The organism is Hymenobacter sp. FMD4 (assembly GCF_058932745.1).
Window position 1 is genome coordinate 115,344 of the sequence record NZ_JBZYWH010000005.1, and the last position, 56,453, is coordinate 171,796.

General features: G+C 58.2%; 53 protein-coding genes and 1 tRNA gene (2 of these 54 cut by a window edge). 30 read left to right on the plus strand and 24 right to left on the minus strand.

All coding sequences use genetic code 11. From position 1 onward, the window contains the following. The 3 genes from AC5FXY_RS07255 to AC5FXY_RS07265 all read right to left on the minus strand — a co-directional run. A protein-coding gene (locus AC5FXY_RS07255; protein WP_493555986.1) for a DUF8696 domain-containing protein crosses the window boundary here: on the minus strand, nt 1-729 show its 5' portion. 6,228 nt of this gene lie to the left of the window's left edge; only the first 729 of its 6,957 coding nucleotides appear in the window; it begins with the start codon at nt 727-729; its stop codon lies off the left edge, out of view. A 335-nt stretch (nt 730-1,064) separates the two neighbouring features. After that, on the minus strand, nt 1,065-1,427 hold the full coding sequence (locus AC5FXY_RS07260) for a hypothetical protein (RefSeq protein WP_493555987.1): 363 nt from the start codon (nt 1,425-1,427) through the stop codon (nt 1,065-1,067). Nucleotides 1,428-1,792: 365 nt separating this feature from the next. Continuing rightward, nucleotides 1,793-2,119 (minus strand): hypothetical protein, encoded by a 327-nt coding sequence (locus AC5FXY_RS07265; RefSeq protein WP_493555988.1) that lies wholly within the window; start codon nt 2,117-2,119, stop codon nt 1,793-1,795. Nucleotides 2,120-2,266: 147 nt separating this feature from the next. Between AC5FXY_RS07265 and AC5FXY_RS07270 the strand changes: the two genes are divergently transcribed. Beyond that, the gene (locus AC5FXY_RS07270; RefSeq protein ID WP_493555989.1) at nt 2,267-3,031 is read left to right on the plus strand and encodes a hypothetical protein; all 765 of its coding nucleotides are present in this window, start codon (nt 2,267-2,269) and stop codon (nt 3,029-3,031) included. Nucleotides 3,032-3,079: 48 nt separating this feature from the next. On the opposite strand, the gene AC5FXY_RS07275 is transcribed toward AC5FXY_RS07270, so the two are convergent. The 5 genes from AC5FXY_RS07275 to ispF form a co-directional block, all read right to left on the minus strand. After that, nucleotides 3,080-4,465, minus strand: a complete 1,386-nt coding sequence (locus AC5FXY_RS07275) for a LutB/LldF family L-lactate oxidation iron-sulfur protein (RefSeq protein WP_493555990.1) — start codon at nt 4,463-4,465, stop codon at nt 3,080-3,082. A gap of 117 nt (nt 4,466-4,582) precedes the next feature. Then, entirely contained in the window at nt 4,583-6,283 is a 1,701-nt protein-coding gene (locus AC5FXY_RS07280) for a M28 family peptidase (protein WP_493555991.1), read from the minus strand. 145 nt (nt 6,284-6,428) lie between these two features. Next, nucleotides 6,429-8,084 (minus strand): M28 family peptidase, encoded by a 1,656-nt coding sequence (locus tag AC5FXY_RS07285; protein ID WP_493555992.1) that lies wholly within the window; start codon nt 8,082-8,084, stop codon nt 6,429-6,431. A 99-nt stretch (nt 8,085-8,183) separates the two neighbouring features. Then, on the minus strand, nt 8,184-9,860 hold the full coding sequence (locus AC5FXY_RS07290; RefSeq protein WP_493555993.1) for a M28 family peptidase: 1,677 nt from the start codon (nt 9,858-9,860) through the stop codon (nt 8,184-8,186). Nucleotides 9,861-9,976: 116 nt separating this feature from the next. Beyond that, nucleotides 9,977-10,456: a 2-C-methyl-D-erythritol 2,4-cyclodiphosphate synthase gene (ispF, locus tag AC5FXY_RS07295; RefSeq protein ID WP_493555994.1), complete on the minus strand. Its 480-nt coding sequence runs from the start codon at nt 10,454-10,456 to the stop codon at nt 9,977-9,979. A 280-nt stretch (nt 10,457-10,736) separates the two neighbouring features. Here ispF and AC5FXY_RS07300 point away from each other — a divergent pair, with 280 nt between their 5' ends. The 5 genes from AC5FXY_RS07300 to AC5FXY_RS07320 all read left to right on the plus strand — a co-directional run bounded on the left by AC5FXY_RS07300 (nt 10,737) and on the right by AC5FXY_RS07320 (nt 18,218). Continuing rightward, a complete protein-coding gene (locus AC5FXY_RS07300) occupies nt 10,737-11,372 on the plus strand; it encodes a TetR/AcrR family transcriptional regulator (protein ID WP_493555995.1) in 636 nt (211 codons plus the stop codon). Nucleotides 11,373-11,406: 34 nt separating this feature from the next. Continuing rightward, the gene (locus AC5FXY_RS07305; protein WP_493555996.1) at nt 11,407-12,948 is read left to right on the plus strand and encodes a TolC family protein; all 1,542 of its coding nucleotides are present in this window, start codon (nt 11,407-11,409) and stop codon (nt 12,946-12,948) included. A gap of 51 nt (nt 12,949-12,999) precedes the next feature. Beyond that, a complete protein-coding gene (locus AC5FXY_RS07310; protein WP_493555997.1) occupies nt 13,000-14,193 on the plus strand; it encodes an efflux RND transporter periplasmic adaptor subunit in 1,194 nt (397 codons plus the stop codon). A 113-nt stretch (nt 14,194-14,306) separates the two neighbouring features. Next, nucleotides 14,307-17,822, plus strand: a complete 3,516-nt coding sequence (locus AC5FXY_RS07315) for an efflux RND transporter permease subunit (protein WP_493555998.1) — start codon at nt 14,307-14,309, stop codon at nt 17,820-17,822. Between the two features lie 123 nt (nt 17,823-17,945). Continuing rightward, nucleotides 17,946-18,218, plus strand: a complete 273-nt coding sequence (locus AC5FXY_RS07320; RefSeq protein ID WP_493555999.1) for an acyl carrier protein — start codon at nt 17,946-17,948, stop codon at nt 18,216-18,218. Nucleotides 18,219-18,321: 103 nt separating this feature from the next. Here AC5FXY_RS07320 and AC5FXY_RS07325 read toward each other — a convergent pair whose 3' ends face one another. Both AC5FXY_RS07325 and AC5FXY_RS07330 read right to left on the minus strand, forming a co-directional pair. Next, nucleotides 18,322-19,131, minus strand: coding sequence for a YkvA family protein (locus AC5FXY_RS07325; protein ID WP_493556000.1), 810 nt, complete (start codon nt 19,129-19,131; stop codon nt 18,322-18,324). Nucleotides 19,132-19,307: 176 nt separating this feature from the next. After that, nucleotides 19,308-19,901: a C40 family peptidase gene (locus AC5FXY_RS07330; protein WP_493556001.1), complete on the minus strand. Its 594-nt coding sequence runs from the start codon at nt 19,899-19,901 to the stop codon at nt 19,308-19,310. Between the two features lie 306 nt (nt 19,902-20,207). On the opposite strand from AC5FXY_RS07330, the gene AC5FXY_RS07335 reads away from it, so the two are divergent. Both AC5FXY_RS07335 and AC5FXY_RS07340 read left to right on the plus strand, forming a co-directional pair. Next, nucleotides 20,208-20,606, plus strand: coding sequence for a hypothetical protein (locus tag AC5FXY_RS07335; protein WP_493556002.1), 399 nt, complete (start codon nt 20,208-20,210; stop codon nt 20,604-20,606). Between the two features lie 208 nt (nt 20,607-20,814). Then, entirely contained in the window at nt 20,815-21,078 is a 264-nt protein-coding gene (locus AC5FXY_RS07340) for a hypothetical protein (RefSeq protein ID WP_493556003.1), read from the plus strand. A gap of 78 nt (nt 21,079-21,156) precedes the next feature. Here AC5FXY_RS07340 and AC5FXY_RS07345 read toward each other — a convergent pair. Beyond that, nucleotides 21,157-21,229 (minus strand) — tRNA-Thr (locus AC5FXY_RS07345). A 162-nt stretch (nt 21,230-21,391) separates the two neighbouring features. Here AC5FXY_RS07345 and AC5FXY_RS07350 point away from each other — a divergent pair. Next, nucleotides 21,392-21,853, plus strand: a complete 462-nt coding sequence (locus AC5FXY_RS07350; RefSeq protein WP_493556004.1) for a hypothetical protein — start codon at nt 21,392-21,394, stop codon at nt 21,851-21,853. Here AC5FXY_RS07350 and AC5FXY_RS07355 read toward each other — a convergent pair. After that, nucleotides 21,850-22,686, minus strand: a complete 837-nt coding sequence (locus AC5FXY_RS07355) for a hypothetical protein (RefSeq protein WP_493556005.1) — start codon at nt 22,684-22,686, stop codon at nt 21,850-21,852. The genes AC5FXY_RS07350 and AC5FXY_RS07355 overlap by 4 nt on opposite strands. A 107-nt stretch (nt 22,687-22,793) precedes the next feature. On the opposite strand from AC5FXY_RS07355, the gene AC5FXY_RS07360 reads away from it, so the two are divergent. The 5 genes from AC5FXY_RS07360 (at nt 22,794) to AC5FXY_RS07380 (ending at nt 28,294) form a co-directional block, all read left to right on the plus strand. Then, a complete protein-coding gene (locus AC5FXY_RS07360) occupies nt 22,794-23,564 on the plus strand; it encodes an FkbM family methyltransferase (protein ID WP_493556006.1) in 771 nt (256 codons plus the stop codon). Continuing rightward, nucleotides 23,564-23,854, plus strand: a complete 291-nt coding sequence (locus AC5FXY_RS07365; protein WP_493556007.1) for a DUF4834 family protein — start codon at nt 23,564-23,566, stop codon at nt 23,852-23,854. Before AC5FXY_RS07360 ends, AC5FXY_RS07365 begins: the two co-directional genes overlap by 1 nt. Before the next feature lie 198 nt (nt 23,855-24,052). After that, nucleotides 24,053-26,623: a YfhO family protein gene (locus AC5FXY_RS07370; RefSeq protein WP_493556008.1), complete on the plus strand. Its 2,571-nt coding sequence runs from the start codon at nt 24,053-24,055 to the stop codon at nt 26,621-26,623. A gap of 67 nt (nt 26,624-26,690) precedes the next feature. Continuing rightward, nucleotides 26,691-27,629: a 1-aminocyclopropane-1-carboxylate deaminase/D-cysteine desulfhydrase gene (locus AC5FXY_RS07375; protein ID WP_493556009.1), complete on the plus strand. Its 939-nt coding sequence runs from the start codon at nt 26,691-26,693 to the stop codon at nt 27,627-27,629. 32 nt (nt 27,630-27,661) lie between these two features. Continuing rightward, nucleotides 27,662-28,294 (plus strand): DUF4230 domain-containing protein, encoded by a 633-nt coding sequence (locus AC5FXY_RS07380; protein ID WP_493556010.1) that lies wholly within the window; start codon nt 27,662-27,664, stop codon nt 28,292-28,294. A gap of 27 nt (nt 28,295-28,321) precedes the next feature. On the opposite strand, the gene AC5FXY_RS07385 is transcribed toward AC5FXY_RS07380, so the two are convergent. Further along, on the minus strand, nt 28,322-28,507 hold the full coding sequence (locus AC5FXY_RS07385) for a hypothetical protein (RefSeq protein WP_493556011.1): 186 nt from the start codon (nt 28,505-28,507) through the stop codon (nt 28,322-28,324). 106 nt (nt 28,508-28,613) lie between these two features. Continuing rightward, entirely contained in the window at nt 28,614-29,108 is a 495-nt protein-coding gene (locus AC5FXY_RS07390) for a regulatory protein RecX (RefSeq protein ID WP_493556012.1), read from the minus strand. Here AC5FXY_RS07390 and AC5FXY_RS07395 point away from each other — a divergent pair. The 3 genes from AC5FXY_RS07395 to AC5FXY_RS07405 all read left to right on the plus strand — a co-directional run bounded on the left by AC5FXY_RS07395 (nt 29,107) and on the right by AC5FXY_RS07405 (nt 33,079). After that, nucleotides 29,107-29,292, plus strand: a complete 186-nt coding sequence (locus tag AC5FXY_RS07395) for a hypothetical protein (protein WP_493556013.1) — start codon at nt 29,107-29,109, stop codon at nt 29,290-29,292. The two genes, AC5FXY_RS07390 and AC5FXY_RS07395, sit on opposite strands and share 2 nt — an antisense overlap. Nucleotides 29,293-29,448: 156 nt before the next feature. Beyond that, nucleotides 29,449-30,351: a DMT family transporter gene (locus tag AC5FXY_RS07400; protein WP_493556014.1), complete on the plus strand. Its 903-nt coding sequence runs from the start codon at nt 29,449-29,451 to the stop codon at nt 30,349-30,351. A gap of 82 nt (nt 30,352-30,433) precedes the next feature. Continuing rightward, entirely contained in the window at nt 30,434-33,079 is a 2,646-nt protein-coding gene (locus AC5FXY_RS07405; RefSeq protein ID WP_493556015.1) for a DUF5686 and carboxypeptidase regulatory-like domain-containing protein, read from the plus strand. Nucleotides 33,080-33,140: 61 nt separating this feature from the next. Here the strand turns inward: AC5FXY_RS07405 and AC5FXY_RS07410 are convergent, their stop codons facing one another. Then, on the minus strand, nt 33,141-34,082 hold the full coding sequence (locus AC5FXY_RS07410) for an EamA family transporter (protein WP_493556016.1): 942 nt from the start codon (nt 34,080-34,082) through the stop codon (nt 33,141-33,143). Between the two features lie 247 nt (nt 34,083-34,329). Here AC5FXY_RS07410 and AC5FXY_RS07415 point away from each other — a divergent pair, with 247 nt between their 5' ends. Further along, complete coding sequence (locus AC5FXY_RS07415) at nt 34,330-36,828, plus strand: bifunctional UDP-N-acetylmuramoyl-tripeptide:D-alanyl-D-alanine ligase/alanine racemase (protein WP_493556106.1); 2,499 nt, start codon at nt 34,330-34,332, stop codon at nt 36,826-36,828. Between the two features lie 154 nt (nt 36,829-36,982). On the opposite strand, the gene AC5FXY_RS07420 is transcribed toward AC5FXY_RS07415, so the two are convergent. Next, nucleotides 36,983-37,882: a carboxypeptidase-like regulatory domain-containing protein gene (locus tag AC5FXY_RS07420; protein ID WP_493556017.1), complete on the minus strand. Its 900-nt coding sequence runs from the start codon at nt 37,880-37,882 to the stop codon at nt 36,983-36,985. 191 nt (nt 37,883-38,073) lie between these two features. Between AC5FXY_RS07420 and AC5FXY_RS07425 the strand changes: the two genes are divergently transcribed. Both AC5FXY_RS07425 and feoB read left to right on the plus strand, forming a co-directional pair. Beyond that, nucleotides 38,074-38,331, plus strand: a complete 258-nt coding sequence (locus AC5FXY_RS07425; RefSeq protein ID WP_493556018.1) for a FeoA family protein — start codon at nt 38,074-38,076, stop codon at nt 38,329-38,331. A gap of 11 nt (nt 38,332-38,342) precedes the next feature. Next, a complete protein-coding gene (feoB, locus tag AC5FXY_RS07430; RefSeq protein WP_493556019.1) occupies nt 38,343-40,526 on the plus strand; it encodes a ferrous iron transport protein B in 2,184 nt (727 codons plus the stop codon). 161 nt (nt 40,527-40,687) lie between these two features. Here feoB and AC5FXY_RS07435 read toward each other — a convergent pair whose 3' ends face one another. The 8 genes from AC5FXY_RS07435 to AC5FXY_RS07470 all read right to left on the minus strand — a co-directional run bounded on the left by AC5FXY_RS07435 (nt 40,688) and on the right by AC5FXY_RS07470 (nt 48,145). Then, on the minus strand, nt 40,688-41,398 hold the full coding sequence (locus AC5FXY_RS07435; RefSeq protein ID WP_493556020.1) for an SAM-dependent methyltransferase: 711 nt from the start codon (nt 41,396-41,398) through the stop codon (nt 40,688-40,690). Beyond that, the gene (locus AC5FXY_RS07440; protein ID WP_493556021.1) at nt 41,395-42,174 is read right to left on the minus strand and encodes an alpha/beta fold hydrolase; all 780 of its coding nucleotides are present in this window, start codon (nt 42,172-42,174) and stop codon (nt 41,395-41,397) included. The genes AC5FXY_RS07435 and AC5FXY_RS07440 overlap by 4 nt, the downstream gene beginning before the upstream one ends. A 48-nt stretch (nt 42,175-42,222) precedes the next feature. Beyond that, nucleotides 42,223-44,127 carry an ATP-binding protein gene (locus AC5FXY_RS07445; RefSeq protein ID WP_493556022.1) on the minus strand — a complete coding sequence of 635 codons (1,905 nt, stop codon included), beginning with the start codon at nt 44,125-44,127 and terminating at the stop codon, nt 42,223-42,225. A gap of 85 nt (nt 44,128-44,212) precedes the next feature. Then, the gene (locus AC5FXY_RS07450) at nt 44,213-44,800 is read right to left on the minus strand and encodes a PH domain-containing protein (RefSeq protein ID WP_493556023.1); all 588 of its coding nucleotides are present in this window, start codon (nt 44,798-44,800) and stop codon (nt 44,213-44,215) included. Continuing rightward, nucleotides 44,800-45,867 (minus strand): selenide, water dikinase SelD, encoded by a 1,068-nt coding sequence (selD, locus tag AC5FXY_RS07455; RefSeq protein WP_493556024.1) that lies wholly within the window; start codon nt 45,865-45,867, stop codon nt 44,800-44,802. Before selD ends, AC5FXY_RS07450 begins: the two co-directional genes overlap by 1 nt. Nucleotides 45,868-45,909: 42 nt before the next feature. Continuing rightward, nucleotides 45,910-46,299 (minus strand): VOC family protein, encoded by a 390-nt coding sequence (locus tag AC5FXY_RS07460; protein WP_493556025.1) that lies wholly within the window; start codon nt 46,297-46,299, stop codon nt 45,910-45,912. After that, nucleotides 46,289-47,359, minus strand: a complete 1,071-nt coding sequence (gene mnmH / locus AC5FXY_RS07465) for a tRNA 2-selenouridine(34) synthase MnmH (RefSeq protein WP_493556026.1) — start codon at nt 47,357-47,359, stop codon at nt 46,289-46,291. The genes AC5FXY_RS07460 and mnmH overlap by 11 nt, the downstream gene beginning before the upstream one ends. 72 nt (nt 47,360-47,431) lie before the next feature. Continuing rightward, nucleotides 47,432-48,145, minus strand: a complete 714-nt coding sequence (locus AC5FXY_RS07470) for a pyridoxine 5'-phosphate synthase (RefSeq protein WP_493556027.1) — start codon at nt 48,143-48,145, stop codon at nt 47,432-47,434. A gap of 93 nt (nt 48,146-48,238) precedes the next feature. On the opposite strand from AC5FXY_RS07470, the gene AC5FXY_RS07475 reads away from it, so the two are divergent. From AC5FXY_RS07475 to porG, 10 genes are all read left to right on the plus strand, one after another. After that, a complete protein-coding gene (locus AC5FXY_RS07475; RefSeq protein ID WP_493556028.1) occupies nt 48,239-49,261 on the plus strand; it encodes a hypothetical protein in 1,023 nt (340 codons plus the stop codon). Between the two features lie 65 nt (nt 49,262-49,326). Next, entirely contained in the window at nt 49,327-49,788 is a 462-nt protein-coding gene (locus AC5FXY_RS07480) for a GatB/YqeY domain-containing protein (protein ID WP_493556029.1), read from the plus strand. A 91-nt stretch (nt 49,789-49,879) separates the two neighbouring features. Further along, entirely contained in the window at nt 49,880-50,398 is a 519-nt protein-coding gene (locus AC5FXY_RS07485) for a CvpA family protein (protein WP_493556030.1), read from the plus strand. An 84-nt stretch (nt 50,399-50,482) separates the two neighbouring features. Continuing rightward, nucleotides 50,483-51,127 (plus strand): anthranilate synthase component II, encoded by a 645-nt coding sequence (locus AC5FXY_RS07490; RefSeq protein ID WP_493556031.1) that lies wholly within the window; start codon nt 50,483-50,485, stop codon nt 51,125-51,127. Continuing rightward, nucleotides 51,111-51,893, plus strand: coding sequence for an alpha/beta fold hydrolase (locus tag AC5FXY_RS07495; RefSeq protein ID WP_493556032.1), 783 nt, complete (start codon nt 51,111-51,113; stop codon nt 51,891-51,893). Before AC5FXY_RS07490 ends, AC5FXY_RS07495 begins: the two co-directional genes overlap by 17 nt. Before the next feature lie 154 nt (nt 51,894-52,047). Beyond that, nucleotides 52,048-52,728 carry a CBS domain-containing protein gene (locus AC5FXY_RS07500; protein WP_493556033.1) on the plus strand — a complete coding sequence of 227 codons (681 nt, stop codon included), beginning with the start codon at nt 52,048-52,050 and terminating at the stop codon, nt 52,726-52,728. 195 nt (nt 52,729-52,923) lie between these two features. After that, on the plus strand, nt 52,924-54,237 hold the full coding sequence (locus AC5FXY_RS07505; protein WP_493556034.1) for a POTRA domain-containing protein: 1,314 nt from the start codon (nt 52,924-52,926) through the stop codon (nt 54,235-54,237). Nucleotides 54,238-54,266: 29 nt separating this feature from the next. Continuing rightward, on the plus strand, nt 54,267-55,160 hold the full coding sequence (locus AC5FXY_RS07510; RefSeq protein ID WP_493556035.1) for an NAD kinase: 894 nt from the start codon (nt 54,267-54,269) through the stop codon (nt 55,158-55,160). A gap of 135 nt (nt 55,161-55,295) precedes the next feature. Further along, nucleotides 55,296-56,186, plus strand: coding sequence for a DUF6089 family protein (locus AC5FXY_RS07515; RefSeq protein ID WP_493556036.1), 891 nt, complete (start codon nt 55,296-55,298; stop codon nt 56,184-56,186). A 36-nt stretch (nt 56,187-56,222) separates the two neighbouring features. Further along, a protein-coding gene (porG, locus tag AC5FXY_RS07520) for a type IX secretion system protein PorG (RefSeq protein WP_493556037.1) crosses the window boundary here: on the plus strand, nt 56,223-56,453 show its 5' portion. Its footprint extends 513 nt past the window's final position; only the first 231 of its 744 coding nucleotides appear in the window; the start codon lies at nt 56,223-56,225; its stop codon lies beyond the right edge, outside the window.

Sequence of the window (56,453 nt, forward strand, 5' to 3'; positions counted from 1 at the left end):
GCCTGCTGGTAGCGCTGCTGTGTTGAAATTATTAGCACTGCTGGTGCTGGTGGTAGCGGTTCCGGAAGTCGTTGTGGTTAGGCTTAAATAGCTGGTTGTGGAAGTCGCCAGCCCGACGGTGTAACCGCCGCTGTTGGTGTTAGTAGCTCCGTAAACGAAATCCACAGCGTTGCTGCTTTCACTGAGCCATACCTGAAATCTGGCGTTAGCATTACCCGACGTGCTGCGTGGAACGGTTACAAACCACTCCACAACCAGCTTGCGGTCAGGCGCAGAGCCTAGTAATCTGAAATGTACTTTGCCTCCGCCCGCGGCTGCTCCTGTGTGCAGATCATCCCAATAGGCCGCAATTTTTGGGTTGTTAGCAGAGGAGGTAAGTGAATTGGTCCAATCGGTGCCTACCGCAGTTGCCCCGAGGCGCATTAAGCCATTGGAGTTAACTGAAAACTGGGTGTATGCTGTGCCGCCGTAGCTAAAAGAGAAGCCAATGTTGGTTACCGAGGAAGCAGCATCATCTTGGCCAGAGCCGATTAGCTGGGTACTACCAGTCATGTCCTCCAGCGTTCCACTGGTAGTTTCATTGAACGTGTAAGTAGTCACGGCCTGCGCCCAGGCGCTACCTGCGCTGCTTATTAGCAGCAACAATACGCCTAGCAGCCAGGCAAGGCGCTGCCCCAACGGGTCAGGCTTGTGAGTAATGGAGGGAAGAGAGGGTAAACGTGTTTGCATAGAATGTGGTTAAGGAAGAAAGAAAAGCAAAGGGTTATAGCTCCGCCGGCAGCCTTGAGTAAGGCGCTGAAAAGCAGCAATGAAGCGTTTGGGGCAGTAGAACAGGAGCCGCTATTCTGAACCCGCCAAGGGTTACGGCTCTACCGTCGGCACATCGGCCGGATAATCAGGGCGTAGCGACGGGTCATGTCTCGACGAAAGTGCGGGTGAAACTTTGCAGAAGGACCGGGGTGGGGCAGGTAAACTAAGGGTTTTCAGCGTTATATAGTAATTCCAATGTGTGGTTAATGAATCTTCTTGCGAATAGTAAAATAAATATATAATAACTTATATTATCAATGGATTGGTTTGACTTCCGGAGCTGCGGTTATTTGCGCTATGTAAGTCAGGGTCTTATCGTAGCGCTTGCGTAACTGGTGGTAATGCCGCCAGGCCGCGTCTCTATCGGCCAACATCTTCAGGCCTTGCGCCTGCAGACGGTCGTAGGCTACCATAAACTCCAGTCGCGTAGGTTCTTCCAGCGAATCGTTTCCATTCAGCAGCTCGGAGGGGTGGCTGTGCGCTCGTTCCTGAAAGAAGCTGTAAATGCGGTTAATGGTGATGCAGCCGGCCTTGAAGCAAAGCTCCATCTGCCGGCTTGGAGGCTGGTCTACTGCGCTGAGGACCAGGGCCGCCGTGTCCAGTACGGTTCCGGCCACCGTCACCCAGGACCGGCCCGGTTGGGGGCGAGCGGAAAAAGGACAGCATGGGCAATGACGTATGGCTTTCTTCCATTTCGATAAACCATTCTTCCCAACGGAGCCACTGCTCGTCGTTGGAAGCCAAGGAACCAGAGCGGTTCAGCTAGGAAATAAGCTGCAGGGCCGAACTGGGCTTGCCGGCCCGAAGCTCCAGTTGGGATACCCCAACTCGCGGCGTGAAAAGGCTTGGTAAATGGTGGGTAAGTAGGAGATAAGCAGGGTCAGTAGCAGCAAGCCCAGCGTGACTTCCGAATAAGAGAATACGGCTGCCACGAGCCCCCGCGGTTTCATGGAGCCCAGGGTAGCAGGCTGTTGTTGCTCAGCTAATAGCACAGGCTCAACGAGCCTTCGGCCAAGGCCCAGAATATGCCGGTGTAGGCCACCGATAACATACCCAACCACAAGATCGGCAATGCCACCAACGAAACCGGGGCATACAAAGCCAGCACCTGGTCGCGGCGGCCGTAAGTACGCAGCAAGGCCGCTATGATATCAAATACAGATCGGATACCCCGAAATACCCAGTTGCTGATCAGCACCGATTTGTTGCGCGGCAGCACAAAAGCGCGAATAGCAGCCGACAAAGTAAACAGCACCATGCCCACGCCTACGAGCAGCACGGCACCGCGCAACAGTAATTCCCAGGGCATCAGCAAACAGGCAAAGAGTGTGGGGCTTGTACGGCAGGCGCCCGGCACAGTTGAGGCACAAAAGTTGCTCCCCGAAGATGTGATGCGCCGCCGTAAGCGGCCCGTTAGCTTTGCCTGTCTCTGATCCAACCCTACTTCCCTCGTCCCATGGCTACCCTCGATTACCGGCGTCATTTGTCGTTGGCTCTGCTAAGTGCTGCTTTAATAGGTTTGGCCAGCTGCTCTTCCACCAGCAGCATCAGCATGAAAGTGCCCGATCAGCTAGCTACGGCCGCGCCTCTGAATGTGGCCCGCAAGCAGGGCTTCAAGCACAGATACCAGTTCGGCGAATTCGCCACTTCTAAAGTGAAGCCCGGCTGGACAAGCACCTCCACCCGCTCGTATGGCACCTGGCTGCCCGTGCCGGCGTGGTACGACCAAACCCGGGCCAGACGCAAGTTCTCGTTTGCTATGCAGCCCGTAGCCGGCACCGCCTGGCAGGTAAAGGGCGCCTATTACTCACAAAGCAACAATATGAGCCTAGCCCCGAACGAGAACAGCCGGGTAGGAGTATCCCTGCATCAGGAGGAGATGTACAGCAGCATTATCGAGGCGCCTAATCAGCGGACCTGGCAGTTGGTGCTCGAAAGCAAAAATCAGATTGGCAACCGGCCGCAGTTTGCGCAGGGCAGCCTCAGCAACGGCGACACCTTGCTGTTGGTGCGTCCCATTGCTCAGCTATTGCGCCGCGATGGCCGCGCCATGTTTCCCTTGGGCGTGCCCGTCGGCTACGAGTTTGTGCGGCCGAACGGCTCTGTGGTAGCAGCAGTAGAACTGATAGCCCGTGGGCGCGTGTGGCTGGCCCCTTCGCTCACGCCTGAAGTGAGGGGCCCGGTAGCGGCGGCCGTTACTTCCATGCTCATGCAACCGTAAAAAAGGGTAGCCGCAATAAAAAACGGCCGGGCTTAGCCCGGCCGTTTTTTATTTTTGCCGCTCCTTCCACAGCTCCCGGAAGGATTTTGGGGCCAGCTGCACCGCCTCGCGGCGCTTGCTCCAGCCGGTTTGGCCCAGCAAGCGGTTTAGCACCCAGCGTTTGGCTGCCAACGGTGCTATGCCCCAGGCCCAGCGGTGCTTCATGCCGTAGAGCCAAAGCTTGATACCCCGCTCTTCCTCCTTATCGTTGAGGTGCTGTTTTACGGCCTGCTGGCGGTTGAGCAGCAAGATGTTGTGGATTGGAATGCGTACCGGGCACACCGAGGAGCAGGCACCGCACAGCGAAGAGGCATAGCTCAGGTGCTTGTTATCCGCCAGTCCGCTCAAATGCGGCGTGATGATTGAGCCGATGGGGCCGGAGTACGTCGTTTCGTAGGTGTGGCCACCGATGTTCTTGTAGACGGGACACACGTTCAGGCAGGCGCCGCACCGAATGCATTGCAGCGCCTCGCGCTTGTCGGGCTGGGCCAGCAGGTTGGTGCGGCCGTTGTCGAGCAGCACCACGTACATCTCGTCGGGGCCGTCCTTTTCCAGGGGCTGGCGCGGGCCCAGGTACACGGTGTTGTACACGGTGAGCTGCTGGCCGGTGCCACTGGTGCTCAGTAGCGGCCAAAACAAGTCCAGGTCCTGCAGTGTCGGAATCAGCTTTTCGATGCCTACCACCGCAATGTGGGTGCGTGGAAACGTGGCCGACAAGCGGGCGTTGCCCTCGTTTTCAGTTACCGCTACGCCCCCCACATCAGCCACCAAGAAATTGCCACCCGTAATGCCCACCTCGGCCGAGGTGTATTTACCGCGTAGCAGCTTACGGGCCGTGTACACCAGCTGCTGAGCGTCGTCGGTGGGCTGAATCTTCAGGTGCTTGACGAAGATGTCGGCAATGTCCTTTTTGGAGAGGTGCATGGCCGGCGTCACGATGTGGTAGGGCCGCTCCCCGTTCAGCTGGACGATGTACTCGCCTAGGTCCGTTTCCACCGATTCCACCCCGTTTTGCTCCAGATAGTGGTTCAAATGAATTTCTTCGGTGGTCATGCTCTTGGCCTTCACCACCGTGCGGGCCCGCTTGCGCTGCACAATTTTGCCGATTTCCGTCAGGGCTTCCTTGGCATCCTGCGCCCAAATGACCTTCCCGCCGCGGCGGGTGAAGTTTTCCTCCCACTGCAGCAAATACTGATCAAGGTTGTTGACGATCTGTGCTTTGCGGTACGCAGCACGCGAGCGGGCCAGCTCATGGTCGCGGTACCACCCCAGGCCCGTCTGCACTGCGGCGTTGTACTTGCCGATGTTGAAGCGGATTTTGCGCCGGTGCTCCAGGTCGAAGGCCTTCGCATCGGAATCGAGCAGGAACTGGGAGGATTTGGTGGCCGTGGGCATGGGATAGGCGGTTGGAGGAGCCCGCAGAGGGCGCCGGAGTAACGCTGGAAAGCGCCGAGGTCGTTCAACGAAGCAGCGGCTTCCGTGTTGCGGCGGAGCCTGCTGCGGGAAATTTACTTAGGGTTTCGCAGAATCAACCACCGGCCGCTGCTCTTGGTTGGCCAGTTCCCAGGCAGTGTGGAATACCAGCCGCGCCCGTTGTTCCAGCTTGCCGAACTCAATCTTGTCCACATCGTCGGTAGCCTTGTGATAATCCGAGTGCAGGCCGCTGGTATAGAAGATGACCGGAATGCCGTGGCGGGCAAAGTTGTAGTGGTCGGAGCGGTAGTAGAGCTGCTCCGGGTCGTTCGGCACGTTGTAGCGGTAATCCAGTTTCAGGCGGGTGTGGCGGGCGTTGGCGGCCTCGTTAAGGGCGTGCAGCTGCGAGGAAAGCTTATCAGAGCCAATGATGTATAAGTAATTGCCCTTGCCTGAGTGTTCGGGCGCCGTGCGGCCCACCATGTCGATGTTCAGGTTGGTGATGGTCTGGCTCAGGGGCAGCACCGGGTGGCCGGTGTAGTAGTCGGAACCGAGCAGGCCACGTTCTTCGCCGGACATCAGCGCAAACAGCACGCTGCGGTGCGGGCCGTGGCCGGCAGCTTTGGCTTGGGCAAAGGCCTCCGCTATTTCCAGCACCGCCGTTACGCCCGAGCCGTCATCATCGGCCCCGTTGTATATCGTGTCGTTCTGAATGCCCAGGTGGTCGTAATGGGCCGAAATCACCAGCACTTCTTCCTTCTTATCGGTGCCTTCCAGAAAGCCCAGCACGTTTTCGGAGGCCAGCTCCGTGCGGGCTTGCGGAATGTGTACGCGGAGTGAGGGCAGGTTCATGGGTGCCACGGGCGGGCGGCCGTCGCGGTAGCTACTGAGCACGTATTCGCCCAGCGCCGGCGCCGGAACGCCCAGTAGGGCCGCTCCCACGTCCATAGACGTCAGGTAAGTACCGATGCCAGTAGGCGGCACGTCGGTCAAGAGCAAGCCGCTGACGGGCTGGGCCACGCGGTCCAGCAGTTCATACCCGGGCTCGGTCAGCTGCTCGGTCATGCTGGCGGCCATGGCGCTGAAATCCTGGGCACCAGCAAAGGTGATGATGAACACGCTGCGGGCGCCCTTGTCGCGGGCCCAGGCAGCTTTGCGGAACATGGAGCCCCACTCGCTTTCCTGCTTCGAGCCCGACAGCAGGTAATGGCCGCGGCCGTCGGTAGGCTCGCCCTGCACCAGCACCACGTCTTTGCCGCGCACGTCGGGCTGGCCGGCGTAGTCGTTGTAGCGTTCTGTTTCGATGCCAAATCCCAGAAATACCGGCGCAGCCTTGGTTTCGGTGCGAAAAGCCGAAGGTCCGAAGCCTATAAAGTCGCGCCCAGCTTCAAATACCTGTTCCCGATCCGGTGCGCCCACGCGCAGGCGGCCTGGGCCATCGAGCGCGTAACGCAACAGGCCGAAGGGCTGCAGGTACGCATTGCTGGCACCCGTCACCGGGCCCTGCAGACCCAGAGCCGCAAACTGCTTCGCCAGGTACTCCGCCGCCATTTTCTGACCCCGCTCACCGGTGGCCCGGCCTTCGTAAGCATCAGAAGCCAACTCCGTGAGGTGGCGGGAGAGGTCGGCGGCCGTAATACTAGCTGCGTGCGTGGCCGCCTGATTTATTGGCGCGGCCGGCGTGCTGTTTTTGATCTTGACTTTGACCTTGCGTTGGGCGTAAGCATCGGGCCCAAACAGGCTGGTGGCGCAAGCCAATAACGCGTACAGTAAGTAAGGAGAAAGTGAAGCTCGGCGCATTCTGCAACGGGTATGAACAACCGAAGGTCGCATGTTCAGGATGGATAGTTGGCTGCGGCCTAAAAAACACCGGCCGGTCGGGCTGCCAACTGGCAAGCCCGACCGGCCGATTGCGGCCCCAGAATGGAGCTACTAAGCTGCTCGGTTACGGTTTGTTGGAGTCGACCACAATGCGCTGGTCGCGGTTCAGCAGCTCCCAAGCCGTATGAAATACCAGCTGCGCCCGCTTGGTCATCAGCGGAAACTCAATTTTGTCGACGTCGTCGGTGGCCTGGTGGTAGTCGGCATGGTCGCCGGTGGTGTAGAAAATCACCGGCACCTTGTGCTTGGCGAAGTTGTAGTGGTCGGAGCGGTAGTACACGCGCTCCGGGTCGTTGGGGTCATTGTAGCGGTAATCGAAAGCCAACTGGGTGTACTTTTTGTTGACTTGCTCGCTGATGGCGTGCAGCTCCGACGACAGTTTGTCGGAACCCACCAGGCACACGTACTGGTCGCCGGCCTTATGGTGGTCATCGGTGCGCCCGATCATGTCGATGTTCAAATCGGCAATAGTTTGGGTGAGCGGGAACACCGGATGATCGGTATAAAACTCCGAGCCGAACAGGCCTTTCTCCTCAGCTGTCACCGTCAGAAACAATACGCTGCGGCGCGGGCCGTGGCCGGCGGCTTTGGCTTGCGCAAAGGCTTCAGCCATTTCCAGCACGGCTACCGTGCCGGAGCCGTCGTCATCGGCACCGTTGTACACCTTGCCGTCGATTACGCCTACGTGGTCGTAATGGGCCGAAATGACCAGCACTTCGTCCTTCTTATCGGTTCCTTCAAGGAAGCCCATCACGTTTTCGGTGGCGAAGGTTTCGATTTTTCTGGGTGTGCGAATGATTGTCTGTTTGGGGCTGTGGGAAAGTTTCGCAGGCTTTCCAGTGGCCGCTATATCCGCTTGGTACTTGGCTATTGCTTCTGCATTGGTGCCAAGTAATTGGTATCCAGCAATATGAGAAAAGGTTAGTGAAAGAGCCCTAGGCGTAGGTGAAGCCTGAAGAGTACCAACCTTATTAATCGTAGGACGGCTTAGAAATACACGGTGACGCTTAATTATTTCTGCAAACCTATTAGGGTCAGTATCGATGTATATAACACTCCGAGCTCCTTTCTGAGTAGCCAACTTTTCTTTATCCGAAGCGTCTTTACTCCACTGAGTCGGCTTGCCATCCTTGCTTAGTATAGGACGGCCATCTTGCATGGGTTCCCCCTTAAGCATGACGACATCTTTTCCGCGTACATCAATGCCTTTGTAGTCGGAATAGCTTTCCTGCTCTATACCATAGCCCACAAATACTGGCTGCAGAGTAGTTTCCTGTTCGAAGGGTAAAGAATTGTACCCAGTGTAGAAGTCCTCCAGCCAGCGGTACGACTGCTTACCAATCTGCAGCTTCATTTTGCTGACATCCCACAGGCTGCGCTCCAGCGTGAAGTACTGTACGAAGGCATTATCGGACTCTTTGATCGGGCCGGTCAGCCCTAACGTGGCAAACTGCTGCGCCAGGTATTCGGCGGCCATTTTCTGGCCTTTCTCGCCTGTTTCGCGGCCCTCGTAAGCATCGGAAGCCAGCACCGTGAGGTGCTTGCGCAGGTCCTCCTGCGTGATGGTAGCCGCATAGATGAGGGCCTGATCCGTAGGCGCCGCGGCGGGTTTCTCGGTTTTGACTTTCGTCTTGACTTTGCGGGTTTGGGCCGAGGCTGCGGTGGCCAGGGTGGCTCCGGCCACGGTAAGGGCTAGCGCGTAGCGGTAGAGGTGTCGCATAAATGCTAAAGGAATTCAGTAGGCAGAGCCAAAAAGAAGAATGGCTGACCACCAGGCAAAGCTACCTGACAATCAGCCATTCTTCTTTAAATTATTCAGTTAAGGCTTATTGGAGTCGACTACGATGCGCTGCTCGCGGTTGCCCAGTTCCCAGGCGGTATGGAACACCAGGCGGGCACGCTTTTCCATTTTCGGAAACTCGATTTTGTCGACTTCATCGCCGGCACCGTGGTAATCATCGTGCACGCCGTTGAAGAAGAACGCCACGGGGATGTTGTTTTTGGCGAAGTTGTAGTGGTCGGAGCGGTAGTAGAAGCGGTTCGGGTCGTTCGGGTCGTTGAAGCGGAAGTCCAGGTCCATGGTGCCGTTCTTCTCGTTGGCTGCCAGCACGATGTTGTGCAGCTCCGACGACAGCTTGTCTGAACCGATGACGTACACGTAATCGGCCTTGCCTTCGTGCTCTTTATCCGTGCGCCCAATCATGTCGATGTTCAAATCGGCAATGGTTTGGGTGAGCGGGAACACCGGATGATCGGCGTAGTACTCCGAGCCCAGCAGGCCTTTTTCTTCGCCGGTTACCGTCAGGAACAACATGCTGCGGCGCGGGCCTTTGCCCTCTTTTTTAGCCTGCACAAAGGCTTCGGCCATTTCCAACACAGCCACGGTGCCGGAGCCGTCGTCGTCGGCGCCGTTGTGTATTTCGCCGTTGATGATGCCGATATGGTCGTAGTGCGCCGAAACCACAATGATTTCGTCTTTCTTATCGGTGCCCTCCAGGAAGCCCATCACGTTTTCGGTGGTGAAGGTTTCGCGCTTCTTGGGTGCTTTCACCACCAGTTTCCCTGGCTTGAGCGTAGAGTTGGCCGGTTTGCCCGTCTGCCCCACGCTGGTTTCGTACTTGCGTACAGCCGCTTCGGTAGTGCCCAGCAGCTTGGCACCTAAGGCCGGCGACACGAAGAACGCAGCCGCGCGCTGGTCCTTCTTGGCATCCACGAAGTTGATGCTCGGGCGGCTCAAGTACGGCGCCATGCGGCCAGCCGTCTTGCTGAAGTTGTCATTGGGACTGAAGCTCACGAAGAACACCGAGCGCGCCCCTTTCTGAGTCGCCATGGCCGATTTGGCGCGGTACTCGTTGCCCCATTTGCTGGGGGCGCCGTCTTTGCCCAGCAGCGGCTTACCGTCCTTGGTCGGCTCACCCAGCAGGATGATGAGGTCTTTGCCTTTCACGTCGAGCCCGGCGTAGTCGCTGTACCCGTCCTGCTCGATACCGTAGCCCACGAACAACGGCTGTAGGGTGGTTTCCTGCTCAAACGGCGAGTTGCCGTAGGCGTAGAAATCCTGCATCCACTTATAGGTCTGGGTGCCCACTTTCAGCGTGGCGTCGCCGGTCCAAGTGCTGCGCTCCATGGTGAAGCGCTGCATGTAAGGGTTGTCGGAGTCCTTTACCGGCGCAAACAGGCCTAAGTCTTTGAAGCGGTTGGCAATGTATTCGGCGGCCATTTTTTGGCCTTTCTCACCGGTTTCGCGGCCCTCATAAGCGTCGGAGGCAATCACCGAAAGGTGCTTGCGCAGGTCTTCCTGCGTGATGGTGGCCGCGTAAGTGGCCGGCAGGTCGATGTCGGGCGTGGCAGTAGGGGCAGTCGGCGTGAGTACCGACGACTCCACCTTCTGCTTCATTTTTACCTTGCGCGTCTTGCGCGGCGCATCCTGCGCCACGGCCGAGCCCGCGGCTACGCAGGCCGCCAGTAGCAGGGCATAAAAGGCTTTGTGGGACATAAGCAGGCAGCCCGAAGGCTGTATGGGGAATAATTGGGAGTGAAAAGCTGAGGGCTAAGGGCAAAGACAGGTCCAAACGGTGGAGGTTGCGCCGCGGGTCGCGCGTACCCGTGGACTTAAGACTGTACTATTAGTACGGTAGCGTAGGCAGCCACGCCCTCTTGCCGGCCCACGAAGCCCAGCTTTTCGGTGGTGGTAGCCTTGATGCTGATATCGTCTTCCGACACGCCCATCACCTCTGCCAGCACTTTTTGCATGGTTGGAATGTGCGGGTTCACCTTCGGGCGTTCCAGGCAGATGGTCGAGTCGATGTTGCCCACTTGGTAGCCCCGCTCGCGCAGCAGCTGCATCACGCCAGCCAGCAGACGCTTGGAGTCGATGCCTTTGTACTGCGGATCGGTGTCGGGGAAGTGGAAGCCGATATCCCGCAGGTTGGCCGCGCCGAGCAGCGCGTCGCAGATGACGTGGATGAGCACGTCGGCGTCGGAATGGCCGAGGGCGCCGTGGGTGTGTTCGATCTGAATGCCGCCCAACCAGAACGGCAGACCTTCCTGAAGTTGGTGTACGTCGTAGCCGAAGCCAGTACGGATGCGCATGAGAAGTAGGAGAGTAAAAAGTAAACCGGCGATGGGCATCGGCCCGAAACCATGCCCAAGGTACGCAGGGCCGCAACAATGCGGTAGGCAGTGGACTGGCAACGGAAGCGCTTGCCAAAGAGAGTTAAAGAAATATTAACACAGACTATAAAGTATAGCCTATGCTTATCCGACTACGATTTCATCGGTGGAACCTCGCATCACATAATTATGTAGGTGAAAAAAGACGTGGAAACTTTGGATTCAACGAAAGTTTCCTTTGTAACTTTGTGGCGTGAGTATGGAAACCAAGGACCGGATTCTGCAGACCGCCGTCGAGCTATTCATGCGAAACGGCATCCGCAGTGTATCAATGGACGACATCGCCGCCCAGCTCGGCATGTCTAAAAAGACCCTCTATAAGTGGTTCGATAACAAAGACCAGATCGTGCTGGCCGTCATGCAGCAGCACTTGGTTCAGGAGGAATTGGACTGCGAAAAGTGCTTTGCCAGCGGACACAATGCTTTGGAGGAGATGTACAACCTCATGCAGTGGCACAAGACGATGCTCTCTACCGTGCACCCGAGCATCTTCCATGATCTGCAGAAATACTACCCGCAGGCTTGGGCGCTGTTTGAACAGCACAAGAACACCTTCATTCTAAGTAAGATATCCGAAAACCTACAGCGCGGTATGGCAGAAGGTCTGTTTCGCCCCGACCTCGACGTGGAGGTACTATCCCGCCTGCGGTTGGCCGAAATCGAGCTGATGTTTGACGGGCGCATATTTCCACCCCGCCAATTCGACTTACAGCGCCTGCATATAGCCACCGTCGAGCACTTTCTGTACGGCATCTGCACACTGAAGGGCCACCGCCTCAGCAACCGCTACCGTCAGGTAGCGGAGCCGGAGGAAGCCGATGAAGAAATCAAGTAAGATACTTCGCTCTCAACACCCATACTATATCGCAATGAAAAAAGCGTTCCGCCTATTGCTACTACTGGTGGCACTGGGCTTCCTGGGGCTACACGAGCTACTGGCACAAACGCCCTCCAAGGGCCAACCAGTGGCCACTGCCACGCCAATGGCGCTGAGCTTGCAGCAGGCCATTGATTACGCGCTGCAAAACAAATCCACCCTGCAGGCCACTCGCATCAATGAGAAAGTGGCCCAAGCCCGCGTGGGTGAGATTCGCTCGGCCGGCTTGCCGCAAATCAACGGTGCTGCCACCGTTACCGATAACTACAAGCTGCAGAAGTCGCTAGTTGACTTTGGCGCTTTTGGCGGACCGCAGCTGGCCGGTGCTACGCTGACTCAGAACGACATCAACGCCGCCCAGAATGGCCAGCAAGTGACTCTGCAGCCGGCGTACCGCGAAGCTACCCCGACGCCGCCCCAGCCGCTGGCTTTCGGCCTGCAATGGCAGGGAAATGCTTCGGTTCAAGCTTCGCAGATGCTGTTCAACGGCTCGTACCTGCTGGGCCTGAAAGCTGCCAAGGTATACGAAGCCCTATCGGTGAAGCAGACGCAGCAAAGCGAAATCGATGTGATGGAGCAGGTCTCGAAGGCCTACTACAGCACCTTGGTGGCCCGCGAGCGGTTTCAGCTGTTGGCCCGCAACGTACAGCGCCTCGATACGCTACTTTACCAAACGCGCCAGACCTTTAAGGAAGGCTTCGTGGAGAAGCTTGACGTGGACCGCTTGCAGGTGCAGGTGAACAACCTCAAGATCGAACAGCAGAATGCTCAACGCCTCGTGGATTTGAGCGTGGCCCTGCTGAAGTTCCAGATGGGACTCGACCAACGCCAAGCGTTGACACTGACCGACAACCTCGACGGGGCTGTGGTGGATGCCGAAGCAGAGCGCCAGCGCCTGCTTAATGGCACCAGTACCGATTTCAACTACAGCAACCGCATTGAGTACTCGGTGCTCGAAACCCAGCGCGATTTGGCCGTGCTCGACGTGCGCAACCGCCGCTCGGGTTACCTGCCCACGCTCAACGCCATTGCTGGCTACGGCTTTATCGGTTCCGACCGCACCTTGGGTGGCCTGATGGAATTTCGCGGCCCGAACTCGCGCGCCGAGACCGGCTTCATCAACCAGAACTGGTTTGGCTTCGGTAACGTGGGCCTGCAACTGACCATCCCCGTGTTCGACGGCTTCCGCAAGCGGTACAGCATCGAGCAGGGCAAGCTGGCACTGGAGCAGGTAAACCACGGCTTCACCACCCTGCAGCAGGGCATCGATCTGCAGCGTGCCCAAACGCAAACCACCCTGCAAAACTCGTTGGACGTGCTGGCCAACCAGAAAGCCAACCTCGATCTGGCGACCAGCGTGGCCCGCGTAGCCAAAATCAAGTTTCAGGAGGGCGTAGGCTCCAACCTGGAAGTGATTACGGCCGAAACGGACCTGCGCCAGGCCCAGACCAATTACTACTCGGCCCTGTACGATGTGCTGGTGTCGAAAGTCGACTTCAACAAGGCGTCGGGTGCTCTGACGTCGGGTAAATAGGCGGTTAGCGCCTGATTCTCCATGCAAACGCTCCCCGCGGACCCTTCAACCATGAAACGTTCTTCTCAGCAGGCTCTGGCTAACCGCACGCTGTTTTCCGCTACCCGAACCATGAAATCCACTACTTCGGCCGCTGTACTGACCCTGGCCTTCCTGGCTGCCTGCGGCGGTGCCAAAGACCCGCAGGCCGAGCTGGCCGAACTGCGCAAAGAACAAGCGGCTACACAAGCCAAGATTGCCGAACTCGAAGCTAAAGCTGGCCCGGCGAAAGGCGCAACCATTGCCGCTACGCCGGTTTCCGTAATCAACGTGCAACCTGAAAGCTTCACCAGCTATCTGGAAGTGCAAGGCCGCGCCGATTTTGACGAAAACGCCAACGTGTCGCCCCGTGTGCCGGGCGTCATCACCAACATCCGCGTGCAGCGCGGCGACCGGGTAAGCAAAGGTCAGGTACTGGCAACGCAGGATGCGGCCGTGCTCGAGTCGGGCATTGCCGAGCTGCGTACCCGCCTCGACCTCGCTCGGACCGTGTACGAAAAGCAGGACCGCCTCTGGAAACAGCAGATCGGCACCGAGGTGCAGTACCTGCAGGCCAAGAACAATTACGAGGCGCTGCAGCGCAGCCTCGCTACGCAGTTGCAGCAGCGCGCCATGTACAACGTGGTGGCTCCCTTCAGCGGGACCGTGGATGATGTACCGGCCAAAGTAGGTGAGATGGGCAACCCCGGCATGCCGGTGGTGCGCCTGCTCAGCGGCTCCGGCGGCAAGCTGGTAGCCGATGTGTCGGAGGCTTACGCCAACGGCATCAAAGCGGGTGATAAAGCCTTGGTAGACATTCCGGACCTCGGCGTAACCAATCTGACCTCCACGGTACGTACCGTGAGCCGCATCATCAACCCGGCCAGCCGCACCTTCTCGGTGGAATTGCGCCTGAACGGCGAGGAAGCCAAGCAGCTTCGCCCGAACATGACGGCTACCGTGCGCATCCAGAACTACAACAAGCCCAGCACCACAGTGCTGCCGGTAGACCTGGTGCAGAAAGACGAACAGAACAACTACGTGTTTGTAATAGAGGACAAAGCCGGCAAGAAAATAGCCGCCAAGCGCGTGGTGCAAACCGGCGCTACCTACAATGGCAAAACGGAAATCACCGGTGGCTTGAAGCCCAACGACCAAGTGATTTCCGCAGGGTATCAGAACCTCAACGAGGGCCAGACGGTGGCCCTTGCCGGCCGAGCCGGGTAAGCTGGCGCACAGCGCGGGGCCCGGCTCAAATGCCGGCAAGCTGCCAGCTTAGGTTGGTAATGGCTTGCGCCTTGCCCGGCCCAAAACGTCTCACATCCTAGCTTCTGACTTCCATGCAGGATATAGAAAAAGAGTTTGGACCCACCAGTTGGTCCATCAATAACAAGACCAGCATTTACATCATTACGCTGCTACTGACGGTAGCAGGTATCTTCTCGTACATCAAGCTGGGCAAGGAGAAGTTTCCGGATATCGTGATTCCGCGCATCATCGTGGCCACGGTATACCCCGGCACTTCACCCACCGACATCGAGAACCTGGTGACACGCCAGCTCGAGAAGGAAATCAAGTCGGTGAACGGGGTCAAGAAGATCAGCTCGACTTCAAACCAGGACTACTGCATCGTGGACGTGGAGTTCAACTCCGGCGTGGACGTGCAGTACGCCAAGCAGCTCATCAAGGACGCGGTGGACAAGGCGGGCAACGAACTGCCCAATGACTTGCCCACGCCGCCCACGGTGCAGGAGGTAAACCTCTCCGAGCTGCCCATCATGCAGATCAACCTTGCCGGTAATCTGCCCGCCAGCCAGCTCAAAAAGCTCGCCGACGACTTCCAGGATAAGATCGAGGCCCTGCCCGAAATTACCCGCGTGGACATCATCGGGGCCTTGGAGCAGCAGGTGAACGTGGAGGTGGATATGTACAAGCTCCGCGCCGCCCGCATGGGCTTCGGCGACATTCAGGGGGCCATTGCCCGCGAAAACATCACCATCTCGGGTGGTTCCCTGAACGTGGGTGACCAGAAGCGGGCCGTGCGCGTAGCCGGCCAGTACGTGCGCGCCGCTGACATTGCCAATATCCAGATCAAGAACATGAGCGGACAGGCTGTGCGCCTCGGCGACATTGCCGTTGTGGAAGATGCCTTTAAGGACCGCGAATCGTACGCTCGATTGGATGGCAAGCCTTCGATTACGTTGAACGTCATCAAGCGGCAAGGCGAAAACCTCATCGATGCCTCCGACAAGATCAAGGCGGTGGTAGAGGACTCAAAAGCTCAGCTACCCAACGACCTGCGTATCACCATTACCGGTGACACTTCCAATGATACGCGCGTTACGCTGCACGACCTGATCAACACCATCATCATCGGCTTCATCCTGGTGACGCTGATCCTGATGTTCTTTATGGGCACCACCAACGCTCTGTTCGTGGGTCTGTCGGTGCCGCTGTCCATGTTCCTGGCCTTCTTGCTGCTGCCGGGTTTTGGTTTCGCGCTGAACATGATTGTGCTGTTTGCCTTCCTGCTCGCACTGGGTATTGTGGTGGACGATGCCATCGTGGTTATCGAAAACACTCACCGCCTCCTGCACGAGCACCCGAACCTGACCACGGCGCAGGCTGCTAAGTACGCTGCCGGCGAGGTATTCATTCCGGTACTGGCTGGTACGCTCACCACGGTGGCGCCCTTTGTACCACTGATGTTCTGGCCGGGCATTGTGGGTAGTTTCATGTTCTACCTGCCGGTCACGCTGATTCTTACGCTGATGTCCTCACTCGTGGTAGCCTTCATCATGAACCCGGTGTTTGCCGTGTCGTTCATGCAGCGCGAAGACCACCACGATGAGCACAGCAAGCCCAAGGTGACGCGTAACCTGCTGATCTGGACGTTCGCGTTGATCGGCTTTGGCGTGTTGTTTAATCTGGTAGGTATCGGTGGCCACACCGCAGCCGGCGCCGAAGGAGCTTCCGTAGTAGCCGCTGGCGCAGAGACGCCTGGCTTCTTCAAGCAGCACGGTCACTTCATCGGCAACCTGCTGCTGAGCCTGGCAGTCCTGATCTGGCTGAACCTGTTCGTGTTCAACAAGGGCATTGTGTGGTTCCAGACCAAGGCCCTGCCGCGCTTCCAGAATGGTTACGCCAATCTGGTGCGCTGGGCCATTGGGCACCCGGTGCTGGTCATGATTGGAGTAGTAGTTCTATTCTTCGGCTCGTTCGTGGCCGTGGGCATCCGTGGCCCCAAGGTGGACTTCTTTCCCAAGGGCGACCCGAAATTCGTGTACACCTACCTGAAGATGCCGGTAGGTACCCGCGTGGAGGTCACCGACTCGGTGGCCCGTATTCTGGAGCGCCGCATCTACGGTGTCATCGGGCAGAACAACCCCGACGTGGAATCGGTTATCACCAACGTGGCCATCGGTGCCGGCGACCCTGGCGAAGCCACGGCTACGGGCGTGTCGCAGTCGCACCTGGCCAAGGTGGCTGTGGCCTTCAAGGAGCTAAGCGAGCGGGAAGGCCCGAGCACCCGCACCTACATGGACAAAATCCGCGAGGTGGTGAAAGGCATTCCCGGCACCGAAATTTCGGTAGACCAGGAATCCAGCGGCCCGCCCACGGGTAAGGAAATTGCCATCGAAGTAGCTGGCGACGATTATCCGACGCTGGCGGCCATGTCGAAGGATGTGATTCAGTACATCAACTCGAAGAACATCGGCGGCATCGAGCAGTTGCGCTCCAACCTGGAGGACCGTAACCCGGAAATTGCCGTCAACATCGACCGCACCCGCGCCAACCGCGAAGGCATCAGTACGGCGCAAATCGGGATGGAAGTGCGCACGGCCATCTACGGGTCAGAAGCCAGCAAATTCAAGACGCCCGACGACGAGTACCCGATTCAGGTGCGCTACGCCAAGCCTTACCGCGACGATGTAGATGCCATCCTGAACTCGCCGCTGACCTTCCGTGACGCTACCGGCCAGATGCGCCAAGTACCGATCAGTTCGGTAGCTGACGTGCGCTACGGCACCACCTACGGCGGCATCAAGCGCAAGGACGTGAAGCGCGTCATCACCATTTCCTCGAACGTGCTCAGTGGCTTCACTGGTCCGGACGTAGTGCGCAACATCGAGACGGCTCTGAAAGCCTACCCGACGCCCCCCGGCTATACCATCAAGATGGGTGGCGCGCAAGAAGACCAGAAGGAAACCTCCGACTTCCTGCCCTTGGCCGGTCTGGGTGCTCTGGCTCTGATCTTCCTGATCCTGGTACTGCAGTTTAACTCGTTCAGCAAGCCGGTTATCATCCTCTCCGAAGTGCTGTTTTCCATTGCTGGGGTGTTCTGGGGCCTGGCCATCACGGGCATGAATATCAGTATTGTGATGACGGGCGTAGGGGTAATTGCCTTGGCGGGTATCGTAGTAAAAAATGGTATCCTACTCGTGGAATTCACTGACATCCTCCGCTCCCAAGGTATGACGCTGCGCGAAGCCATCGTGCTGGCCGGTCGTACCCGCCTGAACCCAGTAATCCTGACGGCTACGGCCGCCACGCTGGGTCTGATTCCGTTAGCCATTGGCCTGAACGTAGACTTTTACGAGCTGTTCGCCTCGTTTAGCCCCAACTTCTTTATCGGGGGTGAATCGGTGGTGTTCTGGGGGCCGTTGGCCTGGACCATCATTTTTGGTCTGGTTTTCGCCACGGTCGTTACCCTGGTAGTAGTGCCGGTGATGTACCTGCTGAGCGAAACCCTCAAGGCTAAGCTCACAGGCAAAGACCCGGATGCGGCCGGTACGCCGGTCGCCGACGAAGAAGAAGTGGAAGCCGCACGTCCGCCAATTCTCGCCGAATACTAAGCCAAGGTTTGCAACCTTTTCCGTTCGGGGCGGCTCCGTCCTACGGCCCCCGGCCGTGGGCCGGAGCCCAAACCGAGCAATTTTCCTCCTCTTTTTTTCGTTCTACCCGTCGTTTCAACAGCCATGTTAACCCGAACGACTACCGCCGCCCCCGCCAGCATTGAACAGCAAGTGCTGCGCATCATCAGCAAGCGTAAGGCCATCAAGCCGAGTCGCCTGCGTGTCTCCAGCAACCTGAGCCGCGAGCTAGGGTTCGATACCGTTGACGTTGTAGATATCATTCTTGAGCTAGAGCGCCGTTTTAAAATCACTATTCCTGACGAGGTACCACTCAACACGGTACGCGACTTTGTTCGCTACGTGGCTTCACACCTGGGCGGCTCCAAGGCCCGCTAACCAACCTCTCCCAAACCACAACGGCCCGCTTCCTTCAAAGGAAGCGGGCCGTTGTGGTTTGGTGAAACTTCCAAACCGATGGTGGGGAAGCTCGCACGCTTAGTTAACGAACGTTACCGCCGGTATCGCCACCGCGGCCGGTGCTAAGCTTTGGGTCGCGGCTGCCTGCTATGCTGGCACCTTCCACGTTGGGGTTGGGCTTAATATCGAGTTCGGGGTGGTGCTCAGTGTGTGGCTGCGGAGCACCAGCAGGCGCTACTGAACCCTCCGGATGCTCGCTGCTAGCCTGGTTGGCTGGATCAGGTTGGGAGCCGCCAGGTAGGTCAGTAAGGCCGTGGTGCTTTGCCGATTCCGGTGATTCCACAAAGGAGCCGCTGGTTACGCTGTGCTCGGCTTTCTCTAGTTGCTGAGCGGCCGCCGCACTACCTGATAGGGGCTGATCGGTAGCTGCTTTTTCGGCGCCCAGGTTGCTGTTGCCGGCCGATGCCGGCTGCGGGCGCGAGTTTTCCCATTCTTCGAATTTATCCATTTCAGTCTTTAGTGTGCTAGTAAACCACGCCATCAAGGCAATGTCGTCAAGCAAGCCGACCACAGGAATGAAGTCGGGCACGAGGTCAATGGGGCTCAGGAAGTAAATGAGTACAGCAATGGCGCCGAGTACCGTGGGAGTCGGAATCCCATGGTATTCGCCAGAAGCAGCAGCACGTACGAGGCGGAACAACGTTTGCATGCTTTCCCAGGCCTCTTGGGCCAAGTGGCCAAGCTCGTTTTTCTCGCTGGCTTTCTGGTAGGCATCATTAAGCAACTGCTTGATGCGCAGGGGTTGGCGCAGGTAATTTTCCGCTTTGCGCAGAAATCCTTTAAAAATAGACGAGGAGGCAACTTGCTCGCCAGTAGGTTGTTGAGTAGCCATAACAGCTAGGAAGGTGAAGAGAGAACGACGGGAGGGACGGCGGCTAAAGTAGCAGCCAGCGGCTGCCGTCCTATACTGTTTCGCGGCAAAATAGTTATCAAAGGCCTTTCTGCCTTTGGGTAAAACAAAAAGCCCCGACCGGCAGGCCAGGGCTTTCGTTCACATGCTAAACGGGGCTATTCCACGTTCACACGACCAGCGGCGTAGAAGTTGCGACCGTAGTAAGGCTGCTCCAAGGAGCTTACCATTACTCCGCCGTTGGTGGCCGAGTGAGCAAACTTGCCGTCCTTCAGGTAGATACCTACATGGTAGATGGGCTGGCCCGGACCGCGACGGAAGAACACTAAGTCGCCGGTCTGCATTTCGTCTTTGGCCACGCGCTTCACGTTGTTGAACATGGAGCGGGAGCTGTGCACCAAGCTAATGCCGTACACTTCTTTAAATACCCGGGTAACAAAGCCCGAGCAATCAGTGCCTTTTTTGCTATTGCTGCCGAAACGGTAAGGAGTGCCCAGCCACTCGGAGATGGTGCGAAGCAGGGCAGCGTTGTCGTCGTAGTCGGCTTTGATACCCAGAGCCTGGGAATAAAAACCGACGTTGAGCGAGTCCCGGAAAGAAGCGGAGGGGTTGTCGCCCTCGGGCAGGAAGAAAAGTGAGGCTTCGGCTGGGGGAGGAGCGGCCACGGAGGCAGATCCGTCAGGGGCGTAATCGAAGAAAAACGAAAGAGCCAGTGAAACAGCGGCGAGGCAACACAATAATGTATTCTTCATTGTCCGACGTGTGGGTTTTTGTTCCGCTCCCGAGCGGCAGCCCTAACAGGCTGGGTGACGTACTTTTCTTCTCTAGGAAGGGTGTTTGAGAAGGTAAAAAAGAAGGTTTTGAGCCATCAGACTGGATAGGATATATCCCATCCGATAGAGTAAAGCTAGGCCGCTCAGCTCGGCGGTCCAAACTTTAGCCCGAAAAAAGCCTAATTTTCTTTCTAATGTTCTATTGGTTAGATGAATAGTATCGGTTCTATATGCAAACTTGCCCGAACCACCAGCGTACTATGTCCCTGCTCTTTCCCTGACTCTGTGCAGCTTCCCCGCATCATCGAAAATTCTCCCCTGGCCCGTATTGCCCGTTGGAAGCTTGGGCAATCCAATGTGGCTATGGTACTCGGCCGCAGTATTCACCTGAGCGGCGTATCGCGCGAGCATTTTCTGCGCGATGCTTCTTGGGTGGCACACGAACTGTGCCATATCCGGCAGGTGCAGGAGCGCGGGCTGTTGCGCTTCTTGTGGGAGTACCTTATCGAATCGGCACGAGTGGGCTACTACGCCAACCGTTTCGAGGTGGAGGCCCGCGAAGCCGCTCGCCGCGATGCTAGCCAAGTCGCAGTGCAGTTGGGCCTGAGTCCGTCCGATGGCACTGGTCGTGGCAGTTCAGAGCGCGCAACGGCGACCGATAACCGGCCAGATATGGTAGTATAAGCACCAGCCGGTACGCTATTTACCGACGGCAAAGTGGCACCATGTTTTAAAACTAGCATCAGGTATAAGCTAGCCTTCGGTAAGAACCTGAGCTCGACAATAGGAATATATATGGTATTTATCGGCAACCTGATAGCCTGATTTTACGAATAGTTAGGCGTGGTCGGTTCCGCCGGCCGATGGTCGAATTCTTTAAACACCCATATTAATGGCTACTCAAAACACTTCCCCCAATACGGATTTCACTGGCATTTCTAGCAGCTCGTCGCGTCCTGGCCAACAGGAAAACAGCCTGAACCCCGCTGGCAAAAGCGGCATGCTGGGCGGCTTGAACAATCAACTCAAGACCTTCGGCGACGCTGCTTCGGGCCAACTCGGCAAGCTGAGCACCACCCAGAAAGTAGTAGGTGGCTTGGCACTGGCTGCTGGCATTAGCTGGCTGAGCAAGGCCATGAACAAGCGCAACGCCTAAGTGGGTGTAAACCCGGCTAAACGTTAGTTAAACGAAAAAGGCCCGTTTCCTCTTCGGAAACGGGCCTTTTTCATCTTGAGCCTGCTATTGGACTCGAACCAACGACCTGCTCATTACGAATGAGCTGCTCTACCAACTGAGCTAAGCAGGCAAAAGCCTCAACCAACAACTGTTGTTCGGGGCTGCAAATATAAGCAGGTGATACGACGTGACGCAATTCCACAATAAAAAATCGCGCACGTCTCATTAACCCAGCCGCAGGTTCGTGCGTTGGCAATAGCATCAGCACTACCCGTTTCCAAACCCTACAATCATGGCTGCTTCCCAATCCGATGATCTGCTGCAAGCGCTAGTGAGCGGTTTTGCCGGCTCAATTACCCTTACGCTCATCCACCAGGCGGCCCGTAATGTGACGCCCGATGCACCCCGTATGGACGTATTGGGCATGCGCGCCCTGCGCAAACTCCTAGATGCAGCCGACGCCCCTCAACCCGACCACGACACGCTCTACAACACCACCATGGCCGGCGACCTGCTCGTCAATGGGCTATATTATAGTATGGTGGGAGCAGGGCGCGACGCGTGGATACGCGGTGCGTGCCTGGGCTTGGCAGCGGGAGTTGGGGGAGTGGTGTTGCCCGGCCCGATGGGCTTGGGCGACGGGCCCAGCAACCGCACGCCGCAAACCCAGCTGATGACCGTGGCTTGGTACACCATTGGGGGCATAGCGGCGGCGGGAATGTCGCGGCTATGGAGCCGACTGGGAAAGAGTTAGCGCACTAGTTGGCCGAAGTGAAAGGTGGCATTGAACGAAGAAACCGGCACTAGATCAGCCGAAAAGCCAGTGCCTCGCCCCGCCTGCAGCGCCATGTCTTGGTTAATATCGTCGATGTGGCGTGTCCAGCGGTAGGCCAGGATGAACTTGCTTTCTAGGGCGAGTGAGAAGCGCGGGTGCAGGTAGAAGCGCGCACCGGCTAGTGGCGCCACTTGCAGGTCGAGCCGCCGCGCGAGTAACTCGTATGGATCGGTGCGTTCTACTGAACCACCGGCGCCATTAGGCGCCAAGCTGTATAAGGTACCATTACGTTTGTCCCGCTGGTACTGCAGGCCGCCATCGATGCCGTAAAAAAGCTGAAAGCGGCCTAACTGCTGCTGCCATTCGCGGCCTACCAAAGCTTGGACATTAACAAAACTGGCGGAAGACTCAACCGCGGATTGAGACGGGCTATAAAATCGGATGCTGTCTTTCTTCAGGCCGCTGGTAGAGGCTCCCAATGCCAGCGTGTAGCGCATGGCAGAGTTGTCGGGCCGGTTGTGGCGGGCCAATAAACGGCCGGTACTGCCGTAGTTTGCGTTTGGGTAAGGGGCTTGGTAAGCATAGCCGCTGTAATAAGGGCCATAGTACCCCGGTGCGCTCCACCAGGTACCGCGGGGCAGGAAAAAGCTGGCGTCAAAGCTTACGTCCCACTCGTGCCGCTCCAGCTTAAAAGGTGGTCGGCTAGAAGGTAGCGCGGCGTCGGGGGCAGGTGGAGTGGAAGAAGGTTGGGCGAAGGCTGGTGACAGCGCACCGAGGGCGAGTAGACCGGCAGTCAATAAAGATTTGGGCATGTAGGTAGAGAAAATAATAGAAGAGGGCGAGCGAAAAGCAATAGGTCGTTTGGCAGATCGAACGACGATGGTAACACCTTATTATAGGTCCGCTACCTTTGCTGCGGATGATGAAAGCACTGCGCAAACTGCTGGTCGGCTCGCTAGGCTTCGAGCGCTACATTCGCTTGGCTAGCCGCGTGTACCTGCGGCTGGTGGCAGCTGGGTGGGGGCGGGCGAAGTACCCCGAGCTGTTTTTTCTGGAGCAGCTGGTAAAGCCGGGCTTCGTGTGCCTCGACATCGGGGCCAACCTTGGCTACTATTCCGTGGCTCTTTCGCGGCTGGTAGGTCCGGCAGGCCAGGTGCTAGCCGTGGAGCCGGTGCCACTGTTTCAGCGCATCTGGCAGGACAATGTGCAACAGAGCGGCCACGACAACCTGATTCTGCTACCGTACGCCCTCGGCGGCAAAAACGACACCGTGCGCATGGGTACGCCAGCGCGCAACGGCCTGCTACACCACGGCATGACCAAGGTGGCCGAAAGCAACCCCAACGAGCAGTACGGACAGTTCTACGACGTGCAGATGCGCGTGCCCGATGAGCTGCTGGCTGATTTTGACCGGCTCGACTTCATCAAGTGCGATGTGGAGGGCTTCGAGTACGAAGTGTTCCGGCACATGCAACATACGCTGCGCCGTCACCGTCCCGTTATTCAAACTGAACTCAACGGCCTCGAAAACCGGCAGCGTGTAGCGGCGCTGCTGGCCGAAATTGGCTACCGGCCTTACGTACTGGAAACCCAGGGCGCCGCGCCACGGTTAGTTCCTTGTCCGCCAGCCATGCTCACAGGCGCCGCCGACCGCGACTTTTACTTTCAACCAGACGACTCTGCCAATTGATGCTCATCAAGTTCCTGCTCATTTTCTTCCTCGTTACCATGTTGTTGCGGCTCGTGCTGCCCTCGTTGCTACGCTGGGCGCTGGCGGCTTTCGTCAAGAAGCAGATGCGCAACGGCTCGGTAATGTTCGGGCCGGGCGCGGCGCCCTTCGGGCCACCGCCTTCCGCGGCTGATCAGGCGCCCCGCTCCGATGGGCGAGTGCGCGTGGATTACGTACCGCCCACGGGCAAACGGCAGCCCAAGTCGGATTTTGGCGGCGGTGACTACGTCGATTTCGAGGAAGTGAAATAAACGGGCTACCTTCGGGTTCCAAGCCCGGCTGGCGCCCGCCGGCCGGGCTTTTTTGTGGGTTTCCGCCGCTACAAGGCACTTATTTGGCTTTTCTTGGGCTGATTAGGTGGCCTGCTGAGGCTGCTTGGGTAGCTGCCCGCCACTGCCAGCCCACACTTTCCAATCTCTGATTACTTCATTCCGATTACTGCCTAACTCATGCCCGCTGTTGTTTCGCCGACATCGGCAGCTCCTTCCCTGGGGCGCCGCTTGCTGCCGCACCTGCTTGCCATAGCTTTTCTGCTGGTGCTGGCCGTGTTGTACTTCTCACCCATCGTATTCGGGGGCAAAACCCTGTCGCAGCACGACATTGTGCAGTTCAACGGGGGGGCGCGCGAAGCCATACAGTTTCGGGAGCAAACCGGTCAGGAAGCCCTTTGGACCAATTCCATGTTCTCGGGCATGCCTACGTACCTGATCAGCACCCGCTTCCCCGGCGACTTGTCGGTGTACCTGAACTACCTGTTCACCTTCGGCTTGCCGCCGGTGGTGGCCAACCTGTTTGCCACGCTGCTCTGCGGCTACCTGCTATTTGCATTCCTAGGTATGCGCCCCCTGATAGCCCTCACCGGTGCCATTGCGGTGGGTCTGACGAGCTACAACTTGATCATTCTGGCCGCCGGGCACAACTCCAAGTCGTACGCCCTGGCCTTCGCGCCGCTGGTGTTGGCTGGCCTGCTGGTAACGTTTCGGCGTCAGAAAATCTTGGGGGCGGCGCTGTTTGCTTTGGGCCTGACGATGAACATTCGGGCCAATCACTTGCAAATCACTTACTACCTGCTGCTGCTGGTGTTGGTGTTTGGCCTAGTGGAGCTGATTTTTGCCGTGCGCGAGAAGCGCATGGCCGATTTCTTTAGCCGCACGGCCCTGCTGGCGGTAGCCGCGCTGCTGGCCGTGGGCGTAAGCTTCGGCCGCCTGTACACAACGGCTACGTACGGCAAGTACAGCATCCGCGGCAAATCGGAGCTGACGACGCCTGCGCCCACGGCACCTGGCCAGCCGGCCGCGCCTGCCGGCGAAGAAGCCGGTACCGGCCTCGACCGGGATTACGCCTTCAACTGGAGCTACGGCGTGGGCGAGACCATCACGCTGCTCATTCCCAACTACTACGGCGGGGCCTCGCAGGGCAAGCTCGACGACGATTCCAACACCGGCAAAGCCCTGCAGGGTTTGGGCGTACCGCCGGTACAGCTCAGCCAGTACCTGGCCAATATGCCCACCTACTGGGGCGACCAGCCCATTACCAGCGGACCGGTGTACGTAGGAGCCGTGGTGTGCCTGCTGTTTGTGCTGGGCCTGTTCATTGCCGACCGCCGCACCCGCACCTGGCTGCTGGTGGGCACTATTCTGTCGATTCTGCTGGCTTGGGGCAAAAACTTCGCGTCGTTCAACGACCTGATGTTCGACTTTTTCCCCGGTTACAACAAGTTTCGCTCGGTGTCGATGGCGCTGGTTATTGCCCAGCTGGCCATGCCGCTATTGGCCATGCTGGCGCTGGCCCGCGTGCTGCGTAACCGTGCCGCCGCTACGGCCGTGGCGTCGCACCCAAAGCTGCCGGTGGCCAATACCGACACGCCCGAAACGGCTGAGCTGCGGCGCAAGCTGCTACTAGCCACGGGTATCACGGCAGGTGTCTGCTTGCTGGCCTGGGTATTTGGTATGGGGGCTGATTTCGCTTCGCCCATCGACAGCTCTTTGCAGCAACAAGGTTTCCCGGTGGATGCCATCCGGCAAGACCGTGCTGCTCTGATGCGCGCCGATGTGTTTCGTTCCATCTTCTTCATCCTGGCTGCCGCTGGTGTGTTGTGGATCTACCTTAGCCGCAAGCTGACGATGACCGTGGCCGCTGCGCTGATCGGGGTGCTTACGCTCGTCGATCTGTGGGCGGTGGATAAGCGCTACCTCGGCGAGTCGAGCTTTCAGACCGAAACCGTAGCCCAGCAGTTTGTGCCTTCCAAGGCCGATACGCAAATTCTGGCTGATCCTACGCTGCACTACCGTGTGCTCAACCTCAGCAACCCCTTCAACGAAGCCAATACCTCGTACTTCCACAAGAGCATTGGTGGCTACCACGGGGCCAAGATGCGTCGCTACCAGGAGCTGATCGAGCGGCAGATTTCGCAGAACAACCCGCGCGTGCTGAGCATGCTCAATGCCCGCTACGTTCTCACCCAGGACCAGCAAAGCGGTGAGCCAGTAGCCCAGCGCAACCCCGGGGCCCTAGGCAACGCGTGGTTTGTAAGCACCATTCAGCCGGTGCAGAACGCCGACCAGGAAATGGCCGCGCTGGGCAACTTTGATCCGGTAAACACGGCCATCGTGGACGTGAGCAAGTTTCCGCAAACCAAGACTAGCTACTCGGCCGCTGGCTCCAGCATCAACCTGACCAGCTATTCCCCGAACGAGCTGAAGTATCAGGTAAATGCCGCCCAGGAAGGCTTTGTGGTCTTCTCCGAAATTTACTACCCCGAGGGCTGGAATGCCTACCTCGATGGCAAGCTGGTGGAGCACGTGCGCGCCAATTACGTACTGCGCGCCATGCCCGTGCCGGCGGGGCAGCACACCATCGAGTTTAAGTTTGAGCCGAAGGAGTACAGCATCGGCAACACCATTTCGCTGGTGTCGTCCATGCTGCTGTTTGTGGTGCTGATCGGGGCCGTAGTATACGCGCTGCGGCGCAAGCCCGAACCCGAGCCCCAAGCCGCGCAGGACGAGCTGCTGGCAGCCTAACGCGAACTAAACGAAGCGGTGCCACGACTCCCGAAGTCGTGGCACCGCTCTTTTAACCAAGTTCCAAATGCTGGCAAGCTCAAGCGCCCCGCCTATTCTACTGGATCTGCCCGAGCCCTTGGCCGAGCGGTGCGGGGTGCGCCTGCGCCTGCTGCGCGACGACCTGCACCACCCGGCCCTGCCCGGCAACAAGTGGCGCAAGCTCAAGTACAACCTGCTTGAAGCCCGTAGCCAGGGTCGACAAGCTTTGCTCACTTTCGGTGGAGCTTACTCCAATCATCTGGCCGCCGTGGCAGCCGCCGGGGAGCTATATGGCTTCCGAGCCATTGGCGTAGTGCGAGGCGAAGCAGCCGATACCCTTAGCCCGACGCTGCTGCGTTGCCGGCAGGCGGGAATGCAGCTGCATTTCGTCAGCCGCGAGGCCTACCGGCTGCGCGCCGAGCCGGATTGGTTGGCGGAGTTGCAAGCCGAATTAGGACTAGCTTACATAGTGCCCGAAGGCGGTTCAAATACCCTGGCCCTGCGCGGCTGCGCCGAACTCGTCGAAGAGTTGGATGCCGCTGGCGAAGCTTTCGACGCCGTAGCTGTGGCTTGCGGCACCGGCGGTACGCTGGCTGGGCTGCTCACAGGCCTGCAGGGCCGGCGGCAAGCCGTGGGTGTGGCCACCCTGAAAGGAGCGGACTTCCTGCGTCAAGACATTGATGCGCTGACCATGGCAGCGACTGGGCAGCGCTACTCCAATTGGTACCTGCACACGCAAGCGCATTTTGGCGGCTATGCCCGCTATTCCGCGGAGCTGCTGGCCTTCATTCAGGCGTTCTACCAGCGCCACGGCGTGGTGCTCGACCCGGTGTATACTGGCAAGCTGCTGGCGGGCGTTCTGCAGCTTCTGGAGACCGGCTATTTTGCGGCTGGTAGCACAGTGGTGGCGGTGCATACCGGCGGGCTGCAGGGCTGGGCCGGCTTTGCTCAGCGGTTCGGCGCCGTGCCGCCGGGGCCCGTATAGCCCGTAGTTGACCGCCTAAATTTGTATTGCGAATGCCTTTGATTCGTCTGGTACGGCGCCTGTTGCCGTTGTTGTTTTTGGTGGCGTTGGGGTGGTTTCTGTGGAAGAAAGTGGCTGCCTCACTTGCGGATATGGACCCGCTGCCGGCCGAGCCGCGCATCACCGTCACGCACAACACCGTGCTGGAAAAAATAGAAGGCCTGGGCAAGCTGGAACTGGTGCGCTACCAGTTTAAGGATGTGGTGGAATACCGCAAAAGCACCGCCCGCTTCCTGCCCGACGCCAAAGTGGCACTCATCGTGGCCGGCGAAGCTGTAGGGTGCCTGGACCTGCGCAAGGTGCGCCCCCTCGACGTGGTATTCGAAGGCGACTCCGTGGTGCGCATCGCGCTGCCACCGGCCGAGCTGTGCACCTGGCGCATCGACCACAGCCGCAGCCGCGTGTACAGCACCGAAAATTCCTTTTTTCAGGACGCCGAGCTGGTCGACCAGGGTTACAAGTACGCGGAGCAAAACGTGCGTCGCGCTGCCCTGCAGTCGGGCATCTTGGCTCAGACGCAGCAGAACGCCGAGCAAATCCTGCGCCCCATGCTCGAAACCCTGACCGGCCGCCGCGTGGTGCTGGTACCCCAGACGGCGCCGCAGCTGCCGGCGCGCCGGCAGTAAGCGGCATATGTGTTGCGCTAGCCCGGGTTATTTACGTTTCAGTTGTAGCTTTTTGGCTTGCTTGCTTTTCTTTCTCCGATTCGCAGAATCGGTAACCAAGTTAGTCACGAGGCCTGTGATAATGCCGATGATTACTTCCGGCCCATCTTTGCGGAGCAGACGTCGAACTTCTTTACGGAGGGTTTTAAGCGCTTTTTTGCGGAGCTTGGCCATAGGTAGTACTTAAAGGTTAAGAAGCTGCATTGGCTGCCAATGAAACAGCGAAACTTAACCGGTATACGGCGGAGCTGGCTCCGCGTCGGCACCCGGGCCGAGCGGTCTACCGCGCGGTGCCCAGCACTTCCCCTAGCGCATCCTGAATTAGATCGGATTCGTAGCCCTTTTGGATGGCGTAGGTCATCAGCTTTTGCCGGCGCTTGTGCGGATTGCTTTCCTTCTCCAGAGCGTTTTTCTTTTCCAGCAGCTCGCACAGGTTCTGGTAGTACTCATCGCCGTCCACTTCGTTCATGCCAGCCTTGATGCAATACTCTGAGATGCCGCGGGCCTTGAGCTCCATCCGGATGCGGCGGCGGCCCCACTTCTTGAGGCGGTACTTGCCGCGCACAAAGCTTTTGGCGAAACGCTCTTCATCCAGCAGTTTCTCGCGCACCAGCCGAATCATGATTTCGCCGGCATCGTCTTCGTCGAGGCCGTAGCTGCGCAATTTCTCTTCCACCTCGCGGTGGCTGCGTTCCTGGTAGGCGCAGTATGCGGCAATCTTTTGCAGGGCCTCGCCCGGCGTGTAGGTCTTGCGTTTGCGCGAGGCGTCTTCCATGCAACAAGCGAAAAAAGGGCGGCCGAGCCGCTGGGCTGTTTACGCAGATCGGGTCGGTGAGGTACTGACCGACTACCGTAAGCTGTCGAGTCAAAACGAACTAGCCAAAAAAACAGCCGCCGCCCAGAAGGCGGCGGCTGTTCGCTCACATAAACAAGTTGAATCCAAAAACGAAACCAAATAATCTAGGAATGGTTCTTCGATTCAGCTAGGGGGCAAGGTAGTATGCTATCCTCACATTTCACACTATATGAAGTAATTAATATGCGTTTAATACCTGCCACGGGAAGCCCCGCCCAATGTTGCGACCTTTGCCTGCGTTGGGCCTTTTCCTGATCTTATGCTATTGAGCCGCGGCGCCCGCTACATGCTCATTTCCACGTTCTGCTTCGCGCTGATGAACGTGTGCGTGAAGCTACTGAAACACTTACCGGCTATGGAGATAATCCTGTTTCGGTCGGCTATGTCGGTGGCGCTGAGTTATATCTCGCTGCGGGCTCTGGGCATTCGGCCCTGGGGTTCCAACCACTTTTTTCTCATCGCGCGCGGTACCACCGGGGCCCTAGCTCTGATGTTGTATTTCTTCACGCTGCAGCGCATGCCGCTAGCCACGGCCGTCACCATTCAGTACTTGGCACCCATCTTCACGGCCATCATTGGCATCTTCGTGGTGAAAGAAGAAGTGAAGCCTTGGCAGTGGCTGTTTTTCTTGCTGTCCTTCGCCGGAGTCATCTGGGCCGAAGGCGTGGACACCCGCGTCGAGCCGCTGTGGCTGGCGCTGGGGGTGTTATCGGCGGTGTTTTCGGGCTTTAGCTACAATTCTATCCGCAAGCTCAAAGGCAAAGAGCATCCGTTGGTTGTGGTATTTTACTTCCCGATGGTTGCCTTGCCGATATCGGCCATCTACAGCTTTTTTCACTGGCAGACGCCGCAAGGGCTGGACTGGCTTTGGCTGGGGCTGACGGGCCTGCTCACGCAGGGCGCTCAAGTATTCATGACCAAAGCCTACCAGGCCGAACGCCTGTCCAGCGTCGCCAACCTGAACTACATCGGCATCTTGTACGCCCTAGCCTTCGGCTTTATATTCTTCGGTGAGGCATTTCCGCCGGGGGCTTACGCGGGCATGGGGCTGGTGCTACTGGGCGTGTTCCTGAATGCCTGGTACCTGTCCCGGCAGGCCCGCCGTAGCCCGGCCCCTACGCCTGAGCCCGATCTAATGGAAGGGGAGGCGATACGCAGCTAGCAGGAAAAGTTTGAGGCCTGGGCAACGCGTTGACAGGTCTGCTGATCTTAGCAGTAACTTGCCCGGTGCTAAGCTGTCTACTATGAGCCATTATCTACTTCGTTGCTTGTGTCTGCTATTGGTGGTGTTGCTGCCTGCAGGGCTCCGCGCGGGCGTGCTCCGCGGCCGCATCAGTGACCCAAAAGGGCAGCCGCTGGGCTTTGCCAACGTGGCTGTGAAAGGCACCACTACCAATACTGCTTCCAACGAGCAAGGCAATTATCAGCTCTTCCTCAAGGCCGGCCAGTACGAAGTCGTGTTTCAGTACGTGGGCTTCAAGCCGCTCATCGAGCAGGTGCACATCGCCGGCGGCGACACGGCCACTGTGCTAAACGTAACGCTCACCCCCGACAACTACCAGCTGCGCGAAGTGGTGGTGCGCGCCAAAGACCGCGACCCTGCCTACGCCATCGTGCAGCACGCCATGGACTGGCGCAACTATCACCAGCGCGAAGTGGCAGCCTTTACGGCCAAGACCTACGTGAAGGCGCTGGCGCGGCTGAAAGATGTGCCCAACCGCGTACTGGGTATGTTCAAAGTCGGCCCCGATCTGAAGCCGGGCATTATTTACTTGTCAGAATCGGTATCGGAAGTGGCGTTTCGGCAGCCCAACGTGGTAAAGGAGCGCATGATTTCATCCCGCGTGAGCGGCGATGCCAAAGCTTTCAGCCTGAACCGCGCCGGGGCGGGCCGCGGTATCAACTTCTACAAGCCGGTGCTGAAAGTATTTTCGGAGCGGGGCTTTGTGTCGCCCATCGCGCCCAATGCCTTTCTGTTCTACCAGTACGTGCTGGAGGGCACCACCCAGCAGGGGGGCAATATGATCCACAAGATCCGCGTGATTCCGCGCCGCCGCACCGACCCGGTTTTTTCCGGTCATATCTACGTTGTGGATGGTACGTGGCGCCTGCATTCGGTGGCCCTGACGCTGAATAAAGACGCCCAGCTAGACTACATCGACGACGTGCGCATCGATCAGCAATACGCTCCGGCCCCTAGCGCCCCGCACGTCTGGATTCTACAGTCCCAGGCTCTAACGGCTAATATCTCGGCGTTTGGCTTTAAGGGCAATGCCTTTCTGAACGTGGTATTTTCGGGGCACCGCGTCACGCCAACGTACGCCAGTCGCCCCGTGCCCACGGCACCAGCGCCCGTAGCCTCAAACGAGCCAGTACACGCCGAGACCGTGGCCGAAGCCAAACAGGAGCGCCCCGCCGTGCGCGAAGCCTCGCGCCAAGTGCGCCGCCAGAGCCGCCGTACCGCCAAAGTGGCCGTTGATTCGGCGGCTCGCCGCGGCGACCTACTAGAAGTAGAGAAACTGGGCACCGGTGAACTACTGCGCGTGGAAAAGGGCGCCAACGAGCGGGACAGTGCTTATTGGGCCGAAATTCGGCCCGTGCCGCTCACCGACGAGGAAATCAAGGATTACCGCGTGAAGGACAGCACCGAAGTCATTCGCAATTCCAAGCCTTACCAGGACTCGCTGGATCGGTTGCGGAATAAGTTTGAGTGGCAGGCCTTCCTGCTGACGGGCTATACCTACAACGATTCGCACCGCAAACAGCAGTACTACGTGGCGCCGGTCTTCCAGATTCTGCAGTACAGCACCGTGGAGGGCACCATCATCAATCCACAATTCACTTATTCGCGCTACACCGACGACCGCCGCCGCTTCTGGCTCACGCCCTCGCTGCGTTACGGCACCGACGCCAAGCTCTTCAGCCCGTCGGTAGAAATAAACTGGCAGCACAACGCCATGCGCACAGCGCGTCTGCAAGTGCAGGTAGGCCGCACGGTGGAGAATTTTGACCCGAACAGCCAGCTCACACCGGCCATCAACACCTCGTACACGCTGTTTCGTAACCGTAACTTCGCCAAGTATTACCAGCGCCGCGGCGCAGAAGTCGGTTATCTGGCCGAGGTAACCAACGGCTTGGACATGCGTGGTGCCGTAAGCTACTTTGACCGCCGCGAGCTGCAGAATTCTACCATCGACCTCATTACCGACATTCCGGGCCGCGCTTTCACGCCCAACGACCCGGTAGTAGCAGAGCTACCCGATGGCAGCAGCTTTGGCCGCAGCCGAGCCCTGAGCACCGAGCTGTGGCTGAGCTACCAGCCGGGCCGCCGCTACTTCACCCGTCCCACGGGCAAGGTGAATCTTGGCTCGCGTTACCCCACGTTCCGCCTTACGTGGCGGCAAGGCTGGAACGCGCCCAGCTCCGATGTGCGCTACACGTTGCTGGAGGCGGGCATTCGCCAATCGGTACAGTTTGGCCTGCTCGGCACCAGCAACTACTACGTAAACGCCGGTGGCTTCCTTGGAAAGCCAGAGCTAGCCCTGATGGACTACCGCCACTTCTCGGGTAACCTCACGCGCTTCGCCGCCGATTTCTCGCGTTTTCAACTGCTCGACTACTACCGTTACAGCACCCGGCGTGCCTTCGTGGAAGCTCATTTCGACCACCACTTCAACGGCTTCTTCCTAAACAAAATCCCGGTGATGCGCCGCCTTAAGTGGCAGGAAGTGGGCACTGTGAACTACCTGCGGACAGCGGCTGCCGGCCATTATATGGAGCTCGGCGTCGGTGTCGAGCACATCTTTAAACTGCTCCGCGTGGATTATTTCACGGCTCTGCAATCGGGTCGTAGGCTGGAGCAGAGTGTACGGATCGGAATAGGATTCTAGACTAGCCCTAAGTGTTTATATGACGAAGGCCCCGGCAGATTACTGCCGGGGCCTTCGTGGTTTATGCTACTTGCTGCTTGGGCGTGGCCAGCGGGGCTTCCTCCGTTGGCAGTTGCGTTCGGGCTCTGGCCGGCCAGTTATACAGCAGTACCGATAAGATGATGAGGCCGTAAGCAATGACCTGATTGGCTGAGGCTGACTCGCCGAAGTACACAAAAGCCAGCGCAAAGCTCACTAGCGGGTTCAGGTACATCAGAATGCCAACGGTGCCCGACGAAAGGCCACCCAAGGCGTACAGATTCAGAAAAAGTGGCAGCACCGTAAACACGGCGCTCAGCAAGCCCACTACCAAAAGCAGCTTGCTGTCGGCAAAGCCCGCAGCTGGGTCAGCGCCGAGCGGGCCGGCCAGGGGCACCAATACGGCCGTTGCCAGCAGCAGCTGCAAGCCCAGCAGCACCAGCTTATCGTAGTGGCGCAGCACCCGCTGGGTGATGAGGTAACTGGCGTAGCTCATGGCCACCAATAGGCTCATGCCTACCGTTTGCCAGGCACCCGTGGCCAGTAGGCCGCAACTGATCAGGCTCAAGGCAATAGCGGCGCCTTGTACCGGGCGCAGCCGTTCGCCGAGCAGGGCCCAGCCCAGCAGCGCCGTTAGGATGGGGCAGAGCAGGTAGGCGAAGGAGCCCGCTTGCACGCTCACGTGATTGACCACGTAAATGAACAGCAGCCAGTTGAGCGTCAGTAGCATGCCGCCGAACGCCGTGAGGCCAAGCACGCGGCGACGCTCGGCGGGTACCGCCGTCCGATACTGTTCCCAGGTAAGACGCAGCGCCGAGCGGCGGCCGATCAGCAGCACGCCCGCTAACAAAAGCAGGGCCAGCAAGACGCGGAAGTACAAGATCTGGCCGCTGGCGTAGCCCGCCAGCCAGCGTAGCGGAATGGGGAAAAAGCCCCAAATGAGATAGGCCGAAAGGGCCGCGGTATGAAAGCGGGAGGGTTTCAAGCAAATAGAGCTAAGTCCTAAAGTAGTAGGACAGCGAAAAAGGCTGCAAAGATAACCGGTTGATTTTCAGAATCCGAAGGATGGATTGGTTTTTCCCGCTCAAGCTGTGTCATTGGCAGCGCCTTACGTTAATGGCAATAGCCTCGGTGCCAACGATTCGACGAAGCAACAGCACTGCTCTCCGCCGTGCTTAATTCAACATCACCAGCGAAACCGGCCGGAATCTGCGGTCTACCTTTGCTGCGTGATGCTCTTGTTTTCTGATTTGCCAGGGCTGACGGGCGGCCAACTATTGCAGGTGCCAGCCGAGTCCGCTACGCCCATTCTGCATTTGCTGCTGGATAGCCGCCGCATGGCGCAGGCCGCCGGCACGCTGTTCGTCGCTCTGCGCGGCCCCCACCACGACGGCCACCAGTTCTTGCCCGAGCTGTACCAGCGCGGCGTGCGGCTGTTTCTGGTCGAAAGTGCGGAATTGGTGCCTGGCGCCTTGGTGGCTTACCCAGACGCGGGCTTCGTGCTGGTAGCTGACTGCTTGGAGGCTTTGCAAGCCGTGGCGGCGCAGCACCGGGCGCAGTTTGAGCTGCCGGTACTAGCTATTACAGGATCCAACGGCAAAACAATCGTGAAGGAATGGCTGGCGCAGCTGCTCAGCCCCGATGAGCTGATCTGCCGCTCGCCGCGCAGCTACAATTCGCAGGTAGGCGTACCGCTGTCGGTGTGGGAACTGCGGCCGGCGCATACCCTGGGTATTTTCGAAGCAGGTATTTCGGAGCGCGGCGAGATGCCGCGCTTGGCGCAGGTGATTCAACCTACGCTGGGTTTGTTTACCAATCTGGGCTCAGCCCATGACGCCGGCTTTGCCTCGCGAACTGATAAGGCAGTCGAAAAGATGCATTTATTTCGCGGGGTAGACACCTTGTTCTACTGCCGTGACCACGTCGATGTGCACGCCGCTGCGGGCGCTTTGCCCGCCTCGGTGCAGTGCTTTACCTGGTCGCGCCAAGCTGCTGCCGAGGCGCAGGTACACGTGCAAATCGAGGCTGGGGCCGACCCGGAGCAGACACTGGCTCACGTGCAGTTCGGAGGCGAAACGCATCCGTTTACCTTGCCTTTTGCCGACGAGCCGTCGGTCGAAAACGCCCTCCATTGCTTAACGGTGCTATTGTGGCGTGGGCTGCCCGCAGCCGAGCTGCAGCGCCGCTTGCTGCGTCTGCAGCCCGTGGCCATGCGTCTGGAAATGAAGCAGGCTATCCACGACTGCTATGTTCTCGACGATACCTATAACAACGACTTGGCCGGCCTCGACCTGGCCCTGGATGCCCTGCGCCGTCAGCCGCGTCGAGGCCGCCGCACGCTTATCTTATCCGACCTGCTGGAATCGGGTTTGCCCGCTACCGAGCTTTACCAGCGCGTAGCCCGGCTCGCCGCCCAGCACGGCGTGGAGCGGCTGCTGGCCGCAGGTCCTGAAATAGCCGCGCACCAGGCAGTGCTGCGGGCTGCCGTAGCCGATAGCCAATTTTTCACTGACACCGCTGACCTGCTGCACTGGTTTCACCCCGACCATTTCCGACACGAAACCATCCTGGTGAAGGGCGCCCGCCGCTTCGGCTTCGAGCGAGTAGTAGCAGCCTTCCAGCGCAAAATCCACGGCACGGTGCTCGAAGTCAACCTTGATGCGCTGGTGCACAACCTCAACTATTACCGCGCCCGCCTGCAGCCCGGTACGCGCCTGATGGTAATGGTGAAGGCCTTCGCCTACGGCAGCGGTTCGTACGAAGTGGCGAATCTGCTGGAGTTTCACCGCGTCGATTACCTCGCCGTAGCCTACACCGACGAAGGCGTGCAACTGCGCGAGCATGGTATCTCACTGCCGATAATGGTGATGAATCCGTCGCCGGATTCTTTCGCCCTGCTCCGCCAGTATCACCTAGAGCCCGAAATCTACTCCTTCGCTCGCCTGCGCGAGTACTTGCAGGCCGCCATCGATGGGCCGCTGCCGCCCGTTCACCTAAAGCTGGACACCGGCATGCGCCGCCTCGGTTTCGATGAAGCCGACCTTGATCAGCTGCTGCCGTTGCTGCGCGAGCAGGCCGGCACCTTACGCGTTGCCAGCGCACTGACGCACCTGGCGGGCGCCGATGAAGAGCAGCATAACAGCTTCTCTCAGCGCCAACTCGAGTCGTTCCGGCGTATGGCTACCCGGCTGGAAGAAGAGCTTGGCTACACCGTTATCAAGCACGCACTGAACTCGCCTGGCATCATGCGCTTCCCCACGGCGCAGCTCGATATGGTACGGCTCGGCATCGGGCTCTACGGAGTAGAAGCCGCAGGCCTGGAGCCTACGGCCCTGCAGCCCGTCAGCACCTTACGTACCACCGTTTCGCAGCTCAAGCACTTGGCTGCAGGTGAAACAGTAGGTTACGGTCGCCGTGGTGAAGCCGCCGACCACGAACGGCGCATTGCCACTCTGGCCATTGGGTATGCCGATGGCTACGACCGCCGCTTTTCCCGAGGGGTAGGGGAGGTGGTTATCCGCGGCCACCGGGCACCCATCATCGGCAACGTGTGCATGGATATGTGCATGGTGGATGTCACGGGCGTACCCGACGTGCAGGAAGGCGACACGGCCGTAATCTTCGGACCGGAACTGCCCCTTACGGAACTGGCCGCACGCATCGGTACCATTCCTTACGAACTGCTCACCAACGTGAGCGAGCGGGTAAAGCGCGTATTCGTGGCGGAGTAACAGGTGATAGGAAGAGGGCTTGCCTCAAGTCTGACCAGACAAATCAAGCCTCAAAGCAAAGCCCGGCCGTGTTCACGGCCGGGCTTTGCTTTGAGGCTTGGTGTTGATGGGTTAGTGACGTGTTACCTGTCACTTCATCTGCTGTCACCCAGTATTACTTGTAGATATCTACTTCGGCCTTGATCATGGCGTTGTAGCGCAGACCGGTGCCGTTCGACATGGTAATCAAGCTCCAGCCTTTGCCCATGGAGTAAGTCCAGGTGCGGCTTTCTTTGAATTCGAAGGTCGGCTTCATGATCTGCCCGTACGGGGTGTAGTTGTCCATGAAGTTGGTGGTGTAGAACTTGTCACCCGACACAATCCATTCCATGGCCACGAAGAATCCCTCGTCCGGCGCCATGATGTTGTAGGGCGTCATGTCGATGGTAAACCAGGAACCACCGCCCGGAGCCGAAACCACTACGTTCTCGGTGAGCAAGTCAGTGTTGGGGGCGTTGTAGTCACCATCGTTTTTGTAGATCCGGACGCGGAACGGCTCCTTCGGGAAGCCGTGTTCCCCGATGTAGAACGATACCGTGCGGATCATGCCCAGCTTCTTGCCCTTCTCGTTTTTCACGAAGAAGGCGTACTGGCTGCCGGGCATGCCTTGGATCATGCCCTCACCGGGGTTGTTCGAGCTGGCGCCCATGTCCTTGGCCACGGCCTTTTTGGCCACCACGTTCACGTCTTTCAGCACGATGTTACGCTTTTCAACCTCGATGATGAGGTCTTCCAGCTTGGCGCCGCGTTTCACGGCTACAGCTTTGCGGATGTAGCCAAGCGCCTGTACGATCAATGAGTCTTGGGCGCTCTTCTCTGGTTGAGCCATCTGGAAGAAACCGTACTCGTTGGTGAGAGCACCGGTTTGTTCTTCTTTGAGGCCGATAGAGGCAAATGGGATGGGCTCCTTAGTCTTGGTGTCGACCACACGGCCCGTAATGCGGTTATCCTGCGCACTGACCAACTGAGGAAGCAACCAACCTAGCGCAACGAAAAAGAGTAGGCGTCTGAGCATAAGCGGTGGATTATATGCCAAAAATACAAGCAGTTTACTCGTGTTCTGCAAGCCTACTTAGAATATTTATAAGAGTGCAATTCGGACGCTGCTAAGTGCTACGCGGCTTAGTCTGAAATCCTTCTGTTTTGGCGGAAACCTTTGCGGGACGTACCTTTGTTTATAGCTTGTCTAAATAATCCTCCCCGCCCGTGCCTACCTTGTCCGTTGCTACTGCCACCACGCCCCGCAGCGTCAAAGATCTGCGTATGGGCGAATCGGGTACTATCTGCTGCTTGAAAGACCCCGAAATGGCACTCAAGCTTCTGGAAATGGGTTGTATCCCGGGCACGCAGGTGACGCTAAGCGGCCGTGCGCCGTTGGGCTGCCCAATTACCCTGCACGTCGATGGCGAATACACGCTGTCGTTGCGGGTGAGCGAAGCAGCAACGATCATGCTTAAAGACTAACGCCGCGGTGGATGGCAAGTGAGGTGGTATTGATACCTGATCCGGTACAGGATCAGCAAGCGGCCGTAGCCGCAGGTCTGGGCCCGCAGGCGTCCGATCGGCACACGCGCATTGCCCTCATCGGCAATCCCAATTCGGGTAAGTCCTCGCTGTTTAACCAGCTGACGGGTTTAAACCAGAAAGTCGGCAACTTCCCCGGCGTGACGGTGGACCGCAAAACCGGCGTAACGCAGCTTACGTCTCACCACCGGGCCAGTATTATCGACTTGCCTGGCACTTACTCGCTGTACCCCAAGAGCCTCGATGAAAAGGTCATCACCGACCTGCTCTACGACAAAGGCTCCAGCGAATATCCCGATTACGTGGTGGTGACGGCCGACGCTTCCAACTTGAAGCGCAACCTCTTGCTGTTCACGCAGCTAGCCGATTTGCAGCTGCCGATGGTGTTTGCCCTCAATATGATGGACACCGCTGAGCAGCACGGCGTGCAAATCGACGTGGCGGAGCTGCAGCAGCAGTTGGGCGTGCCCGTCATTCCGATGAATGCTCGCAAGGGCGTGGGCGTTACGGCGCTCAAGATTGTGATGGCGCAGGAGTTGGGGCCACCTTCTCAGACGTTCTATCAGCCTTCGGAGGAACTGCTGCCGATGATCCGGCAGATTCGGTACTACTTCAACCTGCACAACGATTATCTGGCGCTGCACTACGCGCACCAGTACGAGCGGCTGAAGTTTCTCTCGGCCGACGACCGGGTCTACATCCACGAACTGCGGCAGAAGTATCAGTTTGATTCGGTAGCGCTGCAGGCGCAGGAAACCATCGACCGTTACGCCCGCATTTCGGAGCTGCTACTGGACGTGGTGCGCGTGACACGGGCCGAGAAAAACGAGTCGTACAGCAACAAGATTGACCGGGTGCTTACCCACCGCGTCTGGGGCTACCTAATCTTCCTGAGCATTCTGTTTCTGCTGTTTCAGGCTATTTTCGCCTGGGCCGAATATCCTATGGATATGCTCGACCAGGGTGTAGCCTGGATCAGCAGTCAGATCAAAGGGCAGGCCGAGGGGCCTTTAATCGACCTGCTCACCGACGGCATTCTGGCCGGCTTGGGCGGGGTACTGATGTTCATTCCGCAGATTGCGCTGCTCTTCGCATTCATTGCCGTGTTGGAGGAGTCGGGTTACATGGCCCGGGTCACGTTCATGATGGACCGTATCATGCGCAAGTTTGGCTTGAACGGGAAGAGCGTGGTGCCCTTGATTTCGGGTATGGCCTGTGCCGTGCCGGCTATTATGAGCGCCCGCACCATTGAGAACTGGAAAGACCGCATCATCACCATCTTCGTCACGCCGCTGATGTCGTGCTCGGCACGCATTCCGGTGTACACGGTGCTGGTGGCTTTGGTAGTTCCCGATCAGCGAGTGTTGGGCATCTTCAACCTGCAGGGGGTGGTACTGATGGGACTGTACCTGCTGGGCTTCGTATCGGCGGTGCTTTCGGCCTGGGTGCTCAAAACGCTGCTGCGGGCCAAGGAGCGGAGCTTCTTCATCATGGAATTCCCGGTGTACCGGTGGCCGCGTTGGAAAAACGTGGGCCTGACCATTGTGGAAAAGGTGAAGGCCTTCATTTTCCAGGCCGGTAAAATCATCGTGGCTATTTCGGTGCTGCTGTGGGTGCTGGCCTCCTACGGACCTGGCGACGCGCTGCAACGGGCCGAGCTGAAAGCGCGCACCGAAGCCTCGCAGCAACAGCTTACTTCCGAGCAGACCGATAACCTGATAGCAGCTCATAAGCTTGAAAATTCCTACGCCGGGGTGTTTGGCCGCAGCATCGAGCCAGCCGTGCGCCCTTTGGGCTTCGACTGGAAAGTAAGCATCGCGCTGCTGACTTCGTTTGCTGCTCGGGAAGTGTTCGTGGGCACCATCTCCACCATTTACAGCGTAGGGCAGGATGCAGATATGAGCACGGTGCAGGACAAGCTGCGCGCCGAGAAAGACGAAAACGGCCAGCCTTTCTTTACCCCGGCCCGCGCCGCTTCGTTGCTGGTGTTCTACGTGTTTGCCATGCAGTGCGTGAGCACCTTGGCCACTACCTACCGCGAAACCAAAGGGTGGACCTGGCCGCTGCTCCAGATGACCTACATGACCGGCCTGGCCTACGTGATGTCGTTGCTGGTGTATCAGCTGATGAAGTAGGAAGGCACCCGACAACTCGTTGTTTATTATGTTATCCGGAGCAACGCGAAGGACCTTACCCCGCATGAACGACAATCGTCTTAACGACAAGTTCTAGCTTGGTAAGGTCCTTCGCGTTGCTTCGGATAACAGCCGAACGGTGATAAGACAGTCAGCCCTGACTACACGCCGATCAGAAACACTGCGGGCTGCTTGTGTATCTCCGGTAGCTTGCCCTTCCAGCCGGCTACCGTATCAGTGCGCAGATACTCGTTCGGAGCCGTCAGGTTGGCCGCGATGCACAGGCGCATAATGGGCTGCAGCGTTGTGAGCAGATCCTCCATTAGCTGCCCGTTGCGGTAGGGTGTTTCGATGAAGAGCTGGGTTTGGTGCAACTGCTGGGCGTTGCGCTCCAGTTGCTTGATAGCTGCCACCCGTTTCCCACGCTCGATGGGCAGGTAACCGTGAAAAGCAAAGCTCTGCCCGTTCATGCCCGAGCCCATCAGCGCCAGCAGCAACGAAGACGGCCCCACCAACGGCACCACCCGCACACCCAATCGGTGCGCCTCGCGCGCCAGCAAAGCACCTGGGTCGGCGATGCCCGGACAACCGGCTTCGGACATCACGCCTACATCAAGACCTTCCTTTAAGACGGGCTGCAGGGCTGCCCGCACCTGGGCCTCAGTAGAGTCTTTGTCGATGATGCTGATGCGGAGCTCCTCTATTACCTGCGCGGGGGCCACTTGCTTGATAAAGCGGCGGGCCGTGCGCGCGTTTTCCACCAAGAAATACCGTAGCGCTGCCACTCGCTCGGGCACCTGAGCCGGAAGCACGGCTACTGCCGTATCGTCGGCCAGAACGGTAGGAATGAGGTAGAGCGTGCCGGTGCTCATGAGGCAGCAAAGGCAGTTATCAGCTCGAAGATTTTATCAGGAGCTTCGGCGTGTACCCAGTGACCCGCGTCCGGTATGGTTTCCACCACTGAGTTGGGGAACAGCGTCGGAATGCCGTAGAGCTTGTCTTCGGTGCTGATGTAATCCGATTTCCCGCCGCGAATAAACAAGGCTGGCTTCAGGAAAGGCTGTTCAGCCGTGATTTCGGCCCCAATGGCTTCCATTTCGGCCGTCAACGCGGTCAGGTTCGGGCGCCAGGCAAAGGAATTGTCTTCGCGCCGGTAAAGGTTTTTTAGCAGAAACTGCCGCACGCCCGGCTGGCGAATGTGCTGCGCCAAGGCGGCGTCAGCTTCCTGGCGGTTTTCCAGAGTTGCCAGGTTCACTGCGTTCAGGCCTTCCAGAATGCCATCTTGATGGCTCATATCGGAAAAGCGCGGCGCGATGTCAATAACCACGAGCTTTGCCAGCCGCTCGGGGTAGCTCAGGGCCAGGCGCATGGCGGTTTTGCCGCCCATGCTATGGCCCATCAACGTCACTTCGTCGCCAGTGAGGCCTAGCTGATCGAACAAGCCGAGCACGTCTTGCGCCATCAGCTCGTAGCTGTGCTCAGGGTGATGCGGTGAGCGGCCGTGGTTGCGCAAATCCACCGCAATGACGCGGAAATGCTCGGACCAGCGCCGGGCCAGGGTTTGCCAGTTATCAAGAGTGCCAAACAGGCCGTGAAGAATAACCAGCGGACGGCCTTGGCCCGCTTCGCGGTAGTGCAATTGTAGCATGAAGCAAAGGTCGGAAGGATTGTTTAAACGCTTCCGGCGGCATCACGTTTAGCTTCTAGCCCGCGGCAGGGTGAACTGCACGGTGGTTCCCACGCCCGGGCTGCTGCTAATGGTTAGTTCGCCGCCCTGCCGCTTCACAAAGGCCAAGCAGAGCTGTAGCCCTAGCCCGGTACCTGAACGCGCCCGGCCCACGACGGGCGGGGTAGGACTCAAGCCCGGATGAAGCACGGCCTGAATTTGTTCGGGCGTCATGCCACAGCCGCTGTCGGCCACCGTAACCTTTACCGTCTTGTCGTCGGAAGACAGAGCTGCTGCCAGCCGGATGGTGCCACCAGTTGGGCTGAACTTCAAGGCATTGCCGATGAGGTTGCGCAAAATCGTGCGCGTCATGTTCACATCGGCCCACGCACACAGACCTTCGGACTGGGTCGCGGTTAGTTTAATTTGGCGCGCTTCTGCGGCGTGCTGATGCTGCTCAATATTATCACACAGTAACTGGCCAACAGCCAGCTGTTGGGGCTGAAAAGCCAGCTCGCCAGTTTGGCTCACGGCCCAGTTCAACAAGTTGTCAAGCAGGCTATTCAGGTGATGAGCCGATTGGCGTACCTGGGTCGGCAAGCGGCGCAGGCCCGCCTCATCACCCGTGCGCAGGTAGAAATCGATGAGCTCGGTTACGCCCATAAACGAGGTGACCGGGCCGCGCAGGTCGTGGGCTACGATGGAGTAAAGGCGGTCCTTACTGGCAATCAGCTGCCGGGTTTCGGCGTTGGCTTTTTCTAGGGCGGCGTGGTTGGTAGCTAATGCCTGCTGGCTGCGGCGCAGCTTTAGCGTTAGACCGCCCACGCCCACCAAGCCCAGCACCAGCGTGCCGACTACCACCCACAGCTCCCGGTTGCGAAGCTGCTGCAGTTCCGAGCGGTGCGTGAGCAGCCGAATCTGATTTTCCTTCTCGTGCGTTTCGTAGCGGGTTTGGAGGGCTGATAGCGTAGTTAGGCGCGAGCGGCTATTCAGGGTATCGTTCAGTCCGTCGTACAGCTGCCGCCAGTTGTAGGCCTCCTCGTAGTCATTGCGGCTCACGCTGATGTTGGCCATCAGGTCATAAGCATCAAGCACGCGTTCCTGAAACCTGATCTGGCGGGCTTGCTGCAGTGCCCGGCGGGTTAGCTCCTCGGCTTCGTCCAACTGCCCGCGCAGGAGCAGCACAGTGGCTAGCAGTTCTAATTGGCTGGTTTCAAAACGGGGATTTTGCGCCGATGAACTCATCAGCAGAGCCTTGCGAAGCAAGCCCTCGGCCACATCGTAACGCTCTAGCTGCAGATAATGCGTGCCCATGTGCCCCAGGTACATGGCCTCGCCGGCCCGGTCGCCGGTGCGGCGGGCCAGTAGCATGGCTTGGCGGGTAAAGTCGAGCCCCTTGGAATGCTGGCCTTTGTAAAAAAAAAGCCCGCCCAGATTGCCGTACAGCATGAGCTGTGTGCGTACGCTTACGCCGGGTTCGCGCACGTGAGCAAGCGCTTGGCGGTAATTTTTCCACGCACTGGCGGTGTCGCGTCGTTCGTGATGAATGCTACCGATGGCGGCGTAGCTGCGCACGATGCCATCGAGGTGGCGAAGTTGCCGGGCCAGCGTGAGAGCTTCTTGCTGCAGCTCCAAGGCGTGCGGGCCGTCGGAAAGGTTGGCGTAGCAGCTGGCCAAGTTTAATAAGGCCCGCATCAAGCCGGGCTGGTCTTCAATTTTTCGGGCCAGGTCCACCGCTGCTTCCCCCAGCTTCAGGGCACGCGTTGGGGCTGTGTCGTGCAGGGCGTAGCAGAGCTGGCTAAGCGTGCGTACCCGGCTGGTATCGTTCGGCAGGGAAGCTAGCCGTAGTTGCAGTTGGTTTACGGCAGTAGTGTCCTGCGCGTGAACCGCAGGCCCACACCAAAGCATTACCCACCAAAGCAAAAACCGCCGCATGAAGTGCAATAGGAGGTCGGTGAAAGCGGAGGCCGAACAGAAACGCCTACTAAGATAAGGGCCAGTCGAAAGTTTCAATGCCATGTCATCGAACCCAGCAAAACCAGCGCTGGTGGCGCTCTAGATTGGTATGCCGCAGAAATTCGGCCAAGGGAGCCAGATTCAACAGCAGCGAGGTAATGGTAATCACGCGCCCATCGGCCAGAAAAAGCTGCAGATACTCATAGCTGCTCCAGAACGCGCGCGGGGAGCGGCACACGTGATATTCTACCCGCGTCACATCGCGTCGTTGAAAGGGCAGCTGGTTGCTGCCTTCGTATACTTCCAAGAAGTTGGTCTTCGGATCAAACAGCACGCTGGCTTGCCGATTGCGCAGGTAATACTGGGCATGTAGCACGAAGCTGGGCAGCGAAAAGCTGAGCACCGTAAGGGCCAACAGCCCAAACAAAGCAGCCTCATACACCGTGGCGCGGCCAGCCAGCAGCGGACCAAGCAAAGGCAACCCCACTGATAAGCTAGCTAGGGGCCAGATCAGTAGATACACGCCCCGCCAGTAGTTTACCTGAAATACAGTACGGCGCCGGCCAAACAAGCGCATCAGCCACTGCAGCCCCATGCTCAGGGCGCCCACGGCCACTACCAGCTGAACCAGCGGCCAGAGCAACCGCCGCATTAACGCACGAGGATAAACGGCTCGTCGGTACGGCGGGCGCGCAGCTCCCCGAATGGCTCGGCCGCCAAGCCAGCTTCACGTAGCAGCGCTTCCACGGCCGTGCGGCCTTCGGGCGTTACGCACACCAGCAGGCCACCCGAGGTTTGGGGGTCGCAAAGCCAGTGGCGCTGCTCCTCGGTGATGTCGCCAATCTTGTGGCCGTATGAATCCCAGTTGCGGTGCGTACCGCCCGGAATAGCTTTCTGCTGCCGATAAGCTTCGGCCGCGGCGATGCGCGGTACGCGACTAAAGTCAATTTCGGCCGTGAGCCCACTGCCTTCGGCCACTTCGGCCAAGTGGCCAAGCAAGCCAAAGCCCGTCACGTCGGTCATGGCTTTTACTTCGGCCAAGCGCCCGAGCGGCTCACCAAGTTTATTGAGCTGCATCATCTGACGCGGAGCCAGCTGAGCGTCTTCCGCGGTAAGCAAACCTTTTTTCTGAGCCGTGGTGAGCATGCCCACGCCCAGGGGTTTGGTCAGATACAGCAGACAGCCTTCGGTGGCTGTATCGTTGCGCTTGAGATTATTGATATCTACTAAGCCGTTTACTGCCAGGCCGAAAATAGGCTCCGGTGAATCGATGCTATGGCCACCGGCCAGCACAATGCCCGCCTCGGCGCAGATGCTACGGCTACCTTCAATTACGCGTCGGGCCACCTCGGGTGCCAGCTTATCGATGGGCCAGCCCAGCACGGCAATGGCCAGCACCGGTCGGCCGCCCATGGCATACACATCCGAAATGGCGTTGGCCGAGGCAATGCGCCCGAAGTCATACGCGTCGTCGACGATGGGCATGAAGAAATCGGTAGTGCTGATCAGGGCCTGCCCGGTGCCCAAGTCGTACACGGCCGCGTCGTCACGGGAGCTATTGCCCACGAGCAGGCGTTCGTCGTGGGGCTGAGGGACGGTGGTGTGCAGGATCTGGTCCAGCACTTTCGGGGCGATTTTGCAGCCGCAGCCGGCACCGTGGCTGTATTGGGTCAGGCGAATGGCTTCCGGAGCGGCAGAGGCGAGCGGATCAGCGTTCATAGGTAGCGAAGGTAGGAGGTAAGCAAACAACCGCGGGCCGCGCTAAATTTCCCAGGCAGCTTGCTGCAGCACCACGCGGTAGCCGTCGGGGTCCTGAAAAGTGCGGCCGTGTTGGTCCCAGTAAGGATTGTGAGCGGCTACGGGCGTGAAGCCATGTGTTTCCATCCGTTGCACCACTTGCTGCCAGTCGGTAGCGTTAGGGTAATAAAAGACGAGTAAGTGTTCTGGCGACGGCGCACCGCCCGCGGAGTGGCCGCGTTCGAAGGTAAATTCCAGGTGATACGGCGCTTGGGGGTGTCCCAGCATCAGCCCATCAAAACCGGCGTGGTCTTCGAACTGACCGAGAACTTGGAACCCCAGTCCGTCGCGGTAAAAGGGAAGCAGGGCCTCCAGATTACAGGTTGGGCGCGCAACGCGGAGCTTAGGCTGCATCGGACTGATGCGGAATGGAGGGAGACATAAAAGTGGGGGTGCTTCGCATGGCCGCCAGCACCAACTCGGCATTTACTTGCGGGTCGCAGGTATTTGAGGGTAGGCGTAGCATGGGCACCGTGCCGCGGCGTGCTTCCAGGCCGTAGCCGTACGTCTTATCGTAGTAGCCGAGGGCAATATCTACCATCTTCTCCATGTCGCCGGCGTCGATGGCGGCTAGCGCATCCTTGGCCAACAAGCCGCCGAGCTTCCGTTGGATGCGGGAAATGGCTTCGCGCAGCAGTTGGGGTTCGTGGCGGCAGTACTCTTCGGCCAGCTTGCGGGTGCGCACCGCTTTGGGAATTTCCAGCACCACCAGCGGCGCCCGTTGCATCTGCTCGAATAGGGGGCCGGGCACCGGTACCGAGCCCACTGTACGGCTTTCGTCTTCTACCCAGATGCGCGGCATCGCGGCAACTTGATGCAGTTCCCAGGCCAAGTCATTCTCGAATTGTTCGGCAGTAGGCTGGGGTGGCAAGCCAATGGCACCGAAGGCAGAACCCTTGTGCTGCGCCAGTTTTTCCAGGTCGATAATAGCCTCGCCTTGCCGGGCCAGTTCTTGGAGTACATCGGTTTTGCCCGAGCCGGTAAGGCCGCCCAGCACCAGCAGTGGCCGCCGGCGGGCAAACTCGGCCAGCGCCCAACGGCGGTAATCTTTGTAGCCTTTATCGAGTAGGTGCACCCGAAAGCCAGCCAACTCCAGCAGCCACTGCATGGCGCCGGAGCGCATGCCGCCGCGCCAGCAGTGCAGCCGCACCTCCTTGTTGGGGGCCAGCTTCTGGGCCTGCTTCACCATCTGGCTCATCTTCGGTCCGAAGAGGTCCAACCCGAGCAGCACGGCCTTTTCCTGGCTGACCTTTTTATAAGTAGTGCCAATGCGGGCCCGCTCCTCGTCGGAAAAAATGGGGAAGCTGACGGCCCCCGGAATGTGCCCTTGCGCATACTCCAGCGGCGCCCGCGCATCAAAGATGGGGGCATCGTGGGGGCCGGCCAGAAAGTGGGAGAGGGGTAGTCGGGGCAAGGCAACAGCGCTGGTAGGGTGAGTGGTCAATGACATGCAATGTCATGTTCCGCATTTCACAAGTTCAGCTATTTACACCAATTGGCGGCGGTACAGTTGAATGGTATTCTCCAAGCCCAGGTACAGCGCATCGCAGATAAGCGCGTGACCGATGCTGACTTCCTGCAGGCCGGGCAACTCTTGTTTCAGGTAGGCTAGGTTGTCGAGGTCTAGGTCGTGGCCTGCGTTCAAGCCCAAGCCCAATTGCTGTGCCATGAGAGCGGCAGCCCGGTAGGGGGCCACGGCGGCTTCACGGTCCTGATGGTAGCCGCTGGCGTAGGCTTCGGTATACAGCTCAATGCGGTCGGCACCGGTGCCCACGGCAGCTTTGACCATTTCCACATCGGGGTCAAGGAAAATGCTCACCCGGCAGCCCAGTGCCTTTAGCTCCGTCACAATGTTCGTCAGCTGTTGCTGATGGCGCATGGTATCCCAACCCGCGTTGGAGGTAATGGCGTCGGGCGCATCGGGGACTAAAGTGACCTGCTCGGGGCGCACCTCGCGCACCAGGTCGAGGAAATCAGGGGTCGGGTTGCCTTCTACGTTCAGCTCGGTAGTTACAATGCTTTTCAGGTCGCGCACATCCTGGTAGCGAATGTGCCGCTCGTCGGGACGCGGGTGCACCGTGATGCCCTGGGCACCGAAACGCTCACAGTCGCGAGCTGCCTGCAATACATCGGGACGGTTGTGGCCCCGGGCGTTCCGCAGGGTCGCTATTTTGTTTATGTTTACGCTGAGTTTTGTCATATCTGTAGCTGCCAGAGCCCATACGGTCAGTAAGCCGTCAAAGATAAAGGGAAGGGCCCCGGCGGTACACAGTTTCCGCCTTTCATCTGTACGATGCTAACCCTTGCCCCCCGTTTACGCCCCTTGTTCTGGTTTGCCGGCTTGCTGTTGACACTTTTATTTGTCGAGCGGCTCGTAGTCCTGCTGCCGGAGTTTGCCCTGCAGCCTGCCTTGCCCGCGGCTGTCACCTTCGATCTGCTGATCGGCATTCCGCTGCTGTACTACTGGTTTATTGTGCGGCGTTACCGCCTGCCGGCTGCTTCGGTGGTGGCCGCGTTTGGTGCAGCGCTGGCCATTGGTCATTTCCTAATTCCTGCGCCCCAGCAGCTATATCTGCGGTGGGCGGGACATAGCCTAGTATTGCTGGAGGCGGGCGCCGCCGCAATGGCCGTAGTGAATCTGCGGCGCTTGGTTCGCGCCTACCAGGCCGCCCGGCAGCACAGCGCCGACTTCCAATTGAACCTGGCAGCGGCCTTTCAAAGCGTGTTTGGCAGGGCACTGAAGCCGTTGCTGTCGGAAATCTCGCTTTTCCGCTACGCCTTGCTGAGCTGGCGCGCCGCTCCTGAAGTGGCCCCGGAGGAAACCGGCTTCACCAACTACCGGGAGTCTGGATTCTCGGCGCTTATCATCACCCTGGCTGGCCTATCGGTAGTCGAAACGGTAGTCGTGCATCTCTTGGTGTCGCGGTGGAGTAGTACTGCGGCTATGATCGTGCTGGTTCTAGACCTATACACGCTACTGTTCTTAGTAGCGCACCTACGCGCCGTGGTTCTGCGCCCCGTGGTGCTGACCGATGAGCAACTGATATTGCGCGTCGGGATAATATGGCGCGTGGTGGTGCCACGGGCCTCTATCGTGGCGGTGGAGGAGCTGCGCGATGAACCCGCGGCCCGCAAAGGCACGCTGAACCTGGCTAAACCCCTTCTGACAACACCTAACGTCCTGCTGAGACTGTCCGAGCCCGTTAGCTGCGAAGGTATGTATGGCATCCGCCGCACTGTAAATTGTGTCGCGCTATACGTCGACGAACAAGCGGCTTTTCGTCAGCAGCTGCTGGCTGGTACCCGGGCTGTTTAACTGCCCGTATTAGCGGTCTGCCCAAAAGAACTAATCTTGCACCTCATTTTTATTGCCGCCTACCTATGACGCTGAAAGAACGAATCGACGCTGATATCAAAAAGGCCATGCTGGCCAAGGACAAGCTTCGCCTCACTGCCCTGCGCAGCATCAAGTCTCAGATTATGCTGGCCGAAACGGCTGAAGGGGCCAACGGCGTAATCACGCCCGACACGGAGCTCAAGCTGCTGAACAAAGCTGCCAAGCAGCGCCGTGAAGCCGCCGAAACCTACCAGAAGCAATTTCGCTCCGATCTGGAGGAAGTCGAGCTGGCCGAGTTAGCCATCATTGAGGAGTACCTGCCCGCTCAGCTCTCCGACGCTGACCTAACGGAGCGCCTCGTGGGTATCATCAACCGCGTAGGCGCCACCGGCCCATCAGACCTAGGCAAAGTAATGGGCGTAGCTGCCCGCGAACTGGCTGGCCAAGCTGATGGCCGCGCCATTTCACAGGAGGTAAACCGCCTGCTGAACAATACGAATTTTTAAGGTGCTAGTGGGAGTGCATGTGCTTAGCTCAAGCTAATACCCTGACTTAAGCACATGCACTCCCACTGGGGAATCACCTCGTCAAGGTAAAATGTCCGGCTTCGATTTGTTGCTGCTGCTGCCGTTAGCCATCGGAGCCGTTAAAGGTTTCCGGCGGGGTATTGTGCTGGAGGTGGCGTCTTTGGTGGCTTTTGTACTAGGTGTAATTGGCGGGCTAAAGCTTCTGAACGCCGCTGTTCCCTTGGTGCGGCATTACGTAGGCGAAGCCTTCGGTATGTTGCCATTGGTATCCTTTCTGCTGGTTTTTGCCCTAATTGCCTGGGGTGTACACATGGCTGGTGGCATGCTGAAAAGCGTGGTGCACCTTACGCCTCTAGGGGTCTTGGATAATTTGCTGGGTGGCGCTGCCGGGTTGTTGAAATGGGTATTGGGCTTGAGCTTGTTGCTCTACGGTACCGGCCTGGCGGGTATGCCTATCGGCAAAGAACTGGCGCACGATTCCATGCTACTGCCCATTGTAGAGCAGGCGTCGCCGGTTGCGCTGCAGCTCGTGGGTTTTGTGTTGCCCTTCGCTGCGGAATTGCTCACTGCCTTGCGCAACGTGTTTTGAATATGAACTTGTAAGCAAGAGAAATTGTGAGGTGGCCGAGCGTCGTTTCATCGTTTCCCTTTCCTGCAAGTCCGCCACTGGCCAATGCGTCTGCTGCTGCTCGATAATTTTGATTCCTTCACCTACAACCTGCTGGATTACTTCCGGCAGCTTGGGGCGGAAGTAGTCGTGCGCCGTAACGATACGCCCCTAGCTGAACTACTCCCCTTAGCGTTTGATGCCGTGGTATTGTCGCCGGGGCCAGGCTCACCTCGGCAGGCTGGCGTCATGATGGAACTGCTGGCGCAGGTGCATCAGCAGGTACCGATGCTGGGCGTGTGTCTTGGCCACCAGGCATTGGGAGAGTTTTTTGGCGCTGAGTTAGGCCGGGCTGCCCGCCCCATGCACGGCAAAGTGTCGGATATGGTGGTCACCGAGCCAACCGATGCGTTGTTTGACGGGCTGTCCACGCACATGCCGATTACGCGGTATCATTCGTTGGTGCTGCATCAGTTGCCATCTTGTTTGCTGCCCTTGGCGTATACTGCCGATGCACATTATGAACTAATGGCGCTGCGCCACCGCCATCTGCCGCTTTATGGAGTGCAGTTTCACCCCGAGGCATTGCTAACAACACAGGGCTTGGCTATACTGCGCAATTGGGTGCGGATTGTGTATCATTGCAAAGGTGTGGCCGGTTCGCTGGCCGTGCCAGAAGTGCTTATTGAGAACGATGGAATTGCAGATTAAGCAGCGCAACGGGTTCAAATATGTGGATGAGGGTAGCGGCGACGTATTGCTGCTGCTGCACGGTCTGTTTGGGGCGTTGAGCAATTGGCAGGGCGTTATCGAAGAATTTGCCCGCGACTACCGGGTCGTCATTCCCATGCTGCCCGTTTACGAGTTGCCTCTCACCCGGGCCGGTATTTCCGGATTAGTAGAGTTTGTAGAAGACTTTGTGAAAGCCATGGGCCTGAACGAGCGCGCTACCGTGCTCGGCAATTCTCTCGGGGGACACGTAGCGCTGGTGTATGCCCTGCGCAATCCAGCCCGCGTGCAGCGCATGGTACTCACGGGGAGCAGTGGCTTGTTTGAGGATTCCATGGGCGGCTCGTTCCCCCGCCGCGGTGACTACGCCTATGTACAAGAGCGCGTAGCCTATACCTTCTACGACCCCAAAGTGGCCACTAAGGAGCTGGTGGATGAGGTGTTTGATATCACCAACTCCAATGCCAAGTGTCTGCGTATCATTACCATTGCCCGGTCGGCGCAGCGTCATAACCTGACTAAGGACCTAAGCAAGATCAAGGCCCCAGTACTGTTGATTTGGGGCCTTAACGATACCATCACGCCGCCGATGGTAGCCCATGAATTTCACCGCCTGTTGCCTCAGTCGGAACTACATTTTATGGACCACTGTGGCCATGCGCCCATGATGGAGCGTCCGCAGGCCTTCAACCGCCTGCTGCGTCGGTTTTTGCAGCAAGCAGTGCCGCAATCAGTCGTAGGCGCTTAGCCTGCAACCAAAACGCAGCCAATCGGCTCGTTTACTCGTAGTGTTCAGTCGCGTCCGAGGGGAGTACTGCCTTTTTCGAAAGCCAGTGCAACCTAGATGGGCCTTTGTTGCTTATATAGCTGCGACTTGTTTTCCACCGCTTACCCAGGCCGCTATGCATTCTATGCTCGCCGAAGACCTGCTCAACCAGATGATACCCCCGTTGAAGGTGTCTGACTCCGCCGGCAAGGCAGCGCGTTGGCTGGAGGAATTCCACGTGGATCAACTCCCGGTGGTTCAAAACCGGCAGTACCGTGGTATGATTACCGAGTCAGACCTGATCGATGTGGCCGCCGACCCCGATCAACTGCTTTCCAATGTGCCCTTTGGGTTTTCCGAAGTGCACGTGCAGCGCGACCAGCACTTTTATAGCGTGATGGAAATGGCCATTCGCAACAAAGTGCAGCTGGTGCCTGTGCTCGATGACCGACGCGAATACCTGGGGGTGGTTACCGTAGGAGATACGCTAGCGGCTTTTGGTCAACTACCGGGCACCGCCGGCGAAAGCGGCATCTTGGTATTGGCAATGCCCGAGCGCGATTATTCCCTGAGTCAGATCAGCCGGTACATCGAGGAAAACAACGCCAAGGTGCTGAGCGCCCACGTGGCCGAGGACGAAAACGACCCTCAGAGCATCCGACTCACCATCAAGATCAACACCAACAGCATGAACCGCATCGTGGCCACGCTTGAGCGGTTTGGTTACGTGATTACGGCTCAGTTTAGCGGCAGCGGCGAAATTACCGAAGCCGACCAGGAGCGCCTCGATGCGCTGATGCGTTACCTGAGTTTATAGTTAGTGCGAGCAGTATTACTCACAGCGTGGCTGTGGCTTCTTGTCAGCGCACTGCCGGTTCTGGCCGTTCCCAAACCCTTTGGGGAAACTGATGCTTTTGGCCAGCTTTATGAAGCGAATAATCCAGTACCCGATTCCGTTCGCCGGGCAAGCCTAGACAGTCTGACTTTAGCTCAGTGTCCCGGTTACACCAAAGTGCGGGTAAGCCAGTTGCTGTTTGTCGGCAACGAAGTCACCAAGGAATACATCCTGCGTGCGGAGCTTGAGTTCAAAGAAGGCGACTCACTACCGGTAGCGACGCTAGCCCAGCAGCTAGAGCGTAACCGCTTGCGTATTTTCAACCTGCAACTCTTCAATCAGGTAAATACGCAAGTCACTTGTCGTGAGGGGGAATTGGTTGTGCTGTTTGGGATGCAGGAGAGGTGGTACACCTTTCCGGTTCCGATATTTTCGTTAGCCGACCGCAATTTCCGCTCTTGGCTTGACCGACCCGACCGGTGGCGCCGCCTTGATTACGGGCTACACGTCATGCGCTACAATTTTCGCGGGCGCAATGAGCAGTTGTTTGGTAATCTGCAACTAGGCTTCAACCGCAAGTACGAGCTCTTCTATATCGCGCCTACTGTTAGCCGTCGTTCCCGCCGGCTTGGTGTTTCGCTAGGCGCTTCGCTACAGCAAAGCCGTGCCGTAGATTATGCCACTCGACAGGATCAGCTGCTGGCCTACCGTTCCGATGATGAATTCCCCATTCAACGATGGTACGTAAGCGGTGGGCTGCGGTGGCGGCGTACGGTGCAGCGGCTTACGACTCTAGAAGCTTACTACTACACTGATCGAATCACGGATTCCGTGCGGTTGCGCAACCCCGAGTATTTCCTCGGAGCCACGCAACGCAAGTACGCCGAGCTGGTAGTATCCCGCACCCTGAATCGGCGCAACACCTTTGCTTATCCGTTGAGCGGCTCCTTTCTACAGGCTTCCTTGGCCCATCGGCGCTACCTTACGTCTGGCTTACCGCCCATCACCGCGGCCACGCTGCTCTACGCCCGATACGTTGATCTAGGCCACGGCTTCTATTACAGCGTCAGTAGCAATCTGCGCCTGCGCCTCGCTCGCCGTCTTGCCTATGCCGATAGTCACGCCCTCGGTTTCCGCCAATCCCTGGTGCGCGGCTACGATGCGTATGTGGTCGATGGCCGGCACCACGCCGTGGTGCGGCAGGGCCTGTCCTTGCGGCTCTTCGATGCCGGGCGATTGGATTTGCCCATGCTCAACGACGCCCGGCTGGACCGCATTCCGTTGGTGGTCTATTTAAATACCTTTGCCGATGCCGGGTACGTAGCCGAGCGTTCCGTACCGGCCTCAAACCGCCTGCCCAATCAACTGTTAGCCAGTGCAGGCGTTGGCTTGCACGTAGTCACTTATTACGACCGCGTGTTTACCTTGGAATACGCCCGAACCCGAAACGGTTTCGGGGGCTTTTTTTTCCGAACCGAGTTTCCCATCTAAGCGGCCAAGTGTAAGGCCTTCTTCCGCGTATGCGCATTGCCATCTTGGGAAAACCATTCGGTGCCGATATGGCGCCGCATTTGCAAGCGCTGTTCGACGATCTGGCGGCTCGGCACGCCCAGATTAGCGTTGCTGCGTCTTTTTGTGAAATCCTGGAGCCGCATGTCCGCTTGCCTGAGGGCATCCGCCGGTTCGGAAGGGGCGATTCGCTTTACGGAACCGATTTTGTGCTCAGCATTGGCGGGGATGGCACCTTACTCGATACCGTTACCTACGTCGGGCGGTTCCAAATCCCCATTCTTGGTATCAACACTGGTCGGCTAGGCTTTTTATCTACTGTTCCCCCAGACCAGATTACGCAAGCCGTCGACGCACTTTACCGGGGGCACTTTGGGCTTGAAACCCGGAGCCTTATCCACGCTGATACTGACCCAGACGTTTTTCAAGGGTTGGATTTCGGCTTGAATGAGTTTTCCATCCTGAAGCGTGACACGTCTTCCATGATTGTGGTTCACACCTACATCGATGGCGAATACTTGAATTCTTATTGGGCCGATGGGCTGGTGGTATCTACTCCTACTGGCTCCACCGGGTATTCGCTCAGCTGCGGGGGGCCGGTGATGCTGCCCCAAACCAACAATTTCGTCATTTCGCCCGTATGCCCCCACAACCTCAATGTCCGGCCGTTGATTGTGCCCGACCGTAGCGTAATCTCTTTCGAAATCGAGGGTCGCAGCAATAATTTTTTGCTTTCTCTTGATTCCCGATCAGTTACGGTAGATGCAGGTGTGCAAATAGCTGTCCGGCGTGAGATGTTCGATGCAAAACTCGTCAAGCTGAATCACGTGAATTTCCTCAGTACCTTACGCAGCAAATTAAACTGGGGGCTTGATCGTCGTAATCCTGTTGCACTGTCCGTGTAAAGCATCGGATTTTTTCTATGAATTGTTTTTAATACTCACTCGTCCTAGTACTTTTGTCACTGACTGCAACCGTGCCCATTTGGCATTCCCGCTTTTCTGAACTTCGATATTCTTAAAAAACCGCTCCACAGTAGTATGAAGAAACTCTTGACTCTCACCCTGACGCTGGTACTGGCGCTGGTGCTGGTGGCCAACCAGGCGAGTGCCCAGCAGTTCAGCAAGCGGAAGCAGTACAACTCCGTTGGCGTTACTCTTAACGCCATGAACTATTTTGGTGACGTAGTGCCCAAGCCTAGCATCACGAGCTTGCGCTTTGCAGCTACTCGCCCCAACCTTGGCGTAACTTACACGCGTCGCTTCGCCCCACGGATTTCTGCCCGTGCTGCTTTGTCGTACGGCCGCATCACCGGTGACGACGCCAAAGCCGCTGACGACACCGACCAGGATGCTAAGTTCCGATACAACCGGAACATGAATTTCCGCAACGACATCGTAGAATTGTCGGCGGTTGGTATCTTCGACCTGATCGAGAACCGCAACAACTATTTGAAGCGTCCCGATTTCGTTCCTTACGTATTCGGTGGTGTAGCTGTATTTCACCACAACCCCAAGGGTCTGTACAACGGTAGCTACGTTGCCCTGCAGCCTCTAGGCACCGAAGGCCAGCGCTTGGCCGGTGGCAGCACCTACGGCCTGTGGCAGGTATCTATTCCGTTTGGTGGTGGTGTACGCTACAAGCTGAACAAGAGCTTTGACCTGGGCTTCGAAATCGGCTGGCGCAAAACCTTCACCGATTACCTTGATGATGTTAGCACCAACTACGTTGCTCAACGTAGTCAATTGAACGGCGAAGCCGCTCAGTACTTTGGCTGGGACATCACACGTAACCACCCCGAAACCTGGAACCGCGACAACCAAGGCGGCTACCAGCGCGGCAAAGGCAATGAAGATGACTGGTACATCGTTACTGGCTTCTCGCTAAACTACATCCTCGCTCCCCGCGTTAAGAGCCCTAAATTCCGTTAATCAGTCGTTGGCTGCCGCCAACGCAGCCACCTCCTGATGACAAAGCCAACTCTTTTCAAAACACTCCTTGTTTGCGCTGTGCAAGCAGGGAGTGTTTTTTTTGCACATCAAGTAGCCGCCCAACACACGAGTGAACTAGGTCTCGGCCTTGGAGCTCTAAACTATAAGGGTGAGCTAGCGCCCGAATACCGGTTTTTAAACAACCGGCCAGCCGTCTGCGCTTTTTACCGGAAAGACATTTCGGCGCCAATCACACTGCGCGGCACT

Bases quoted from the DNA above. Each gene is read 5' to 3' on its own strand.
- AC5FXY_RS07365 (WP_493556007.1), top strand. From the start codon at position 23,564: ATGCTCATCAAGTTCCTGCTCATTTTCTTCCTCGTTACCATGTTGTTG.
- AC5FXY_RS07380 (WP_493556010.1), top strand. From the start codon at position 27,662: ATGCCTTTGATTCGTCTGGTACGGCGCCTGTTGCCGTTGTTGTTTTTG.
- AC5FXY_RS07385 (WP_493556011.1), bottom strand. From the start codon at position 28,507: ATGGCCAAGCTCCGCAAAAAAGCGCTTAAAACCCTCCGTAAAGAAGTT.
- AC5FXY_RS07285 (WP_493555992.1), bottom strand. From the start codon at position 8,084: ATGCGACACCTCTACCGCTACGCGCTAGCCCTTACCGTGGCCGGAGCC.
- AC5FXY_RS07490 (WP_493556031.1), top strand. From the start codon at position 50,483: ATGCGTCTGCTGCTGCTCGATAATTTTGATTCCTTCACCTACAACCTG.
- AC5FXY_RS07355 (WP_493556005.1), bottom strand. From the start codon at position 22,686: ATGCCCAAATCTTTATTGACTGCCGGTCTACTCGCCCTCGGTGCGCTG.
- AC5FXY_RS07435 (WP_493556020.1), bottom strand. From the start codon at position 41,398: ATGAGCACCGGCACGCTCTACCTCATTCCTACCGTTCTGGCCGACGAT.
- AC5FXY_RS07305 (WP_493555996.1), top strand. From the start codon at position 11,407: ATGAAAAAAGCGTTCCGCCTATTGCTACTACTGGTGGCACTGGGCTTC.
- AC5FXY_RS07445 (WP_493556022.1), bottom strand. From the start codon at position 44,127: ATGCGGCGGTTTTTGCTTTGGTGGGTAATGCTTTGGTGTGGGCCTGCG.
- AC5FXY_RS07485 (WP_493556030.1), top strand. From the start codon at position 49,880: ATGTCCGGCTTCGATTTGTTGCTGCTGCTGCCGTTAGCCATCGGAGCC.
- AC5FXY_RS07315 (WP_493555998.1), top strand. From the start codon at position 14,307: ATGCAGGATATAGAAAAAGAGTTTGGACCCACCAGTTGGTCCATCAAT.
- AC5FXY_RS07495 (WP_493556032.1), top strand. From the start codon at position 51,111: ATGGAATTGCAGATTAAGCAGCGCAACGGGTTCAAATATGTGGATGAG.
- AC5FXY_RS07350 (WP_493556004.1), top strand. From the start codon at position 21,392: ATGGCTGCTTCCCAATCCGATGATCTGCTGCAAGCGCTAGTGAGCGGT.
- AC5FXY_RS07415 (WP_493556106.1), top strand. From the start codon at position 34,330: ATGCTCTTGTTTTCTGATTTGCCAGGGCTGACGGGCGGCCAACTATTG.
- AC5FXY_RS07480 (WP_493556029.1), top strand. From the start codon at position 49,327: ATGACGCTGAAAGAACGAATCGACGCTGATATCAAAAAGGCCATGCTG.
- AC5FXY_RS07500 (WP_493556033.1), top strand. From the start codon at position 52,048: ATGCATTCTATGCTCGCCGAAGACCTGCTCAACCAGATGATACCCCCG.
- AC5FXY_RS07310 (WP_493555997.1), top strand. From the start codon at position 13,000: ATGAAACGTTCTTCTCAGCAGGCTCTGGCTAACCGCACGCTGTTTTCC.
- AC5FXY_RS07290 (WP_493555993.1), bottom strand. From the start codon at position 9,860: ATGTCCCACAAAGCCTTTTATGCCCTGCTACTGGCGGCCTGCGTAGCC.
- selD (WP_493556024.1), bottom strand. From the start codon at position 45,867: ATGAACGCTGATCCGCTCGCCTCTGCCGCTCCGGAAGCCATTCGCCTG.
- AC5FXY_RS07515 (WP_493556036.1), top strand. From the start codon at position 55,296: ATGAAGAAACTCTTGACTCTCACCCTGACGCTGGTACTGGCGCTGGTG.
- AC5FXY_RS07475 (WP_493556028.1), top strand. From the start codon at position 48,239: ATGCTAACCCTTGCCCCCCGTTTACGCCCCTTGTTCTGGTTTGCCGGC.
- AC5FXY_RS07300 (WP_493555995.1), top strand. From the start codon at position 10,737: ATGGAAACCAAGGACCGGATTCTGCAGACCGCCGTCGAGCTATTCATG.
- AC5FXY_RS07450 (WP_493556023.1), bottom strand. From the start codon at position 44,800: ATGCGGCGGTTGCTCTGGCCGCTGGTTCAGCTGGTAGTGGCCGTGGGC.
- AC5FXY_RS07375 (WP_493556009.1), top strand. From the start codon at position 26,691: ATGCTGGCAAGCTCAAGCGCCCCGCCTATTCTACTGGATCTGCCCGAG.
- feoB (WP_493556019.1), top strand. From the start codon at position 38,343: ATGGCAAGTGAGGTGGTATTGATACCTGATCCGGTACAGGATCAGCAA.
- AC5FXY_RS07320 (WP_493555999.1), top strand. From the start codon at position 17,946: ATGTTAACCCGAACGACTACCGCCGCCCCCGCCAGCATTGAACAGCAA.
- AC5FXY_RS07330 (WP_493556001.1), bottom strand. From the start codon at position 19,901: ATGAAGAATACATTATTGTGTTGCCTCGCCGCTGTTTCACTGGCTCTT.
- AC5FXY_RS07440 (WP_493556021.1), bottom strand. From the start codon at position 42,174: ATGCTACAATTGCACTACCGCGAAGCGGGCCAAGGCCGTCCGCTGGTT.
- AC5FXY_RS07275 (WP_493555990.1), bottom strand. From the start codon at position 4,465: ATGCCCACGGCCACCAAATCCTCCCAGTTCCTGCTCGATTCCGATGCG.
- AC5FXY_RS07340 (WP_493556003.1), top strand. From the start codon at position 20,815: ATGGCTACTCAAAACACTTCCCCCAATACGGATTTCACTGGCATTTCT.
- AC5FXY_RS07265 (WP_493555988.1), bottom strand. From the start codon at position 2,119: ATGCCCTGGGAATTACTGTTGCGCGGTGCCGTGCTGCTCGTAGGCGTG.
- AC5FXY_RS07270 (WP_493555989.1), top strand. From the start codon at position 2,267: ATGGCTACCCTCGATTACCGGCGTCATTTGTCGTTGGCTCTGCTAAGT.
- AC5FXY_RS07420 (WP_493556017.1), bottom strand. From the start codon at position 37,882: ATGCTCAGACGCCTACTCTTTTTCGTTGCGCTAGGTTGGTTGCTTCCT.
- AC5FXY_RS07390 (WP_493556012.1), bottom strand. From the start codon at position 29,108: ATGGAAGACGCCTCGCGCAAACGCAAGACCTACACGCCGGGCGAGGCC.
- AC5FXY_RS07460 (WP_493556025.1), bottom strand. From the start codon at position 46,299: ATGCAGCCTAAGCTCCGCGTTGCGCGCCCAACCTGTAATCTGGAGGCC.
- AC5FXY_RS07400 (WP_493556014.1), top strand. From the start codon at position 29,449: ATGCTATTGAGCCGCGGCGCCCGCTACATGCTCATTTCCACGTTCTGC.
- ispF (WP_493555994.1), bottom strand. From the start codon at position 10,456: ATGCGCATCCGTACTGGCTTCGGCTACGACGTACACCAACTTCAGGAA.
- AC5FXY_RS07470 (WP_493556027.1), bottom strand. From the start codon at position 48,145: ATGACAAAACTCAGCGTAAACATAAACAAAATAGCGACCCTGCGGAAC.
- AC5FXY_RS07405 (WP_493556015.1), top strand. From the start codon at position 30,434: ATGAGCCATTATCTACTTCGTTGCTTGTGTCTGCTATTGGTGGTGTTG.
- AC5FXY_RS07325 (WP_493556000.1), bottom strand. From the start codon at position 19,131: ATGGCTACTCAACAACCTACTGGCGAGCAAGTTGCCTCCTCGTCTATT.
- AC5FXY_RS07510 (WP_493556035.1), top strand. From the start codon at position 54,267: ATGCGCATTGCCATCTTGGGAAAACCATTCGGTGCCGATATGGCGCCG.
- AC5FXY_RS07280 (WP_493555991.1), bottom strand. From the start codon at position 6,283: ATGCGCCGAGCTTCACTTTCTCCTTACTTACTGTACGCGTTATTGGCT.
- AC5FXY_RS07370 (WP_493556008.1), top strand. From the start codon at position 24,053: ATGCCCGCTGTTGTTTCGCCGACATCGGCAGCTCCTTCCCTGGGGCGC.
- AC5FXY_RS07360 (WP_493556006.1), top strand. From the start codon at position 22,794: ATGATGAAAGCACTGCGCAAACTGCTGGTCGGCTCGCTAGGCTTCGAG.
- AC5FXY_RS07395 (WP_493556013.1), top strand. From the start codon at position 29,107: ATGCAACAAGCGAAAAAAGGGCGGCCGAGCCGCTGGGCTGTTTACGCA.